The organism is Burkholderia sp. PvR073 (genome assembly GCF_054055695.1).
In genome coordinates, this window is the sequence record NZ_JBSRXO010000002.1 from 113,724 (window position 1) to 171,394 (window position 57,671).

The 57,671-nt window shown below is 65.9% G+C and carries 47 protein-coding genes and 1 pseudogene; 34 read left to right on the top strand and 14 right to left on the bottom strand.

Going from position 1 to position 57,671, the window contains the following annotated elements; translation table 11 throughout:
• Positions 1 to 56 precede the first annotated feature (56 nt).
• Positions 57 to 1,469 (top strand): discoidin domain-containing protein, encoded by a 1,413-nt coding sequence (locus tag ACVK00_RS07655; RefSeq protein WP_284895628.1) that lies wholly within the window; start codon positions 57 to 59, stop codon positions 1,467 to 1,469.
• Between the two features lie 40 nt (positions 1,470 to 1,509).
• On the opposite strand, the gene ACVK00_RS07660 is transcribed toward ACVK00_RS07655, so the two are convergent.
• Positions 1,510 to 2,732, bottom strand: a protein-coding gene (locus tag ACVK00_RS07660) for an IS3 family transposase (protein WP_284895626.1) whose coding sequence is annotated in 2 segments (ribosomal slippage) — positions 1,510 to 2,364 and positions 2,367 to 2,732 — 1,221 coding nt in all. Because the reading frame shifts where the segments join, the coding sequence is not laid out codon by codon here.
• 108 nt (positions 2,733 to 2,840) lie between these two features.
• On the bottom strand, positions 2,841 to 3,866 hold the full coding sequence (locus tag ACVK00_RS07665; RefSeq protein ID WP_228908303.1) for a GlxA family transcriptional regulator: 1,026 nt from the start codon (positions 3,864 to 3,866) through the stop codon (positions 2,841 to 2,843).
• A gap of 448 nt (positions 3,867 to 4,314) precedes the next feature.
• Between ACVK00_RS07665 and ACVK00_RS07670 the strand changes: the two genes are divergently transcribed.
• From ACVK00_RS07670 to ACVK00_RS07720, 11 genes are all read left to right on the top strand, one after another.
• On the top strand, positions 4,315 to 5,589 hold the full coding sequence (locus tag ACVK00_RS07670; protein ID WP_284895625.1) for a serine hydroxymethyltransferase: 1,275 nt from the start codon (positions 4,315 to 4,317) through the stop codon (positions 5,587 to 5,589).
• Positions 5,590 to 5,631: 42 nt separating this feature from the next.
• Positions 5,632 to 6,603, top strand: coding sequence for a dipeptidase (locus ACVK00_RS07675; RefSeq protein ID WP_006756079.1), 972 nt, complete (start codon positions 5,632 to 5,634; stop codon positions 6,601 to 6,603).
• 133 nt (positions 6,604 to 6,736) lie between these two features.
• Positions 6,737 to 7,270 (top strand): DUF5943 domain-containing protein, encoded by a 534-nt coding sequence (locus ACVK00_RS07680; RefSeq protein WP_175726595.1) that lies wholly within the window; start codon positions 6,737 to 6,739, stop codon positions 7,268 to 7,270.
• 74 nt (positions 7,271 to 7,344) lie between these two features.
• Positions 7,345 to 9,408 carry an NADH:flavin oxidoreductase gene (locus ACVK00_RS07685; protein ID WP_284895623.1) on the top strand — a complete coding sequence of 688 codons (2,064 nt, stop codon included), beginning with the start codon at positions 7,345 to 7,347 and terminating at the stop codon, positions 9,406 to 9,408.
• A 2-nt stretch (positions 9,409 to 9,410) separates the two neighbouring features.
• A complete protein-coding gene (locus tag ACVK00_RS07690; protein ID WP_284895622.1) occupies positions 9,411 to 11,336 on the top strand; it encodes a (Fe-S)-binding protein in 1,926 nt (641 codons plus the stop codon).
• A gap of 4 nt (positions 11,337 to 11,340) precedes the next feature.
• Entirely contained in the window at positions 11,341 to 12,510 is a 1,170-nt protein-coding gene (locus tag ACVK00_RS07695) for an electron transfer flavoprotein subunit alpha/FixB family protein (protein ID WP_284895620.1), read from the top strand.
• Complete coding sequence (locus ACVK00_RS07700) at positions 12,507 to 13,292, top strand: electron transfer flavoprotein subunit beta/FixA family protein (protein ID WP_284895619.1); 786 nt, start codon at positions 12,507 to 12,509, stop codon at positions 13,290 to 13,292. The genes ACVK00_RS07695 and ACVK00_RS07700 overlap by 4 nt, the downstream gene beginning before the upstream one ends.
• Positions 13,293 to 13,345: 53 nt before the next feature.
• The gene (locus ACVK00_RS07705) at positions 13,346 to 14,587 is read left to right on the top strand and encodes an aromatic ring-hydroxylating oxygenase subunit alpha (protein ID WP_228908297.1); all 1,242 of its coding nucleotides are present in this window, start codon (positions 13,346 to 13,348) and stop codon (positions 14,585 to 14,587) included.
• Positions 14,588 to 14,699: 112 nt separating this feature from the next.
• Entirely contained in the window at positions 14,700 to 15,848 is a 1,149-nt protein-coding gene (locus tag ACVK00_RS07710) for a hybrid-cluster NAD(P)-dependent oxidoreductase (RefSeq protein WP_228908296.1), read from the top strand.
• Positions 15,849 to 15,981: 133 nt separating this feature from the next.
• Positions 15,982 to 16,845 (top strand): glycine betaine ABC transporter substrate-binding protein, encoded by an 864-nt coding sequence (locus ACVK00_RS07715; RefSeq protein WP_006749541.1) that lies wholly within the window; start codon positions 15,982 to 15,984, stop codon positions 16,843 to 16,845.
• 178 nt (positions 16,846 to 17,023) lie between these two features.
• Positions 17,024 to 18,679, top strand: coding sequence for an APC family permease (locus ACVK00_RS07720; RefSeq protein WP_228908294.1), 1,656 nt, complete (start codon positions 17,024 to 17,026; stop codon positions 18,677 to 18,679).
• A 159-nt stretch (positions 18,680 to 18,838) separates the two neighbouring features.
• On the opposite strand, the gene purU is transcribed toward ACVK00_RS07720, so the two are convergent.
• Both purU and ACVK00_RS07730 read right to left on the bottom strand, forming a co-directional pair.
• Positions 18,839 to 19,723, bottom strand: coding sequence for a formyltetrahydrofolate deformylase (purU, locus tag ACVK00_RS07725; RefSeq protein WP_006749539.1), 885 nt, complete (start codon positions 19,721 to 19,723; stop codon positions 18,839 to 18,841).
• Between the two features lie 214 nt (positions 19,724 to 19,937).
• Entirely contained in the window at positions 19,938 to 20,864 is a 927-nt protein-coding gene (locus tag ACVK00_RS07730; RefSeq protein ID WP_166721842.1) for a choline sulfate utilization transcriptional regulator, read from the bottom strand.
• A gap of 202 nt (positions 20,865 to 21,066) precedes the next feature.
• On the opposite strand from ACVK00_RS07730, the gene betC reads away from it, so the two are divergent.
• The 7 genes from betC to ACVK00_RS07765 all read left to right on the top strand — a co-directional run bounded on the left by betC (position 21,067) and on the right by ACVK00_RS07765 (position 30,663).
• Positions 21,067 to 22,617: a choline-sulfatase gene (gene betC / locus ACVK00_RS07735; RefSeq protein WP_175667192.1), complete on the top strand. Its 1,551-nt coding sequence runs from the start codon at positions 21,067 to 21,069 to the stop codon at positions 22,615 to 22,617.
• A gap of 44 nt (positions 22,618 to 22,661) precedes the next feature.
• Complete coding sequence (gene choX / locus ACVK00_RS07740) at positions 22,662 to 23,630, top strand: choline ABC transporter substrate-binding protein (protein WP_011659458.1); 969 nt, start codon at positions 22,662 to 22,664, stop codon at positions 23,628 to 23,630.
• 256 nt (positions 23,631 to 23,886) lie between these two features.
• Entirely contained in the window at positions 23,887 to 25,026 is a 1,140-nt protein-coding gene (locus ACVK00_RS07745) for a porin (protein WP_228908292.1), read from the top strand.
• Between the two features lie 229 nt (positions 25,027 to 25,255).
• Entirely contained in the window at positions 25,256 to 26,506 is a 1,251-nt protein-coding gene (locus tag ACVK00_RS07750) for an MFS transporter (protein ID WP_284895613.1), read from the top strand.
• Positions 26,507 to 27,023: 517 nt separating this feature from the next.
• Positions 27,024 to 29,228: a TonB-dependent receptor gene (locus ACVK00_RS07755; RefSeq protein ID WP_284895611.1), complete on the top strand. Its 2,205-nt coding sequence runs from the start codon at positions 27,024 to 27,026 to the stop codon at positions 29,226 to 29,228.
• 44 nt (positions 29,229 to 29,272) lie between these two features.
• A complete protein-coding gene (locus ACVK00_RS07760) occupies positions 29,273 to 29,956 on the top strand; it encodes a Fe2+-dependent dioxygenase (protein ID WP_166721837.1) in 684 nt (227 codons plus the stop codon).
• Positions 29,953 to 30,663: a PepSY-associated TM helix domain-containing protein gene (locus tag ACVK00_RS07765; protein ID WP_284895609.1), complete on the top strand. Its 711-nt coding sequence runs from the start codon at positions 29,953 to 29,955 to the stop codon at positions 30,661 to 30,663. Before ACVK00_RS07760 ends, ACVK00_RS07765 begins: the two co-directional genes overlap by 4 nt.
• A 32-nt stretch (positions 30,664 to 30,695) precedes the next feature.
• Here the strand turns inward: ACVK00_RS07765 and ACVK00_RS07770 are convergent, their stop codons facing one another.
• The 5 genes from ACVK00_RS07770 to ACVK00_RS07790 form a co-directional block, all read right to left on the bottom strand.
• On the bottom strand, positions 30,696 to 31,064 hold the full coding sequence (locus tag ACVK00_RS07770; protein ID WP_228908288.1) for a YbjQ family protein: 369 nt from the start codon (positions 31,062 to 31,064) through the stop codon (positions 30,696 to 30,698).
• A 118-nt stretch (positions 31,065 to 31,182) separates the two neighbouring features.
• Positions 31,183 to 32,436 (bottom strand): M20/M25/M40 family metallo-hydrolase, encoded by a 1,254-nt coding sequence (locus ACVK00_RS07775; protein WP_284895607.1) that lies wholly within the window; start codon positions 32,434 to 32,436, stop codon positions 31,183 to 31,185.
• A 77-nt stretch (positions 32,437 to 32,513) separates the two neighbouring features.
• Positions 32,514 to 34,232: a M36 family metallopeptidase gene (locus tag ACVK00_RS07780; protein ID WP_284895605.1), complete on the bottom strand. Its 1,719-nt coding sequence runs from the start codon at positions 34,230 to 34,232 to the stop codon at positions 32,514 to 32,516.
• 478 nt (positions 34,233 to 34,710) lie between these two features.
• Entirely contained in the window at positions 34,711 to 35,655 is a 945-nt protein-coding gene (locus tag ACVK00_RS07785) for a GlxA family transcriptional regulator (RefSeq protein WP_011659450.1), read from the bottom strand.
• A gap of 136 nt (positions 35,656 to 35,791) precedes the next feature.
• Entirely contained in the window at positions 35,792 to 36,754 is a 963-nt protein-coding gene (locus ACVK00_RS07790) for a helix-turn-helix domain-containing protein (RefSeq protein WP_284895603.1), read from the bottom strand.
• Positions 36,755 to 36,995: 241 nt separating this feature from the next.
• On the opposite strand from ACVK00_RS07790, the gene ACVK00_RS07795 reads away from it, so the two are divergent.
• From ACVK00_RS07795 to ACVK00_RS07820, 6 genes are read left to right on the top strand one after another with little or no spacing between them, the layout of a single operon-like run.
• Positions 36,996 to 38,153 carry an amine dehydrogenase large subunit gene (locus tag ACVK00_RS07795; protein WP_284895601.1) on the top strand — a complete coding sequence of 386 codons (1,158 nt, stop codon included), beginning with the start codon at positions 36,996 to 36,998 and terminating at the stop codon, positions 38,151 to 38,153.
• 7 nt (positions 38,154 to 38,160) lie between these two features.
• Positions 38,161 to 38,715, top strand: a complete 555-nt coding sequence (locus ACVK00_RS07800) for a MauE/DoxX family redox-associated membrane protein (protein WP_354123258.1) — start codon at positions 38,161 to 38,163, stop codon at positions 38,713 to 38,715.
• A complete protein-coding gene (gene mauD, locus ACVK00_RS07805) occupies positions 38,712 to 39,347 on the top strand; it encodes a methylamine dehydrogenase accessory protein MauD (protein ID WP_284895599.1) in 636 nt (211 codons plus the stop codon). The genes ACVK00_RS07800 and mauD overlap by 4 nt, the downstream gene beginning before the upstream one ends.
• 39 nt (positions 39,348 to 39,386) lie before the next feature.
• On the top strand, positions 39,387 to 39,899 hold the full coding sequence (locus ACVK00_RS07810) for a methylamine dehydrogenase light chain (protein WP_212052143.1): 513 nt from the start codon (positions 39,387 to 39,389) through the stop codon (positions 39,897 to 39,899).
• Complete coding sequence (locus tag ACVK00_RS07815; RefSeq protein ID WP_284895595.1) at positions 39,896 to 40,396, top strand: c-type cytochrome; 501 nt, start codon at positions 39,896 to 39,898, stop codon at positions 40,394 to 40,396. Before ACVK00_RS07810 ends, ACVK00_RS07815 begins: the two co-directional genes overlap by 4 nt.
• 32 nt (positions 40,397 to 40,428) lie before the next feature.
• Positions 40,429 to 40,941 (top strand): c-type cytochrome, encoded by a 513-nt coding sequence (locus tag ACVK00_RS07820; RefSeq protein ID WP_284895593.1) that lies wholly within the window; start codon positions 40,429 to 40,431, stop codon positions 40,939 to 40,941.
• A gap of 28 nt (positions 40,942 to 40,969) precedes the next feature.
• Here ACVK00_RS07820 and ACVK00_RS07825 read toward each other — a convergent pair whose 3' ends face one another.
• Both ACVK00_RS07825 and ACVK00_RS07830 read right to left on the bottom strand, forming a co-directional pair.
• A complete protein-coding gene (locus tag ACVK00_RS07825; RefSeq protein ID WP_284895591.1) occupies positions 40,970 to 42,496 on the bottom strand; it encodes a CYTH and CHAD domain-containing protein in 1,527 nt (508 codons plus the stop codon).
• A 220-nt stretch (positions 42,497 to 42,716) separates the two neighbouring features.
• Positions 42,717 to 44,495 (bottom strand): SulP family inorganic anion transporter, encoded by a 1,779-nt coding sequence (locus tag ACVK00_RS07830; RefSeq protein WP_354123259.1) that lies wholly within the window; start codon positions 44,493 to 44,495, stop codon positions 42,717 to 42,719.
• On the opposite strand from ACVK00_RS07830, the gene ACVK00_RS07835 reads away from it, so the two are divergent.
• A complete protein-coding gene (locus tag ACVK00_RS07835; protein WP_284895589.1) occupies positions 44,488 to 44,676 on the top strand; it encodes a hypothetical protein in 189 nt (62 codons plus the stop codon). The genes ACVK00_RS07830 and ACVK00_RS07835 overlap by 8 nt on opposite strands.
• A gap of 155 nt (positions 44,677 to 44,831) precedes the next feature.
• Complete coding sequence (locus ACVK00_RS07840) at positions 44,832 to 45,959, top strand: aminotransferase class V-fold PLP-dependent enzyme (RefSeq protein WP_284895587.1); 1,128 nt, start codon at positions 44,832 to 44,834, stop codon at positions 45,957 to 45,959.
• 18 nt (positions 45,960 to 45,977) lie between these two features.
• Here ACVK00_RS07840 and ACVK00_RS07845 read toward each other — a convergent pair.
• The 3 genes and pseudogenes from ACVK00_RS07845 to ACVK00_RS07855 all read right to left on the bottom strand — a co-directional run.
• A pseudogene (locus ACVK00_RS07845) lies at positions 45,978 to 46,285 on the bottom strand (SAM-dependent methyltransferase); the annotation flags it as partial.
• Entirely contained in the window at positions 46,245 to 47,444 is a 1,200-nt protein-coding gene (locus ACVK00_RS07850) for an MFS transporter (protein WP_284895868.1), read from the bottom strand. The pseudogene ACVK00_RS07845 and the gene ACVK00_RS07850, both read right to left, overlap by 41 nt.
• Positions 47,445 to 48,167: 723 nt before the next feature.
• A complete protein-coding gene (locus ACVK00_RS07855) occupies positions 48,168 to 50,468 on the bottom strand; it encodes an NADP-dependent malic enzyme (RefSeq protein WP_228908276.1) in 2,301 nt (766 codons plus the stop codon).
• 135 nt (positions 50,469 to 50,603) lie between these two features.
• On the opposite strand from ACVK00_RS07855, the gene ACVK00_RS07860 reads away from it, so the two are divergent.
• The 7 genes from ACVK00_RS07860 to ACVK00_RS07890 all read left to right on the top strand — a co-directional run bounded on the left by ACVK00_RS07860 (position 50,604) and on the right by ACVK00_RS07890 (position 57,626).
• Positions 50,604 to 51,575 carry a LysR substrate-binding domain-containing protein gene (locus ACVK00_RS07860; protein ID WP_166721821.1) on the top strand — a complete coding sequence of 324 codons (972 nt, stop codon included), beginning with the start codon at positions 50,604 to 50,606 and terminating at the stop codon, positions 51,573 to 51,575.
• 317 nt (positions 51,576 to 51,892) lie between these two features.
• Positions 51,893 to 52,846 (top strand): choline ABC transporter substrate-binding protein, encoded by a 954-nt coding sequence (locus ACVK00_RS07865; protein WP_228908275.1) that lies wholly within the window; start codon positions 51,893 to 51,895, stop codon positions 52,844 to 52,846.
• Positions 52,847 to 52,944: 98 nt separating this feature from the next.
• The gene (locus ACVK00_RS07870; RefSeq protein WP_006749513.1) at positions 52,945 to 53,874 is read left to right on the top strand and encodes a BKACE family enzyme; all 930 of its coding nucleotides are present in this window, start codon (positions 52,945 to 52,947) and stop codon (positions 53,872 to 53,874) included.
• Between the two features lie 89 nt (positions 53,875 to 53,963).
• Complete coding sequence (locus ACVK00_RS07875) at positions 53,964 to 54,929, top strand: L-carnitine dehydrogenase (protein ID WP_284895583.1); 966 nt, start codon at positions 53,964 to 53,966, stop codon at positions 54,927 to 54,929.
• 6 nt (positions 54,930 to 54,935) lie between these two features.
• Positions 54,936 to 55,424, top strand: coding sequence for a thioesterase family protein (locus ACVK00_RS07880; RefSeq protein WP_126225925.1), 489 nt, complete (start codon positions 54,936 to 54,938; stop codon positions 55,422 to 55,424).
• 26 nt (positions 55,425 to 55,450) lie between these two features.
• Positions 55,451 to 56,407 (top strand): alpha/beta hydrolase, encoded by a 957-nt coding sequence (locus ACVK00_RS07885; protein WP_284895580.1) that lies wholly within the window; start codon positions 55,451 to 55,453, stop codon positions 56,405 to 56,407.
• 22 nt (positions 56,408 to 56,429) lie between these two features.
• Positions 56,430 to 57,626, top strand: a complete 1,197-nt coding sequence (locus ACVK00_RS07890) for a TauD/TfdA family dioxygenase (protein WP_284895578.1) — start codon at positions 56,430 to 56,432, stop codon at positions 57,624 to 57,626.
• Positions 57,627 to 57,671: the final 45 nt, after the last annotated feature.

The window sequence follows — 57,671 nt, forward strand, 5'->3', positions numbered from 1 at the left end:
CACCGCGTGCGGGACCTTGTCTACGGCGTCCTCACCCTTATCCGGAAGCATTCAGCGTGAAATCCAAGTTCCTCGTCGCGGGCCTCGTGGCCGGCATCGCCCTCGACCTGTTCAGCGGCGCCGCCGTGGCGGCCTGCGTCAACAATCCGCCGGCTCAGTCCACCGCGTCGTTTCCCGGCGCACTGACCGGCAAGCTCGTCTATCACAGCTACGTCAAGTACGGTGACGGCACGAGCCAACTGTTTTTGTACGACTTTTCCGCCCGCACGCTCACGCAACTGAGCAAGAGCAGCTGGGGCATCACCGATCCGATGAACGGCGTGTTCAGCCCCGACGGCAAGTGGCTCGCGTTCATGGGGATCAGCAACGGCGCGTGGAACGTGTTCATGCTGCAGCTCGGCGCCGGCACGCCGCCCGTCAACCTGACGAACAGCACCGGCGCGACGCGCAACGAGGATCCGAAGTTCGCCACCGACGGCAAGACGCTCGTGTTCAAGCAGAACGGCGACGTGAAGCAGGGCACGCTGTCGTACACGAGCGCGGGCCCGGTGTTCACGTCGGTCGTGAGCCTGACGAACGCGCCGGCCGGCGCCGAATACTCGATGCCGTTCCTCGCGCCGGACGCGAGCGCCGTGTACTACGCGACGGGCACCGGCTCGAACATGGGGCTGATGAAGCGCACGCTCGCGACCGGCGCCACGGCGGTATTCGATCATCCGGCCGGGCTGCAGACCTACTACCCGATCGTGCGCGGCGACGGCATGGTGTTCTATGCCCGCTGGAAGGACACCGGCGGCGCCGACCAGATCTACGCGAAGACCGCGGACCCGGCGTCGACGCCGAGCGCGCTGCCGATCAACGACTGCATGAGCAACAACTCGGACCCGGCACCGGTGAGCGGCACGAACTACGTGTTCTTCTCGTCGACGACGGCGGGCGGCTACCAGATCTACGTGGGTGACGTGACGACCGGCCAGCGCTGGAGCCTGTCGCAATTCGGCGTGAACGCGGATACGACCAAGGCGAAGCTCGGCGCGAGCTACTACGGCGGCCCGGGGGCCGCGCAGCCGACGCTGCTGTCGCAAGGACGTCCGGCCGCCGCGTCGGCGAGCTACAACGCGTCGCTGACGCCGGACAAGGCATTCGACGGCAACACGACGAGCACGCGCTGGGATTCGCCGGAAGGCGCAGGCGTCGGTACGGAATGGATCTCCGTCGATCTCGGTGCTGTGAAGAAGGTCAGCAGCGTCGATCTCTACTGGGACGCGGGTGCGCTCGTCTACCAGATCCAGACGTCGAACGACAACGCGAACTGGACGACGGTCTACTCGACGAACAACGGCGTGTCGTACGGTCACGTTACGCTGCCGAACCTCAACGCGCAGGGGCGCTACGTGCGGATGCTCGGTACGAAGCGCGCGACGCAGTGGGGTTACTCGCTCGATGAAATGCAGGTGTGGGGATCGTAAGCGCTGTCAAGTCCTAGAATAGGTTGACAGTATCCAGACGCTAGAGCGCCCGATGCACTGCATCGGGCGTTTTGTATTTCAGGGCGGCATGTGGCCGCTCATGGTTGTAGATGTGTACCGACTGTTCGACCATTTTGGCAGCTTGCTCAATGTCCGCGGGACGCTGCAGCAGGAACTCCCCCTTGAGGATGCCGTTGACCCGTTCGGCCAGCGCGTTCTGATAGCAATCGTAGCCATCGGTCATCGAACAGCGCAGGCCGTGACGCCGGTGGATGTCCTGATAGTAGGTCGAGCAGTACTGGATCCCGCGATCGGAGTGATGGATCAGTGGTTGACAGGTCTGGCGCCTGCGCAACGCCTTCTTCAGTGCCTGACTGACCTGCTCGGTCTGCAGGCTGTCGTGGACGTGATGACCGACGATCTTGCGCGAGAACGCATCCGTGACGAGGCTCAAATATACAAACCGGCCGGCCGTCGGCAGGTACGTGATATCGGCCACCCACACCTGTTCGGGACCAGTGGGCACGATTTGATCCGGCCCGGCTTTCAGCAGATTTGGATGGCGCCGGAAGCGGTGATGGCTATGGGTGGTCTTGTGATACGCCCGGTGCGGCACCACTAGTAGGCGCGCGGCGCGCAACACGTCGAACAGCCCGTCCCGCCCCAGCTTGATGCCGCGCTCGACCAACGTCGGTCCCAGCAGATGATGTAGCTTACGTGTGCCCAGCCTCGGCTGGCGAAGCCGGACATCGCGCACCAGCGCCGTCACGGTCTCGGCTTGCGAACAGCGGCGTTTCTCGCTGCGACATCGCTTGTAATACGCTTGGCGGCTGATGCCCATGTATCGGCAGGCTCGCTCGACGCTCAGCTTTTCGATCCGCCTTTGCGCGACGACCTGCCCGAAGGCTTTTTTACGGTGATTCCGTAGTCCTTGCGCATCACGTCGAGCACTGCCTCGAACAGCGCGGCTTTCTCCTTCGCCTCGCGCAACTGTGTCTCCAACTCCTTGATGCGCTGCTCCGGTGTGAGCGGCTTTGCGTCTTGCTTTGGCATGAGGGAACCCGATCGCGCACGGCCGGATGGATCGGCCCAATCCTGCAAGCCGGGCTTACGTAACCATACCAGCACGGTCGAGCGCCCCTGGATCCCGTAGCGCTGCTGCGCCTCTCTGTACGTCAGTTCGCCTTTTTCGACCTGCGCGACCACCGACAATTTAAAAGCCAGGCTGTAGTCCCGCTGTGTTCGCTTGATCCCTTGCTCCACTTGGCACCTCTTCGCTTCGGCGAAAAAGTGTCAACCTATTTCAGGACGGGTCACGCAAATGAAAAGCGGCCTTGAAGGCCGCTTTTTTTTATTCGCGCCATGCCCACTTCACATATGAACCAAATGAGCCGGAAAAGCCGCCCCGCCGCCCGTCACACCCTGCGCGAGCGGCGCGACCTGCTTGCGACGCTCGCGCGTCGGCGCGACGCCGAACGCGTCGCGATAGCTCTTGCTGAAGTGGCAGGCCGACTGGAAGCCGCACGCCATCGTGATGTGCATGATCGACATGTCGGTCTGCAGCAGCAGCTCGCGCGCGCGGCGTAGCCGCAGCGTCAGGTAATAGTGCGTGGGCGTCATCCCGAGGTGCTCGCGGAACAGGCGCTGCAGCTGACGCTGCGACATGTTCGCCAGCCGCGCGAGCTCCTCGCGCGACAGCGGCTCCTCGATGTTGTTCTCCATCAGCGAGATCACTTCGAACAGCGACTTGTTCGCCGAGCCGAGCCGCGCGACGAGGGGCATCCGCTGTTGCGCGCTCGTGTCGCGCACGTGTTCGACGATGAACTGTTCGGCGATCTGCGTGACGCGCGCGGTGCCCACGCGCGCGGCGATCAGGTTCAGCATCATGTCGAGCGGCGCGACGCCGCCCGTGCACGTGATGCGGTCGCGGTCGACCACGAACAGTTCCTTCAGGAAGCGCGTGTCCGGAAACTCTTCCTTCAGCGCCGACATGTTTTCCCAATGGATCGCGCACGCGTAGCCCGCGAGCAGCCCCGACTTCGCGAGTGCATAGGTGCCCGTGCACAGGCTGCCGAGCGGCAGCCCCATGCGCGCGAAGCGACGCAGCGTCGACAGATGGGCGGGCGTCGTCGCGCGCTGCACGTCCACGCCGCCGCACACGAAGACGATGTCCGGCTGCCCCACGCATTCGGCCGGCCCCGTGTCGACCGTGAGTCCGTTGCTCGCCGTGACCGGGCCGCCTTCCGGGCTGATCACCGACCAGCGGTAGAGCGGTTGTCCGCTCAGGTAGTTCGCCATCCGAAGCACCTCGATCGCATTGGTGAACGCGATCATCGTGAAATTCGGCAAAGGCATGAACGCGAAGTGGGACAGCGACGCTGTGCGGTCGGGCGACATGGGGAGCGTTCCTTGAATCTCTAATAGCTTTTTGCCCGAAGGGCACGGATCGGGCTGCCGTATTGTGTGAGCGAGCGCAACAAGCGTGCCATACGGCTAAACCCTAGCTCCATACGTTGTATGGGCGTGAGGTCGATGCTGCACTGCACCGTAACCGGGCCGCGCTGCACCCGGATGCACGGTGCAGGCACCGGCGAAGTGCCTGTTCATAGGCGAACGGCCAACGGCGGTGCGATGGCTTATCCCGAAAAGCACGACCGGTCACTTGTACAAAACGGACGCGCATGGCGGAAAAGGCAAAGAACGCGTCTAAATTCATCAATCCGCCGAAAATCCGAACGACAAGAATAGAGCCGTCGGCAGCCTTGCACTGGATGCGCTGGAAACCCAGGTTTGGCGGGCCTCGAGCTTCGGTTTCACGCCCTTTATTCTTCGTCACGGACGCACTATGTCGAACACCCAGCCTTTCTTCTCGCAGCCCCTTGCCGAGCGCGACGCGCCGGTGCGCAGCGCCATCCTGAAGGAGCTCGAGCGCCAGCAGTCGCAGGTCGAGCTCATCGCGTCGGAAAACATCGTGTCGCGTGCGGTGCTGGAGGCGCAGGGTTCGGTGTTGACCAACAAGTATGCGGAAGGCTATCCGGGCAAGCGTTACTACGGCGGCTGCGAATTCGCGGACGAAGTCGAGGCGCTGGCGATCGAGCGCGTGAAGCAGATCTTCAACGCCGGCTACGCGAACGTGCAGCCGCACTCGGGCGCGCAGGCGAACGGCTCGGTGATGCTCGCGCTGGCGAAGCCGGGCGACACGGTGCTCGGCATGTCGCTGGACGCCGGCGGCCACCTGACGCACGGCGCGAAGCCGGCGCTGTCGGGCAAGTGGTTCAACGCGGTGCAGTACGGCGTGAACCGCGACACGATGCGGATCGACTACGACCAGGTTGAAGAACTCGCGCACCAGCACAAGCCGAACCTGATCATCGCCGGCTTCTCGGCGTATCCGCGCGCACTGGACTTCGCACGCTTTCGCGCGATCGCCGACAGCGTCGGCGCGAAGCTGATGGTCGACATGGCGCACATCGCGGGCGTGATCGCCGCCGGCCGCCATGCGAACCCGGTCGAGCACGCGCACGTCGTCACGTCGACCACGCACAAGACGCTGCGCGGCCCGCGCGGCGGCTTCGTGCTGACCAACGACGAAGACATCGCCAAGAAGATCAACTCGGCCGTGTTCCCCGGCCTGCAGGGCGGCCCGCTGATGCACGTGATCGCCGGCAAGGCCGTCGCGTTCGGTGAAGTGCTGCATACGGACTTCAAGACCTACATCGACAACGTGCTCGCGAACGCGCAGGCGCTCGGCGAAGTGCTGAAGGCGGGCGGCGTGGATCTCGTCACCGGCGGCACCGACAACCACCTGCTGCTGGTCGACCTGCGCCCGAAGGGCCTGAAGGGCGCGCCGGTCGAGCAGGCGCTGGAGCGCGCGGGCATCACCTGCAACAAGAACGGCATTCCGTTCGACACCGAGAAGCCGACCGTCACGTCGGGCATCCGCCTGGGCACGCCGGCCGGCACGACGCGCGGCTTCGGCGTCGCGGAGTTCCGCGAGGTCGGCCGCCTGATTCTGGAAGTGTTCGACGCGCTGCGCGCGAACCCGGAAGGCGACCATGCGACCGAACAGCGCGTGCGCCGCGAGATTTTCGCGCTCTGCGAGCGCTTCCCGATTTACTGATCGACGACCCCCACAAAAGCAAGACTGGAGCGAGAGGCAGATATGAGCACGCTGCATCAGGACAGCATCATCATCGACGGACTGAACATCTCGAAGTTCGAGAAGCCGGTGTTCGAAGACATGCGCCGTGGCGGCATCACGGCCGCGAACTGCACGGTATCGGTGTGGGAGAACTTCACCAAGACCGTCGACAACATCGGCGTGATGAAGCAGAAGATCCGCGAGAACGGCGAGCTGCTGACGCTCGTGCGCACCACGGACGACATCTTCCGCGCGAAGAAGGAAGGCAAGACCGGGATCATTCTCGGCTTCCAGAACGCGCACGCGTTCGAGGACAACCTCGGCTACATCGAGGCGTTCGCCGACATGGGCGTGCGCGTCGTGCAGCTTTGCTACAACACGCAGAACCTGGTCGGCACCGGCTGCTACGAGCGCGACGGCGGCCTGTCGGACTTCGGCCGCGAAGTGATCACCGAGATGAACCGCGTCGGCATCATGGTCGACCTGTCGCATGTGGGCGGCAACACGTCGTCGGAAGCGATCGCGTTCTCGAAGAAGCCGGTGTGCTACTCGCACTGCCTGCCGTCGGGCCTGAAGGAACATCCGCGCAACAAGAGCGATGCGCAGCTGAAGGAAATCGCCGACGCCGGCGGCTTCGTCGGCGTGACGATGTTCGCGCCGTTCCTGAAGCGCGGGATCGAGGCGAACATCGACGACTACATCGAGGCGATCGACTATGTCGTGAACCTGATCGGCGAAGACGCGGTCGGCATCGGCACGGACTTCACGCAGGATTTCGCGAAGGAATTCTTCGACATGCTGACGCATGACAAGGGCCGCTATCGCCAGCTGACGAACTTCGGCAAGGTGATCAACCCGGACGGCATCCGCACGATCGGCGAATTCCCGAACCTGACCGCGGCGATGGAACGCCACGGCTGGAAGGAGTCGCGCATCCGCAAGATCATGGGCGAGAACTGGGTACGCGTGTTCAAGGACGTGTGGGGCGCGTAAGCGTCCGCCCGCCCGAACCGCCACCCGCGATTCAACACTAGAAAAATCGGGACGTGCCCGTGCAAGCCGCGCGGGCACGCGGACGATGTCGCGCCCGAGCCGCGCGGCCAATTTTCCTCACGGAGTCACCACGATGCAACCGCAACTGCCGATCAACGTCGATCCCGATACCGGCGTCTGGACCACCGACGCGCTGCCGATGCTGTACGTGCCGCGCCACTTCTTCACGAACAATCACGTCGCCGTCGAGGAAGCGCTCGGCGTCGAAGCGTATGCCGAGATCCTCTACAAGGCCGGCTACAAGTCCGCATACCACTGGTGCGACAAGGAAGCGAAGCTGCACGGGCTGACCGGCATGGCCGTGTTCGAGCACTACCTGAAGCGCCTGTCGCAACGCGGCTGGGGCCTGTTCTCGATCATCGAGGCGGATCCGGCCAGCGCGCGCGCGAAGATCGAGCTGCGCCACTCGTCGTTCGTGCTCCAGCAGCCGGGCAAGGAAGGCAAGCTCTGCTACATGTTCGCGGGCTGGTTCGCCGGCGCGATGGACTGGGTCAACGACACGACGCCGGAAGGCAAGGGCGCGCCGCGTGCGCAGTCGAAGGAAGTGCAGTGTGCGGCCGAGCATCACGACCACTGCGTCTTCGAAGTGTCGCCGCTCGCGCACTGATGCGCTGACGATCCGACACAGCAACACAACAACACCCGCAACACGAGACATTCGAACGCCAGAGGTCGCCTGCGATGCGTTATCCCCACCTGTTCAAACCCATGCAGCTGAACCAGTTGACGCTGCGCAACCGGATCGTCAGCACCGCCCACGCGGAGGTGTATGCCGAGCCGGGCGGCCTGCCGGGCGACCGCTACATCCGTTACTACGAAGAGAAGGCGAAGGGTGGCGTCGGCCTCGCGATCTGCGGCGGCTCGAGCCCCGTATCGATCGATAGTCCGCAGGGCTGGTGGAAGTCGGTGAACCTGTCGAACGACAAGATCATCGACCCGCTTACGCGCCTGGCCGACACCATGCACAAGCATGGCGCGAAGATCATGATCCAGGCGACGCACATGGGCCGCCGCTCGTCGTTCCACGGCGAGCACTGGCCGCACCTGATGTCGCCGTCGGGCGTGCGCGAGCCGGTGCATCGCGGCAACGCGAAGATCATCGAGATCGAGGAAATCCGCCGCATCATCGGCGACTTCGCGGCGGCGGCAAAGCGCGTGAAGGCGGCCGGCATGGACGGCATCGAAATCTCCGCCGCGCACCAGCACCTGATCGACCAGTTCTGGAGCAAGCGTTCGAACCACCGCACCGATGAATGGGGCGGCAGCTTGGAGAACCGCCTGCGCTTCGGCATCGAAGTGCTGACGGCCGTGCGCGAGGCGGTGGGCAAGGACTTCTGCGTCGGCCTGCGGATGTGCGGCGACGAATTCCATGAGGACGGCCTCGATCACGAAGCGCTGAAGGAAATCGCGCAGGCGATGTCGGAGACGGGCCTGATCGACTACCTGAGCGTGGTCGGCTCGGGCGGCGATACGCACAACACGATCGCCAACTGCATGCCGCCGATGGCGCTGCCGCCGGAGCCGTTCGTGCACCTCGCCGCCGGCATCAAGTCGGTGGTGAAGATCCCCGTGATGCACGCGCAGAGCATCCGCGACGCGGGCCAGGCCGAACGCCTGCTCGCGAACGGCATGATCGACCTGGTCGGCATGACGCGCGCGCAGATCGCGGATCCGCACATGGTGATCAAGATCCGCGATGGCCGCGAAGACGAAATCAAGCAGTGCGTCGGCGCGAACTACTGCATCGACCGCCAGTACAACGGCCTCGACGTGCTCTGCATCCAGAACGCCGCGACGTCGCGCGAAGAGACGATGCCGCACATCATCGAGAAGTCGCGCGGCCCGAAGCGCAAGGTGGTGGTGGTCGGCGCGGGCCCCGCGGGGCTCGAGGCCGCACGTGTCGCGAAGCTGCGCGGCCACGACGTGGTGCTGTTCGAGAAGAACGCCGAAGTGGGCGGCCAGGTGATGATCGCCGCGAAGGCGCCGCAGCGCGAACAGATGTCGGGGATCATCCGCTGGTTCGACATGGAAACCAAGCGCCTGGGCGTCGATCGCCGCCTCGGCGTCGCCGCCGACGAGAAGATGATCATGGCCGAGAAGCCGGACATCGTCGTGCTCGCCACGGGCGGTTCGAGCTTCACGTGGCAGGTGCCGGGCTGGGGCGTGGCCGAGGGCCTGGCCGTCAGCTCGTGGGACATCCTGACCGGCAAGGTCGAGCCGAAGCAGAACGTGCTGCTGTTCGACGGCGTGAGCACCCATGCGGGCGCGGGCGTCGCCGACTTCATGGCGAGCCGCGGCTCGAAGGTCGAGGTCGTCACGCCCGACGTGAAGGTGGCCGACGATTGCGGCGGCACGACGTTCCCGATCTTCTATCGCCGCCTGTATGCGCTCGGCGTGATCCCGACGCCCAACACCATGCTCGATCGCGTGTACGAAGAGGACGGCAAGACGATCGCCGTGCTGCGCAACGAGTACACCGAGGAACTGGAAGAGCGCGCGGTCGACCAGGTGGTGATCGAGAACGGTTCGTCGCCGAACGACGAGCTGTACTGGAAGCTCAAGCCGGAGTCGGTGAACCGCGGCCAGATCGATCCGCACACGCTGTTCGCGGCCGAGCCGCAGCCGTGCCTGTCGGAAGAGCTCGGCAACGGCCGCTTCCTGCTGTTCCGTGTCGGCGACTGCATCTCGATGCACAACGTCCACGGCGCGATCTATGACTCGCTGCGTCTCGTGAAGGATTTCTGAAAATGAATCCGTCCTTCCTCATTACCGCCCTGTTGTGGCTGTCGGTGGCGGGGCTCGCGTTCGCGGTCGCGAAGCGCTCGTCCTACTGGCGTCTCGGCCGGGCCACGGCGCCCGGCTCGTTCGGCGTCGCGAACCTGTTCGCGATCCCGAAGCGCTACTTCGTCGACCTGCACCACGTGGTCGCCCGCGACCCGTACATCGCGAAGACCCACGTCGCGACCGCCGGCGGCGCGATCGGTGCGCTCGCGCTCGTGTTCGTCAACTACGGCCTCGCGATCTACTCGCCGTGGCTCGACAAGCTGATCTTCCTTGCGGCGCTCGCGATGCTCGTCGGCGTGGTGTTCGTCTGGCGCCGCCGCGCGGCCAAGGACGTGCCGGCCCGCCTGTCGCGCGGCCCGTGGAACGCGCTGCCCTGGCTGCTCGGCTCGTTCGCGCTCGGCCTCGTGCTGTTCATGGTCGTGCCGACCGGTGCGATGTCCGGTGCGTTCGCGGTGCTCTGCGCGCTGCTGATCGGCGCCGGCGCATTCACGATGACCGTCGGCGCCGCGAAGGGCGGCCCGATGAAGCATGCGATCGCCGGCCTGCTGCACCTCGCGTTCCACCCGCGCCAGGAGCGTTTCGCGGCCACTCGCGACTCGTTCACGGGCAACGGCACGGCAACGCCGCCGACCGCACTGAAGCTGCCGGATATCGAGCACGAGGAATACGGCGTCGCGAAGCCGGTCGAATTCCGCTGGAACCAGCTGCTGAGCTTCGACGCGTGCGTGCAGTGCGGCAAGTGCGAAGCCGCGTGCCCCGCGTTCGCCGCGGGCCAGCCGCTGAACCCGAAGAAGCTGATCCAGGATCTCGTCGTCGGGATGGCGGGCGGCACCGATGCGGCCTACGCGGGCAGCCCGACCCCGGGCCTCGCGGTCGGCCAGCATCGCGGCGAGCCGAACGGCCCGATCGTGTCCGGCCTGATCGAGGAACAGACGCTGTGGTCGTGCACCACCTGTCGCGCATGCGTGCAGGAATGCCCGATGCTGATCGAGCACGTCGACGCGATCGTCGACATGCGCCGCAACCGCACGCTGGTGCACGGCACGGTGCCGGGCAAGGGCCAGGAAGTGCTCGCGAACCTGCGCGAGACCGGCACGATGGGTGGTTACGACGCGGCCGCGCGCTACGACTGGTCGGTCGACCTGAACGCACCCGTCGCGCAACCGGGCAAGCCGGTCGACGTGCTGTTCGTCGCGGGTGAAGGCGCGTTCGACATGCGTTACCAGCGCACGCTGCGCGCGTTCGTGAAGGTGCTGAACAAGGCAGGCGTCGACTACGCGGTGCTCGGCGGGACCGAGACCGATACCGGCGACGTCGCACGGCGCCTCGGCGACGAAGCGACGTTCCAGCGGATGGCCAAGCGCCTGATCGGCACGCTCGGCACGCTGTCGTACAAGCAGATCGTGACGGCCGACCCGCACGTGATGCACAGCCTGCGCAACGAATACCGCGCGCTCGGGCTGCGCGTGACGGTCAAGCATCACACGACCTACCTCGCGGAGCTGGCCGACAGCGGCAAGATCGTGCCGAAGGCCGTCGAGGCGCTGCGCGAGAAACGCACCACGTATCACGACCCGTGCTACCTCGGCCGCTACAACGGCGAGACGGAATCGCCGCGCAAGCTGCTCAAGACGATCGGCATCCAGGTCGTCGAAATGGAGCGCAACGGCATGCGCGGCCGCTGCTGCGGCGGTGGCGGCGGTGCGCCGCTGACCGACATCCCCGGCAAGCAGCGTATTCCCGACATCCGCATCGCCGACGCGCGCGCCATCGGCGCGGACGTGGTCGCGGTCGGTTGCCCGAACTGCACGGCGATGCTCGAAGGCGTCGTGGGCCCGCGCCCCGACGTGCTCGACGTGGCCGAACTCGTTGCCGCCTCGCTGGAGTGAATCGATGAACACGATCAAACGAATCGATCCGCGCCGGCCGTTCATCATCACGGCCGCGGGCCTGAAGCGCATCACGCTCGGCCAGGAAGGCAGCGCCGATGCGAGCGCCGCGCAGTGGTCCGCTCACGGTCATGGCGCCGCGGCCGCGAAGCCGCGCCGCGCGGTGCAGGACCCGAAGCACGTGATGCTGGTGGTGGCGCACACCGAGCGCGGCGCGCTCGACGAACATTCGCGCCAGGCGATCGCCGCCGCCGCGGTGCTGGCCGACGCCCAGACGGAAGTCGCGCTGCTGGCGTTCGGCGAACTGAAGGATGACGCCGCGAAACTCGGTGTCGACAAGCTGATCGAGCTGGCCGACTTCGACCGCCGCGCATTCGCGCCCGAAAGCGAATTGCAAGCGTTGCAGGCCTGTGCCGCGGCGCTCGCGCCGAAGCACGTGTTCGTGCCCGACAACGCGACCGGCGACGGCGATCTCGGCCGGCGTTACGCGGCGGCCGCCGGCGCGAGCGTCGCGACCCACGTGGTCGAGATCGACGCGAAGCATGTCGGCGCGTATGCGCAGGCCGGGCGTGCGTTCGCGACGCGCGGCTTGCCCGACGTGATCCTGCTCGCGCAGAACGCGGTCGACGCGAAGCTGCCGTTCGTCGGCGCCGGCGATCGCCTGGCCGCCGACTTCATCCGCCCGGCCGGCGACACGGCGCAGCCGTACCGCGATCTCGGCCTCGAGGAAATCGACGCCGCGCAGGTCGCGCTGGAGGAAGCCGACTTCATCGTGTCGGCCGGTAACGGCGTGTCCGACATCGGCGCGTTCGAGCGGCTCGCCGGCGCGTTCGGCGCGGCGATCGGCGCGAGCCGCGTCGCGGTCGACAACGGCCACTTCACGCGCGACAAGCAGGTTGGCGCGACCGGCAAGACGGTCGAGGCCAGCGTGTACATCGCGTTCGGCATCTCGGGCGCGGTGCAGCACCTGCAGGGGATCAAGGACTGCCGTCATGTGATCGCGGTCAACCTCGACGGCAGTGCGCCGATCGCCAAGCGCGCGAACCTGACGGTGGTGGGCGACGCGCAGGCGACGATCACCGCGCTGATCGACGAGGTGCAGGCCGCGCGTGCGTCGCGCGGACAATCGCCGACCGCGGTCGGCGCCCGTGAATCCGAAGGAGTCGCAGCATGAACGCCCCTCGCCAGTTGCAACGCATCGCGGTGCTCGTGTCCGTGGGCCGGCACCCGGTCAGCGGCACCGCGCGCTACAGCCGCAACGACGCGGCCGCGCTCGAGGTCGGCCGCCAGCTCGCGGAGAAACATCGGGCCCAGCTCGACGTGATCCATGCGGGCGATCCCGCCAATGAAGCACTTGCTGAATACCTTGCGCTCGGCGCGCGGCAGGTCGAGGTGCTGGCCTGCCGTGACGGCGACGATGCCGCTCAGGCGCTGGCCGCCCGCGTCGAAGGTTACGACCTCGTGCTGGCCGGCACCCGTGCCGAGGGCGCGTACGACACCGGCATGCTGCCGTATCGCGTCGCCGCGACGCTCGGCTATCCGCTCGTCGGCTCGGCCGTCGATGTGACGGTCGACGGCGGCCGCGCGGCGGTCCGGCAATTCTTGCCGAAAGGGCTGCGGCGGCGCGTCGACGCGGCGCTGCCGGCCGTCGTCGCGGTGCATCCGCTCGCCAACGTGGAGCCGCGCTACGCGTATGCGCGGCTGCGGGCCGGCGCGATCCGCCCGGCACTCACGGCGACCGGCGCGGACGCCGAAGCGGCCGCGTGGAAGGTCGGCGCGATCGAGCGTAAACCCGTAAAACTGGTCGCCGCCGAGAAGCGCTCCGGGCATGCGCGGATGCTGTCCGCGACGACGACCGAAAGCCGCGGCGGCAACGTCGTAAATGAAGGGAGTTCAGTCGAAAAAGCACAAGTGATACTCGCGTATTTGCGCGAGCATCAGCTCATCGACTACTGATTTTGATGCCTGTCGGCAAGAACCCCAGGGATGCAAGGAATCCGGAGCAAACGATGAAAGTATCGGCAGACATTCGTGCACTGATCGAGCGACGCAAGGAAGGCCACAGCCTCGACGCGCCGTTCTATACGAGCGAGGAAATCTTCGCCCTCGACATGGAGGCGATTTTCCGCCAGCACTGGATCCAGGTAGCGGTCGAACCGGATATTCCCGAGCCGGGCGACTACGTGACCGTGGAACTGGGCAGCGACTCGATCCTGATCGTGCGCGACGACGACATGGAAATTCGCGCGTTCCACAACGTGTGCCGTCACCGCGGCGCGCGTCTGTGCAACGAGGACAAAGGCTCGGTCGGCAACATCGTGTGCCCGTACCACAGCTGGACCTACAACCTGACCGGCCAGCTGATGTTCGCCGAGCACATGGGCGAGAAGTTCGACCGCTGCAAGCACAGCCTGAAGTCGGTGCACGTGCAGAACCTCGCGGGGCTGATCTTCGTCTGCCTCGCCGAGGAGCCGCCGGTCGATTTCGCGCAGCTGCGCGCCGAGATGGAGCCGTACCTGCTGCCGCACGATCTGCCGAACACGAAGATCGCCGCTCAGGTCGACATCATCGAGGAAGGCAACTGGAAGCTCACGATGGAGAACAACCGCGAGTGCTATCACTGCGTCGCGAACCATCCGGAGCTGACGATTTCGCTGTACGAATACGGCTTCGGCTACCAGCGCTCCGACGCGAACGCCGAAGGCATGGACGCATTCGCTGAAACCTGCGTGCGCCGCGGCAAGGAGTGGGCAGAGATGGGCCTGCCGTCCGCCGAAATCGAAAAGCTGGACGACGTGACGGGCTTCCGCACGCAGCGCCTGCCGCTCGACCGCCACGGCGAATCGCAGACGCTCGACGCGAAGGTCGCGTCGAAGAAGCTGCTCGGCAAGTTCGAGCAGGCCGACCTCGGCGGCCTGTCGTTCTGGACGCAGCCGAACTCGTGGCACCACTTCATGAGCGATCACATCGTGACGTTCTCGGTGATTCCGCTGTCGGCCGGCAAGACGCTCGTGCGCACCAAGTGGCTTGTGCACAAGGATGCGAAGGAAGGCATCGACTACGACGTGAAGAACCTGACGGCCGTGTGGAACGCGACCAACGACCAGGATCGCGCGCTCGTCGAATTCTCGCAGCGTGGCGCGACCAGCAGTGCGTACGAACCGGGCCCGTATTCGCCGTTCACGGAAGGTCTCGTCGAAAAATTCTCGGCCTGGTACATCGGCCGGCTCGCCGAAAAAACCGGCGCGTAGTAGTCAGCGGACAGCAAGCGGAGTCAATGATGAAACAACCCCAACGCTCACTTTGCTCGCTGCCCCCCGAGGGGGCGGTCAACCTCCTTGGGGCGGTCCGGCGGAGGTTGGCATGATGCGAGATGCGGCCAATTTCGAGCCGGCGGAAAGCCGGGTGACGCACCCGGCGTTCTGGACCGCGCTTCCGGAGCGCTGGACGAGCGACGTCGAGGAAACGCTGGTGTGCTGCCAGGTTCGGCAGGAAACCCATGACGTGAAGAGCTTCTTCTTCCGTTCGCCGCAAGGCCGTGCGTTTTCGTTCGAGCCGGGGCAGTTCATCACGCTCGAGCTCGACATCGAGGGCGAGACGATCAACCGGTGCTACACGATCTCGTCGTCGCCGGCGCGTCCGCACACGATCTCGATCACGGTCAAGCGCGTGCCGGGCGGCAAGGTGTCGAACTGGCTGCACGACAACCTGCGCCCAGGCGCGTCGGTTCGCGTGCTCGGCCCGGCCGGCGAATTCACGTGCGCACGGCATCCCGCGCGCAAGTACCTGTTCCTGTCGGCCGGCTCGGGCGTCACGCCGCTGATGTCGATGAGCCGCGCGCACCATGATCTCGCCGAGGATCGCGACATCCTGTTCGTGCACAGCGCACGCACGCCGGACGACATCATCTTCGCGCGCGAGCTCGACCTGATCGCGTCGAACCATACGAACTTCCGCACGTCGTTCGTCGTCGAGCGCGTCGGCGCACGTACCAACTGGCCGGGCGTCACGGGCTTCCTGACGTTGCCGCTGCTGAAGCTGATCGCACCGGACTTCATGGAGCGCGAGATCTTCACGTGCGGCCCCGCGCCGTACATGAAGGCCGTGCGCGACCTGCTCGACGAAGCCGGCTTCGACCACAAGCAGTATCACGAGGAAAGCTTCTCGTTCGAAACGCTCGCGCAGACCGCGAGCGACGAGGTGCTCGCCGAACTCGTGCCGTTGGCCGACGGCGCCGACGTCGCGACGAAGCAGTACACGGTCAGCTTCGCGAAGAGCAACCGCGAAATCTCGTGCGGCTCCGAGCAGCACGTGCTCGATGCGGCACGCCAGTCGGGCGTGCGGCTTCCGGCGTCGTGCACGCAGGGCATGTGCGGCACCTGCAAGGTGAAGCTCGTGTCGGGGCAGGTCGAGATGAAGCATAACGGCGGCATCCGCCAGCGCGAGATCGACCAGGGGATGGTGCTGCTGTGCTGCAGCAAGCCGCTGTCGGATCTCGTGATCGACAAATAAGCAAACAAGCCATCGGCTGTCCGGGCGCGTCGCGTCCGGACAAGCATCCGTCGGAAAAGAACGATACCGCGGATTTGTGGTTGAAGAACCTAGAGAGGCAACGCGCGGTGAGCGCATATCAAGGAGATCGACCATGAAGCTGTTCGGAAAACTGTTGTGGACGGGCGCGGTGTCGGCCATGGTGGCGCTGAGCGCGTCAGCACTTGCGGATACGAAGCCGACGCTGAAAATCGGCTATGTCGAAGGCTGGGACGACAGTGTGGCGACGTCGAACGTCGCGGCACGCGTGATCGAGAAGAAGCTCGGCTACGAGGTGAAGCTCGTGCCGGTCGCGGCCGGGATCATGTGGCAGGGCGTCGCGCGCGGCGATCTCGATGCGACGCTGTCCGCGTGGCTGCCGGTCACGCACGGCTCGTACTGGAGCGAATACAAGAGCAAGGTCGTCGACGTCGGCGCGAACTTTCCCGACGCGAAGATCGGCCTGATTGTCCCGGATTACGTGAAGGCGAAGAGCATCGAGGATCTGAACGCCGAGAAGAGCAGCTTCGGCGGCCGCATCGTCGGCATCGATGCCGGTGCGGGCGTGATGCGCAAGACCGACGAAGCGATCAAGAACTACGGGCTGAGCTACACGCTGATGCCGAGCTCGGGCAGTGCGATGACGGCCGAGCTGTCGCGCTCCGTCAGTGCAAACAAGCCGGTGATCGTGACTGGCTGGGCGCCGCACTGGATGTTCGCGAAGTGGAAGCTGCGCTTCCTCGAGGATCCGAAGAAGGTGTTCGGCGGCGCGGAGCACGTCGACAGCGTCGTGAATCCGCAGCTCGAAACGAAGGCCAAGCCGGTCGTCGCGTTCCTGAAGAAATTCCAGTGGAAACCGGGCGAGATCGACAGCGTGATGCTCGCGATCCAGAACGGCTCGAAGCCGGAAGCGGCCGCCGATGCGTGGATCGCAGCCCATGCGGACCGCGTGAATTCGTGGACTGAAGGCACCCAGTAACACGCGACGCTTCATTGCGCGCATCACTATAAAAAATACGCCGGGAATGGCATGCAGGAATCCGAAACAATCGTGATTCAATGCGGCCATATCCCGGAATTCTTTTACTGATTCTGCAAGAAACGGCGTAAGTTGTTACACTACGGCCCTTGTGCGGAGTCATCTCAGGAGGCAATGGATGAGTCAGGCAGGACTGCGTGCTAATCGCACCAGTGACGTTGAGGCAACCATCTCACATGATTCGACGGGCCACACGCTGCATCGTGGCCTGACTTGGAAAGACGCATTTTGGGTAACGAGCGGCGTGCCGGCAGGCGTGCTGTTCACGATCGGCGGCGTATGCGCGACGATCGGCCAGCCCGCGTGGGCGATCTGGATCGCCGCGATCACGATGGGGCTGATTCAAAGCGCGACTTATGCGGAAATATCCGGGCTATTTCCCCATAAATCGGGCGGCGCGTCCGTGTATGGCGCGATCGGCTGGGTCCGTTACAGCAAGCTGATTGCCCCGGTGTCCGTGTGGTGCAACTGGCTCGCGTGGTCGCCGATGCTCGCGCTCGGCTGCGGCCTCGCGGCGAGCTATGCGCTCACGAGTCTCTTTCCCGCCGATGCGGCGGTGCTGCACTGGCAGCTCAAGATCGCGGATCTCGGTTTCATCAAGCCGGGTCTTTCCCTGCGAATCAACGCGACGTTCATCATCGCGACGATTCTGCTTCTGATCACGTTCAAGCTTCAGCACAGCGGCGCGTCGAAGGCTGCGCGCACGCAGCGCATTCTCGGCATTGCATCGCTCACGCCGCTGCTGATCGTCGGCATCGTACCGTTCGTTACCGGCGACGTGCCGATGTCGAACCTGCTCCCGCTGCTGCCGCTCGGTCACGACGCACACGGCAATCTCACGACCGCGACGTTCGGCTCGTGGAACGGGCAGGGCGTCACGATGGCGCTCGGCGCGATGTTCATGGCCGGATGGGCGTCGTACGGCTTCGAGACGGCCGTCTGCTACACGCGCGAATTCCGCGATCCGCGTCGCGACACCGCGAAGGCGATCTTCTGGTCGGGCGCGCTGTGTCTCGTCGTGATGACGCTCGTGCCGATGGCGTTCCAGGGCGCGCTCGGCACGCAGGCGATGCTCGATCCGTCGATCGGCGACGGCACCGGCGTCGCGGCCGCGATGGCGCGGATCGTCGGCGGCGGCGCGTGGGTCGCGAATGCAGTTGTCGTGATGCTGATGCTGTCGATCCTGCTGATCGTGATGACGTCGATGATGGGCTCGTCGCGCACGCTGTACCAGGCATCGGTCGACGGCTGGCTGCCGAAGTACCTGTCGCACGTGAACGAGCACGGCTCGCCCACGCGCGCGATGTGGACCGATCTCGGCTTCAACCTCGTGTTGCTGATGATGTCGGACTACATGACGGTGCTGTCGATCTCGAACGTCTGCTACATGCTGTTCGTATTCCTGAATCTTCAGTCGGGCTGGATCCACCGGATGGATCGCGGCAACTGGGATCGGCCGTTCCGCTGCCCGACCTGGCTGCTCGTCGCCGGTTCGATTTGCGGCTACGCGAACCTCGTCTATGTCGGCGCGGGCGCGAACCTGCAGGGCGATGGCACGCTGCGCAACGGGCTGATCGCGATGCTGCTGATCGTGCCGGTGTTCCTGTTCCGCCACTACTGGCAGGATCGCGGCCGCTTCCCCGCGCAGATGCAGCAGGACATGGAACTCGAAGTGCCGAAGCGCGCGATGTGGCTGAACCTGATGCCGTATGCGGCGCTGCTCGGCGCGGCGCTCACGATCTGGCTGTCGTACTACTTCGCGTGGGTGAAGTAAGCGCCTGACGGGCACGCGCCCGCGCGACGAATCCGGCTACCGTGCCGGTGCCGTCGCGCGAAGCGTCGAACGCGATGCGATAAAAAAACGACCGGCAGGTGCCGGTCGTTTTTTATTTGCTTGCCGCCCGACGAACACGGCGCCAGGCCCGCGACGCGCTTACGGAAACACCACCGTGCGATCGCCGTTCAGGAACACGCGGCGCTCGATGAACGCCTTCACCGCGCGTGCGAGCGTGATGGATTCGACGTCGCGACCGACCGCCAGCAGTTGCTCGGGGCGCAGCGCGTGATCGACTCGTTCGACCACCTGCTCGATGATCGGGCCTTCGTCGAGATCGTCGGTCACGAAGTGCGCGGTCGCGCCGATCAGCTTCACGCCGCGCGCGTGCGCCTGGTGATACGGCTTCGCGCCCTTGAAGCCGGGCAGGAACGAGTGGTGGATGTTGATCGCGCGGTTCGCGAGCTTCGCGCTCGTTTCCTGCGACAGCACCTGCATGTAGCGCGCGAGGATCACGAGCTCGGCGCCGCTCGACTCGAGGAAGTCGAGCCACTGCGCTTCCTGCTGCGCCTTGGTGTCGGGCGTAATCGGAAAATGGCGAAACGGCAGGCCGTGCTGCGCGGCGAGCGGCTCGAAGTCGGGATGGTTCGACACGATGCCGACGATGTCCATCTTCAGCTCGCCCATCCGCCAGCGGAACAGCAGGTCCGCGAGGCAGTGCTCGAGCTTCGACACCATGATCAGCACCTTCGGGCGCGCGTTCACGTCGTGGATCGCCCACTGCGTGTCGCCGTCGCGGCCGCCGAGCTCGGCCGCGATCGGCCCGAACTCCTGGCGCAGCGCGTCGATCTGCAGCGTCTCATCCGTCGGATGAAACACGCAGCGCACGAAGAAGTGGTTGCTGAGATCGTCGTCGAACACGTTCAACGCATCGACATAGCAGCGATGGCGCTCGAGAAAGCCGACGACGGCGGCGACCTGGCCGGCCGCGCTCGGGCACGACAGCGTCAGGACGAATTGATCGGGGCGTGAGTCGGCGGTCATGAGGTTCCTCGGATGTCAGGGGGCGCGAACCCGCGCGGCGGCGCACCGGGCGCCAGGCTACGCGGGTAGCGGGAGGCTCAAGTAAATCAGGACGATTTAGGCGCGGATAGAACCAACCCGCCGTGTGGCTGGTATCGGCACGCCAGCGCGGCCGGCCGGGGCGGACGGTCAGGCGGGGCGGTCGACGGGTGGTGGATGGGCGCTTGGCAGCCCGTCACGCGCACGCGCACGCGTCGAGCAGCCAGCGCCGGAACACGTGGGTCGCGTCCGGCTCGGGCCGCTGCGGCGGCCGCACGAGGAAATAGCCGCGCGACGTCACGACGGGGGCGTCGACGAGCTTCACGAGCTGCCCGGACGCGACGAGCTCGTCGACGAGCGGCGACCAGCCGAGCGCGACGCCTTCGCCGAGGAGCGCCGCATGGATCACCAGCGCATAGCTGTTGAAGGTCACGCCGCGCGCGGCGGCCGGCGCGTCGAGGCCGTGCGCGTCGAACCAGCCGGCCCACGACAGCCAGCGCTCGGGGCGCGTCGGCTGCACGTGCAGCAGCGGCAGCGCGTGCAGGTGGTCGGGCCGCGCGACGTCCGGGTGCGCGGCGCGGAACGCGGGCGAGCAGACGGGCGTGACGGATTCGGGAAAGAGCCGGGCGGCCGTGCACGACGGCCAGTGGCCGTCGCCGAACAGGATCGCGATGTCGGCGTGGTCGCGCTGCGCGTCGTAATCCTGTGACGTGACGACCCGCACGTCGACGTCCGGCATCACGCGCTTCAGCCCCGCGAGGCGCGGCATCAGCCAGTAGGTCGCGAAGCCGAAATCCGTGACGATCGTGAGCGCGCCGTGCTCGCGGCGCGCGCGCAGCGTCGCGGTGGCGCCGCGCAGCGTGTCGAGGCTCACCCGCACGGCTTCGTACAGGCACTGGCCGTCGCTCGTCAGCGTGACGCCGCGCGGGCTGCGCTCGAACAGCGGCACGCCGAGCTCGGCCTCGAGCTGGAACACCTGCTGGCTCACGGCCGGCTGCGTCGAGCCGAGCTCGCGCGCGGCGGCCGTGAAGCTCTGGAGACGGGCGGCCGATTCGAACGCGCGCAGCGCCTGCATCGACGGTAACGCTTCGGATTTCGACATAAGTCTCTCTAATGGCCCCATAAGGGCCGGCCACCTTCCCGTCCGAATTCGGGCGGGGGATAGTGCTTTGGACGGCACGGCGCCGCGCCGGTCCTTCCGCGATTCTAGCCAGTCGCGGCCGGTGCGCGCGGGACTTTCTGCAAGGCCGCGTCCGTCATGCCGGCTGCGTCGCCGCACGAGCGTCGCGCCGTTCCGTTCGAACACCGATTTCCCCACGACCGCGATGACGAACCCGACTCCCAACATCCTGATTCTGATGGCCGACCAGCTGACGCCGTTCGCGCTGCCGGCCTACGGCAACCGCGTCGCGCGCACGCCGACGCTCGACCGTCTCGCCGCGCAAGGCGTGGTGTTCGACGCCGCGTATTGCGCGAGCCCGCTGTGCGCGCCGTCGCGCTTCTCGCTGCTGACCGGCAAGCTGCCGTCGGGTATCGGCGCCTACGATAACGCCGCCGAATTGCCGGCGCAAACGCTGACGTTCGCGCACTACCTGCGCGCGGGCGGCTACCGCACGATGCTGTCCGGCAAGATGCATTTCTGCGGACCCGACCAGTTGCACGGTTTCGAGGAGCGGCTCACGACCGACATCTATCCGGCCGACTTCGGCTGGGTGCCCGACTGGGACCACCCGACCGAGCGGCCGAGCTGGTATCACAACATGAGCTCGGTGCTGGAGGCCGGCCCGTGCGTGCGCACGAACCAGCTCGACTTCGACGACGAGGTCACGTTCGCGGCCAAGCAGAAGCTGTACGACGTCGCGCGCGAGCGGGCGGCCGGGCACGACGCGCGGCCGTTCTGCATGGTCGTGTCGCTGACCCATCCGCACGATCCGTACGCGATCACGCGCGAATACTGGGATCTGTACAGCGACGACGAGATCGACATGCCGGCCGTGCGGCTCGATGCGGAGCAGAGCGATCCGCATTCGCAGCGGCTGCGCTTCGTCTGCGAAAACGATCGCACGCCGCCGACCGACGCGCAGATCCGCGCCGCGCGCCGCGCGTACTACGGCGCGACGTCGTACGTCGACACGCAGTTCGGCAGCGTGCTGGCCGCGCTCGAGCAATGCGGGTTCGCCGACGACACGATCGTGATCGTCACGTCCGACCACGGCGACATGCTCGGCGAGCGCGGGCTCTGGTACAAGATGACGTTCTTCGAAGGCGGCTGCCGCGTGCCGCTGATCGTCCACGCGCCGGGCCGCTTCGACGCCGCGCGCGTGCGCGGGCCCGTGTCGCACCTCGACCTGCTGCCGACGCTCGTCGACCTGACCGGTGCGGCGCCCGCCGGCGGCTGGCCCGACCCCGGATGGCCGGACCCGGTCGACGGCGCGAGCCTCGTGCCGCATCTGCAAGGCGCACCCGCGCACGACGTCGCGCTGGGCGAATACCTCGCGGAAGGGGCGGTCGCGCCGGTCGTGATGATCCGCCGCGGCGACTGGAAGTACGTGCATTGCCCGGCCGACCCCGACCAGCTCTACCACCTCGCCGACGATCCGCGCGAGCGCACGAACCTGGCCGGCCTGCCCGAAGCCGCCGACGTGCTCGCCGCGTTCCGCGCGGAGGCTGCGCAGCGCTGGAACCTGCCGGAACTCGACGCGCAGGTGCGCGCGAGCCAGCGGCGGCGCCGCTTCCACTACGCGGCGACGACGCAGGGCCGCATCCAGGCGTGGGACTGGCAGCCGTTCACCGATGCGAGCCAGCGCTACATGCGCAATCACATCGAACTCGATACGCTCGAAGCGATGGCGCGCTTTCCGCGCGTCGGGCGCTGAACGATCCGCACACGATCATTGACGAACGACGAAGGAGACGCACCATGAAACGGCAATCCCATGCAGCAATCCGCAGGCTCGGCACGGCACTCGCCGCGGCCGCATGCGTGCTGGCGACGCAGCCCGCGCACGCCGCCGATCCGCAGACGTGTCGCGACGTGAAGATGGCGGCGCCCGGCTGGACGGACATCGACGCGACGAACGCGATGGCCGGCGTCGTGCTGAAGGCGCTCGGCTACCGGCAGGACGTCGCGAACCTGTCGGTGCCGATCACGTACCAGGGCTTGAAGAAAGGGCAGGTCGACGTGTTCCTCGGCAACTGGATGCCCGCGCAGGCGCCGCTCGTGAAGCCGTTCGTCGACGAGAAGTCGATCGACGTGCTGCACGCGAACCTGAGCGGCGCGAAGTTCACGCTGGCCGTGCCCGACTACGTCGCGGCCGCGGGCGTGCACACGTTCGCCGATCTCGCGCGCTATGCCGACCGCTTCGGCGACAAGATCTACGGGATCGAGCCCGGCGCGCCCGCGAACCAGAACATCAAGCGGATGCTGTCCGACCATGCGCTCGGCCCGGCGAACTGGTCGCTCGTCGAATCGAGCGAGACGGGGATGCTCACGCAGGTCGAGCGGGCGGTGCGCGACAAGCGCTGGATCGTGTTTCTCGCGTGGGAGCCGCACCTGATGAACACCAAGTTCCACCTGACCTACCTGTCGGGCGGCGACGCGTATTTCGGTCCGAACTACGGCGGCGCGACGGTCAACACGGTGACGCGTCCGGGCTTTGCCGGCCAGTGCGCGAACCTCGCGCGCCTGTTCCGGCAGATGACGTTCTCCGTCGACGTCGAGAACCGGATCATCGCCGACATGCTCGACCACAAGACCTCGCCCGCGCTCGCGGCGCAGCACGTGCTGAAGGCCGACCCGGCGCTCGTCGAGGGCTGGCTGGACGGCGTGACGACCGCGTCCGGCACACCGGCGCTGCCGGCCGTGCGCGCGGCGCTCGACGCCCGCTGACCTGCCTCCGGGCGGCCGGTTTTTGCCGCGCCGCCCGTCTCCGTGTTTTCCCGAACAGTCGCATCGAGACCATTTGGTGTCGCCTTCAGACGGGTGACCCGAAATATGGGTTTGTATTTTTCGCCAATGGCTACGTTATTGCGGAAAACGAAATACCGAAGCTAGCAGACGTACCGAATTCGAATCAGCCGGCGTATTGCGGCGCGCGCCAGGCCACGGTTCTTTCCATCGAACGGTTCAGGGAGGGTGGTCGACAATGAAGCAAAAGAAAGTTGCCGTAGCCGCTGCGCTTGCATGCGCGGCCTGTATTCCCGCCATCGGCCACGCGCAGAGCAGCGTGACGCTGTACGGGATTCTCGACGCGGGCATCACCTACGTGAACAACACGGGCGGGTCGCATGTGGTCAAGTTCGACGACGGCGTCGCATACGGGAACCGTTTCGGCCTGAAAGGCACGGAAGATCTCGGCGGCGGCCTGAAGGCCGTGTTCGCGCTCGAGAGCGGTTTCCACCTCGGCAACGGGCAGCTCGGCTTCGGCGGGTCGGAGTTCGGTCGGCAGGCTTATGTCGGTCTGCAGAACGACTGGGGCACGCTGTCGTTCGGCAACCAGCTCGACATCACCAACGAACTGGTGTCGATCTACAACATCTCCGCGTGGGGCAGCGGCTATGCGATCCACCAGGGCGACTTCGACCGCTTCAACGGCGACCGCCTGCCGAACTCGGTCAAATTCCTGTCGAACGACCTGAGCGGCTTCAAGTTCGGCGCGATGTACTCGTTCGGCAACGTCGCCGGCAACTTCCACCGCAACAGCGCATGGAGCGCGGGCGCGAGCTACACGAAGGGCGACTTCTCGATCGGCGCCGCGTACACGCGCCTGAACAACCCGAACGGCATCTACGCGTTCGACCCGTACGCGATGATCGGCACGCATACGTTCCTCGGCCAGCAGACCGTCACCGTCGATCCGGCGACCGGCGCGCGCACCGACCTGTTCGCGAATACCGCGATGGACGTCGACAGCCAGGGCACGTTCGGCGTCGGCACGAGCTACACGATCGGCAAGCTGACGCTCGACGCGAACTACTCGTACACGACGATCAAGGGCTTCGGCCAGTCGTCGCACATGCAGGTGTACGAAGGTGGCGGCCTGTATCAGTTCACGCCGGCGCTGAGCTTCATCGCGGGCTACCAGCACACGCGCTTCGAAGGCCACCACTGGAACCAGGGCACGGCCGGCCTGCACTACCTGCTGTCGAAGCGCACCGACGTGTACATCTCCGGCGATTACCTGCGCGCGTCGCACGGTGTCGATGCGGTGGTCGGCTACAGCTTCACGCCGTCGACCACGCAGACGCAGGCCGACGTGCGGATCGGGATGCGGCATTCTTTCTGAGTGGGATGAGGTAGATCTTTCGACGTCTTCAGCGAGGTCTCTCTTTGGCGCGAACCGCGGTTCGCGCTTTTTTTTTTTGTGGGGCGGCGTGGTCGTGCAGCGTGCGCCGGTGTCGCCGGCGCGGGGCGGGCGTGCGGCTGGGATGGAGTGGGGCAGTTGGCGATATCATCGCGGTTTGGCCGTATCGCGCATCGCCGATCGCCCGCTCCCCTCCGATGACGCCTCCTCGATGACCACCCCGTTACCCGAATCCAGCACCGCATCCGCGTTACCCGCCAACCTGTTCCGCCACGCACCGTTCCAGCGCTTCTGGGGCACGCGCGTGATGTCGTCGCTGGCGTTCCAGATCCTGTCGGTCGCGATCGGCTGGTATGTCTATTCGCTCACGCACAGCGCGTTCGCGCTCGGTCTCGTCGGCCTCGCGCAGTTCGTGCCGATGTTCGCGCTGACGCTCGTCGTCGGGCAGGTGGCCGACCGCTACGACCGCCGGCGCATCGCGACGATCTGCCAGAGCGTCGAGGCGCTGGCCGCCGGCGTGTTCCTGCTCGGCGCGGCGAAAGGCGGGCTCACCGAACCGGCCGTGTATGCGCTCGCGGCGATCGTCGGCACCGCGCGCGCGTTCGAATCGCCGTCGGTGTCGTCGTTGCTGCCGGCCGTCGTGCCGCGCAGCGACCTGCCGCGCGCGACCGCGCTGTCGACATCCGCGAACCAGGCAGCGCAGATTCTCGGGCCCGCGTTCGGCGGGCTGCTGTATGGCATCGGTGCGCCCGCCGCGTTCGGCACGAGCGTGGTCGCGTTCGCGATCGCGGCGGTGCTGAGCGGCACGATTCCGCTGCGCAGCGCGCCGCCGGCCCGCGAGCCGGTCACGCTGCGTTCGGTGTTCTCGGGCATCGCGTTCATCCGGCGCGAACCGGCGATCCTCGGCGCGCTGTCGCTCGACCTGTTCGCGGTGCTGTTCGGCGGTGCCACCGCGCTGCTGCCGATCTATGCACGCGACATCCTGCAGGTCGGACCGTGGGGGCTCGGCGCGTTGCGCGCTGCGCCGGCGGTCGGGGCGCTCGCGGGTACGCTGTGGCTCACGCGTTTTCCGCTGAAGGGGCGGCCGGGCCGCGCGATGTTCGGCGGCGTGATCGCGTTCGGCATCGCGACGATCGTGTTCGGGCTGTCGAGGCATTTCGCGGTGTCGCTCATCGCGCTGGCGGCGTTGGGCGCATCGGACGTGGTGAGCGTCGTCGTGCGCCTGTCGCTCGTGCAACTGCGTACGCCCGACGACATGCTCGGGCGCGTGAGCGCGGTCAACTCGTTGTTCATCGGCACGTCGAACCAGCTCGGCGAATTCGAATCGGGCGTGACGGCTGCATGGTGGGGCGCGCCCGCGGCGATCGTGATCGGCGGCGCGGCGACGATCGCCGTTGCGCTCACGTGGATGCGCCTGTTTCCGACCTTGCGGAACATGACGTCGCTGGAGCGCGATCATTGAGCCGTCGCGTTCACCGCAATTCATTTCAAAATGCTTGCTTGTTTCAATCAAATGCCAAACGGCATTCGGTTCGGATAATCGTCTGATTAAACAATTGGTCCACCGTCTTTCCGATTGGGTCGAAGCGTCAGCCAGTTCGACGAGGCCCGAAAACGAAAAGGGGCCATTCCATCAATGCCTTGCTGCACAAGGCATCGGGCGGCATTCATCCGATGAAAGAGCTGATTTTAATTACGAAAACCATTCAGAAAATTACATATAAATTTCCGTAATTTTCTGAAACATAGTGCTTTCGTATGACGAAGCGGTTATCAATTGAAACCATAGAAAATACATGGAATGATACCGATTCTCATTTCCGTGACCGGTGCGGCGACTGCCGCCGGTGACTCGTCAACCCTAGCCAGCTAGTGCCGTCGGCCTGATCGCCGGTGGCCCGCAAGCCATCGCATCCGTGCCTCGTGCGCGCGCATCGGCGCGTGTCCACGCGGGGCGGTTTCATTCCGACTGGATTTCCATGCCGAACAGGACCCCGTTCGCGAGCGCGCTCGCGCTGGCCTTTGCTTTGCCTATCGCTTCGCCCGCACTCGCTCAGAGCACGAGCGCCGAATCGTCGCCGGCCGTCACCGCGAAACCGGGCGATGCGCCGCCGGCCGCCGCCGCCGCGCGCGAGACGCTGCCGACGATCAGCGTCTCGGGTCAGGCCGTGCAACAGGACTTCCAGGCCGAGCGCTCGAGCGTCGGCGCGAAAACCCCGACCGCGTTGCGCGACATTCCGCAGTCGGTCACGGTGATCAACAAGGCGCTGATGGAGTCGCAAGGGCTCACGTCGTTCCAGGACGCGCTGCGCAATGCGCCGGGCATCACGATCGGCGGCGCGGAAGGCGGGCAGATCGGCAACAACATCAACCTGCGCGGTTTCACCGCGCAGAACGACATCTATCTCGACGGCTTTCGCGATCGAAACCAGTACTACCGCGACACGTTCGACCTCGATTCGGTCGAGGTGCTGTACGGCCCGTCGTCGATGCTGTTCGGGCGCGGTTCGACGGGCGGCGTGATCAACCAGGTGTCGAAGAAGGCGAACCTGAAGCCGTCCGCCGAGGTGTCGACGACGATCGGCACCAACGACCACTACCGCACGAGCGTCGACCTGAACCGGTCGCTGGGCGCGACGTCGGCGTTCCGCATCAATGCGTTCGGCCAGTCGCTCGGCTCGACGCGCGACGTGATGAAGAACAAGGACTACGGGATCGCACCGGAGCTGCGCTTCGGTATCGGCACGCCGACCGAGGTGACGCTGTCCGCGCTGATCCAGCACAACTACGACATGCCGGACTACGGCGTGCTCGCGGTCAACGGCCATCCGGCGCCGGTGCCGAAGAACACCTTCTACGGCCTCACCGACGACCGCACGATCCAGGACGTGCAGACCGTGTCCGCACGCATCGATCATCGCGTCAACGATGCGCTGACGATCAGCAATCGCACGTCGTTCTCGCACTCGATGACCGATGCGCGCGAGACGGCCGCGAACGCGGTGCTGACGGGCCCGCTGTCGTCGAGCGCCGCGCTGACGAACGGCAACTACACGTCGTTGCCGATGTCGGCGCTGTACGTGAAGCTCGCGAGCCACGACCGCGTGATCGAAAACCATTCGGTCGACAACGACACGATGGCCCATTTCAAGTTCGACACGGGCTTCGTGAAGCACGACCTGATCGCCGGTGTCGAGGTCGGCCACGACAGCTATACGAACCAGGCGTACACGCGCAGCGGTCTGCCGATCCTGTCGCTGATCAACCCGGCCTACCTGTCGTCGACGGCGACCAACGCGACGCAGACGCCGGCCAACCACGCCGAATCGGGCGCGACCACGCTCGCGGCGTACATGAACGACACGGTGTCGATCGGCCGCGACTGGAAATTCGTCGGCGGGCTGCGCTGGGATCGCTTCCAGGCGCATCTCGCGAACACGGTGAGCGCGCCCGGCTACACGTCGCAGACGAACTATTTCACGAGCGTGCGGGCCGGCGTGATCTATCAGCCGACCGAATCGCAGTCGTACTACTTGTCGTACGGCACGTCGTTCAACCCGTCGCTCGAGACGCTGACGGTCACGAACAACACGCAGAACCTGTCGCCCGAACACACGAAGTCGTACGAGGTCGGCGGCAAGTGGGACCTGCTGAACGACAACCTGTCGGTCACGTCGGCGCTGTTCCAGCAGGAGAAGAGCAACGCGCGCACGCAGACGTCGACGGGTGAATACCTGCTCGAAGGCGACATTCGCGTGCGCGGCTTCCAGGCGAGCGTGACGGGCCACATCACGCCGAAGTGGCAGGTGTTCGGCAGCTACACGTACATGAACGGCGTGATCCTGAGCGCGCGCGACGGCACGCAGGGCAAGACGCTCGCGAATACGCCGCGCAACACGTTCACGCTGTGGACCACGTATGCGTTCACGCCGCACTGGGAGATCGGCGGCGGCCCGACGTACATGTCGGGACGCTACGCAGCGAACACGGACTACGTGCAGGTGGGCGGCTACACGCGCTGGGATGCGACGGCCGCGTATCACGCGAAGCAGTGGGACCTGCGCCTGAATCTGCTGAACCTGACCAACAAGTTCTATTACGATGCGCTGATCCAGTCGGACGGCGGCCGTGCGGTGCCGGGCGTCGGGCGCACGTTCCTCGCGACGCTCGACTACCGTTTCTGAGCGACACGCGCGCCGCCGCGCCATTCGATGAAAGAGGGGAATCGATGCTTGTACACATCCCGAACGTGCTGACGCCCGAGCAGGTGAGCATGGTGCGCGACCGGCTCGACCGCGCGGGCGACGCGTGGGTCGACGGCCGTGCGACGGCCGGCTATACGGGCGCGCCGGTCAAGCGCAACCAGCAGATCGCCGAGCATTCGCCGGTCGCGCGCGAACTCGGCGACGTGATCCTCGCTGCGCTCGAGCGCAATCCGCTGTTCATCAGCGCGGCGCTGCCGAACCAGGTCTATCCGCCGCTGTTCAACCGCTACGAAGGCGGGATGACGTTCGGCAGTCACGTCGACGGCGCGGTGCGCGTGCTGCCGAACGGCGTGAAGCTGCGCACCGACGTGTCCGTCACGCTGTTCCTGTCCGCGCCCGACGAATACGACGGCGGCGAGCTCGTGATCGAGGACGCGTACGGCGTGCAGCAGGTCAAGCTGCCGGCCGGCGACATGATCGTCTATCCGGCGACGAGCCTGCATCAGGTCACGCCGGTCACGCGCGGCGTGCGCGTCGCGAGCTTCTTCTGGGTGCAGAGCCTCGTGCGCAGCGATGCGCAGCGCGCGCTGCTGTTCGACATGGACACTGCGATCCAGCGGCTCAACGCGAGCGGTGCCGATGCACAGGCGTGCCGCAGCCTGGTCGGCTGTTATCACAATCTTTTGAGAATCTGGAGCGAAACGTGAGCGTTGCCGATCCCATCGAAATCGACGCGGCGCCCGTGTCACGCGTTGCGCCGGGCGCACGTCCGGCCAGCGCCGGCCGCACGCGATCGCGCCGCGGGACGTTCATCAAGTGGCTGCGCAAGGTGCACGGCTGGATCGGCCTGTGGGGCGCCGCGCTCGGCCTGCTGTTCGGCGCGACGGGGTTCCTGCTGAATCACCGCGCGCCACCGCTGCGGATCCAGACCGGTGCGCCGCATGTGGAGACGTTGAGGCTCGACGTGCCCGACCCGGAACCCGCTTCACCGCTCGCGCTCGCGCAATGGTTGCGCGGGCAACCGGATCTGCATTTGCCGGAACGGATGGGGCGCGTGCAGAAGGAACCCGAGCATCCGGTCGCATGGGGCGATCGCAAGACCGTGCAGCCCGAGCACTGGCAGCTCGTGTTCGCGTCGCCGCGTGAAAACGTCGCCGTCGACTACTGGGTCGGCAGCGACACGATGACACTCAAGCGCACCGACAACGCCACGCTCGCGTGGCTGACGAACCTGCACAAGGGCGTCGGGATGAGCATCGGCTGGGTGCTGCTCGTCGACACGCTCGCGGGCGCGTTGATCCTGCTGTCGCTGACGGGCGTGCTGTTGTGGACCGAACTGAACAAGCGCAAGACGATCGGCCCGGTGCTCGTGATCGGCTCGATCGTCGCGATCGTGTGGGCGGCCGGCGCGTGATGGGTGACGCGCGGGTGACGCCCGGTTGACGCTCAGGCGCCGGCGTCGCGCGTGACCTGCACGGCCGTGCCGTAGCAGATGACTTCCGTGATGCCCGATCCGATCTCGGTCGAATCGTAGCGCATCGCGACGATCGCATTCGCGCCGAGCTTGCGCGCATCGGCGAGCATCTTGTCGAATGCCTGCTGGCGCGCCTTCTCGCACAGCGACGTATAGAGCGTGATGTTGCCGCCGAAGAGGGTCTGCAGCGCCGCGCCGAACGAGCCGACGATCGAGCGCGAACGCACGACGATGCCCTGTGCGACGCCGAGCGAGCGCGCCGTCGTATGGCCGGCCAGGTCGAACGCGGTCGTGACGCGCTCGGGCGCGAGATCGCTGATTGAGCGGGAGAAATCGGTCATGGCGAGGCACGGTGGTGCGGAAGTGATCGAACGACGATTCTATCCGGAACCGGAAACGCGTTCGAACGGGCGCGCATGCCGCGCGCGCCCGGGGTGGCCCGAGCCGGCCGGGGCGCGGTCAGGGTTTGATGGTCGCGCTGCCGTCGCCGCCGAGATCGACCGCATACGCGAGTGCCAGCTTGCCGAACTTCAGCGCGTGGTTCGCCTGCCGATCCGAATTCTCCAGCGTGTCGTTCACGGTATGGATGTAGGGACTGTCGTTCTGGTCGGCCTCGAACGGGAACGACGCCGGATAGCCCTGCGCATTCCACGACGCGTGATCCGAACATGCATACCCGCACTGCGACGTGCCGATCGCGAGTTCCGGCAGGTAGGTCTTCGCCAGGTTCGTCAGGTAGGTGTTCTGCGCGGCGTTCGTGTAGTCGGCGATCAGGTAGATGTCTTTCGGATCGCCCTTGTAGTTCGTCATGTCGAGCTGCAGCACGCCGACCACGTTCGCATTCTGCGCGCGGAACTGCTTCGCGATCGCCTTCGAACCGAGCAGGCCGGCTTCCTCGGCCGCGTATCCGACGAACTTGATCGTCCGCTTCGGCCGGTAGTCGTTTGCGAGCAGCACGCGCAGCGCTTCGGTCAGGCTGGCGATGCCGGACGCATCGTCGTCCGCGCCGGGTGAGCGCGTGTTTTCCGTCGTGCGGCCGACCGTCGAATCGAGGTGGCCGCCCAGCACGACCGTGCCCGCGGTTGGATCGCTGCCGCGGATCGTCAGGATCACGGACTTTTGCGGAAAACTGCTATGCGCGAACTGTTCGACGGTAATGTCGGCGCGTGAGCCCGCCAGTTGCTTCCACTGCAGCGCGAGCCAGTCGGCCGCGGCGACGCCGTGCGACGTCGTGTAATAGCGGTTCGTGAAGCCGGACAGCGACGTGATCGTGCCGACGATGTTGCTGGCCTGCAGTTGCTGGATCCAGGTCCCGATCCGCGGTGCGTTCGACACCGTGTAGGCGGGCAGGGCGGCCTGCTTCGCGACCGCCGCCGATACCGGCTGCAAGGCCTGGCGCGCGTCGTCGAACGAGTCGTGCACAATGTAGCCGGGCCCGTGACCGCGCGCACGGTGTACCGCGTGGGCCAGCTCGCCGAGCCGGGAATCGTCGATCTCGACGATATGCACGGTTTCGCGGCGCACGGTGCCGTCGGCCGCACGGCCGGCGTCGAGCGCCGTGCTGTATTGCGCGGTTGCGCTTGCATCGATGCGTTGAAGCTGCCGGAACGCGGTGTCGCCGAGCGTGATCCACGCGGGCGCGGCTTGTGCGGCGGCGGTCAGCAGCATGCCGCCCAGCGCGGCGCTCAGGCGGGTCAATGTCAGAGTAGGCATGTTCGATCTCGTGAGGGTAGCGATGTCGAGGAAAAGGGTGCGCCGCAGGTCGTGCGACGCCCCCGCCTGCTGCGGAATTACGACTTCTGCGGCACGGTCACGCCGTATGTGCAGCTCTTGTTGTACGCATTGCCGATCGCCGTGAGCTGCGCGCTGCTGTAGCCGAGCGCGGCCGCGGCCGTCAGCACGGCCTGCGCGGCGGCCTTCTGGTTCGTCGAGCTGTTGGTCATCGACAGCCCCTTCAGGAACGCCTTGTCCATCGCCTGCGCGCCGATCGCGTCGCGCGCGACGAGGTTGCACGAAGCCCAGTACTGGCCGGCCGTGTGGATCTCCGCGCCGCGCGCCTGCGCGTAGGTGCGCCCGACGTTCCAGTTCGTCACGCGGCCGCCCCAATATTCGTTGTGGCCGTCCCAGTTGTAGACCCAGTGATACTGCGTGTCCGACGGGCTCCACTGATTGAAGTCGCGGCTGTACGCGGCGGCGAGATAATCTCCGGTGCCTTCCGACAGGCCTTCCTGTTGCGACAGGCCGCCGTTGGTCACCCAGTCATGGATGCCGTGGCCGAGCTCATGGATCACGACGTCCGCATCTTCCGCGTCGTCGACGCCGCCCTGACCGAAGGTCAGCCGGCCGCTGCTCGACGAGTACGACGAGTTGTCGTCGCCCGATTCGCCGTGCGGGTCGTACTGCACGCCGCCCGTGTACTGGTACGGCAGCGCCTTGATGCCGAGCGTCTGGTTCACGTAGCGCAGGAACGTGTCGATGTGGTAGTACACGTTCACCGCTTCGAAATACAGGTTGCCGCGCGTGAATTCGAACGCCGGCGTCGCCTGCGAAGGGCACGCGTTGTCGCGCGGCGCATCGAAATCGACGCATGACGCATACGGTCCCGACAGCGTGTAACGCGAGCCCGACTGCGCGAGCTCCTTCAGCGTCACGCGCACGCGCGCGGCCGTGAGCTGCGTGGAATCGACGTCGTTGTTGTCCTTGTAGCCCGTGCTGCCGTAGCTGCTTTTCGTCGAAGACAGCGGATCCGGCCGGAACACGAAACCGGTGCCGTCGGTCGCATAGAACGCCTTGTCCTCGGCGCGCAGCACTTCGCCGCTGCCCGCGTCGATCAGCAGTTCCCAGTCGCCCTTCGGGCCGTCCTGCGGGCGGCCGCGCACCTTCCACGCGGTATGCGTGCCGGCCTTGTCGACGAACGCGACGAGTTGCGCATCGAGGTTCGTGAAGCCGCTTACGCCGAGATACGAGCGGGCACGGTCGAGCGCCTGCTGCTGGTCGACCGCCTGCGCCTTGCGCGCGGTGGCGACCACGCCGCTGACCGTGTTGCTCGCGACGTACAGGATGCGGCCGTCCTTCGCGACGGTCACCGCGATCTCGCTGCCGTACACGGGCAGCCCGGCCGCCTGCTGCTGGAAGCGCACGACGGTGAAGTCGGCGTCGTTGCGTTCCGACGTCACCGCGAGGCTCGCCAGCGCGGCCGCGTCCAGCCCGAGCTGCGTCGCCTGCGACGCGACGAAATCGCGCGCGGCGGCGGCGGGCGTGGCGGCCGCCTTCTTCGCGTGATACGCGGGGTTGTACAGCGTGACGGCGACGCCGTCGGCGCGGAACTGCCCGGCGGCCGTATCGGTCCTGGCCGCGGCCGGCGCCGATGCGACGCCGCGTGTCAGGCTTTCGCGCAGGCTCGACGCCTGCGGGTTCGCGACCTTGGAATCGGCCGCGCTGCCGCCGACGATGCCGAAACCGAGCGCGAGCCCCAGGGCGATGGGCAATGCTTTGCGTGATGTCTGCATACGTGATCCTCATCTCAACGGTTGGACACGCCCGCGCGCTCGTGGCGAGCAGGCACGACACGGCCCGCGCGCCGGCTCGATGGAACCGGTGCGGCGAAGCGGTGCTGGGAGCGTCGACTGACTAAGGATGACTAAGCGTCAGGTCGAAACGAATCGGGAAGGAGCGGCGGGGGGGAAGCGAACGGCAGGCAGGTGCGGCGACGGCGAAGCGAGCATCGTCATGTCATACCCCTCGGATCGGCATTGAGATCGGTTTGGCAGCCTGCGTGGCGCGACGTGCGCGGCCCCGGGCTCTCATCTCCTTAGGGCTGCCTATCTAATTGCGAGGTATGTTACAGAACATTTTCAGCGACATTGCAAATTATTTTCGAAGGTCGCTTCGGTCCGTCGATCATTCTCCGGCATTGTTCAGCGAATGGCGGCAAACGCAGCCGGCGCGCGCAATAGCGCGCCGGATTGTACGCAAAAGCGGCGCCGTTCAGCGCGTCGCGCGGCGGTCGCTGCGCGGGCTCACGCCGAAACGCGAGCGGTACGTGCGCGAGAAATGCGACGGCGATTCGAAGCCGCACGCGACGCACACCGACGTGATGCTCATGTCGGTCTGCTGCAGCAGTTCGCGCGCACGGTCGAGGCGCAGGTTCAAGTAGAAGTGCGTCGGCGTGTCGTTAAGCGTCGCGCTGAACAGCCGTTCGAGCTGGCGCCGCGTGACCGATATCTCCTGCGCGAGGGCGTCGGAGCCGAGCGGGTTCTCCATGTGCCGCTGCATCGTGCCGATCACCTGGATCAGCTTGCGGTTGTGCACGCCGTAGCGCGCGGCGATCTCGAGCCGCTGGCTGTCCGAACGCTGCCGGATGCGGCTGACGACGAACTGCTCGGAGATCGCCGCCGCGAGCTCGGCGCCGTGCCGCCGGCCGATCAGGTCGAGCATCATGTCGATCGACGCGGTGCCGCCCGCGCAGGTGATGCGCCGCTCGCCGATCTCGAACAGCTCCTGCGTCACGTTCAGGCCCGGGTAGCGTTCGCGGAACGCGGCAAGCGCTTCCCAGTGCAGCGTGAGCGTTTGCGATGCGTCGAACAGCCCGGCTTCCGCGAGCACGAAGCTACCGGTGTCGATGCCGCCGAGCGTCGCGCCATGGCGATTCTGGCGGCGCAGCCAGTCGGCGAGCGCGCGGTCGTAGCACACGAGCGGATCGAAGCCCGCGACCACGAACACCGTGTCGACCTGCGCGACGTCCGCGCACGCGGCTTCGGCCGCGACCGGAATGCCGTTGCTCGCGGCGACGGGCGCGCCGTCCGCGCTGATCACGTGCCAGCGGTACAACTCGGTGCGAAACCGGTTCGCGACGCGCAACGGTTCGACCGCGGACATGAAGCCGAGCGCGGAGAAGCCGGGCAGCAACAGGAAATGGAAATCCTCTGGCATCGGGGCGTGGGGTGGAATCGGGTGGGCGTCGCGTACCGCGCGGCACGGTGCGGCGAGCGGCCAGACAGGTGCACACCGCGCCCGGCTCGCGGGAGCCGAACGTTCAACACGGGATTATCGCGGGTTTTGCGGGCGGTCAGCGCGTTTTTGCGCCGCGCACCGTCCGGCGCGCCGTCGTCGAAGGCAGTTCGCCGAACTGGGCCTTGTAGGCATTCGCAAAGTGCCCGAGGTGGATGAACCCCCAGCGCGCGGCCGCTTCGCTGATCGGCAGGTCGGACTGCCGCGTGTCGAGCAGCAGGCGCCGCACCTGCGCGAGGCGCAGCGAGCGCGTGTAGTTCAGCGGGCCAGTTTGCACCACCGACTGGAAGCTGTTCTGCATCGTGCGCCGGCTCACGCGCAGTTGCGTGCACAGGCTCAGGATGTCGACGGGCGCCTCCGGATGCTCGATCACGTAGTCGTGCACGCGGCGCACGATGTCGGCGTGGCACGCATGCGTGAGACGGTTCGGCGGCTCGGGCATCCGGTACGTGAGGAGATCGACGAGCACGTTGCCGACTTCGCCGCGCAGTTCGGACTGCGCACGCGCCGCGTCGAACGTATCGGGTGCCGACAGCACGCGCTCGAGCAGCGTCGCGAGCTGGACGCTCGCGCGTTCGCGCGCGGTGACCGGCACATCGACGACGCCGCGCCGTAGCGCGCGCTCGTCGAGCCGGACATCGGCGGCATCCTCGATCTGCTGCATCAGCGTGGCATCGACGACCACGCCGATCAGCGACATGTCGTCCGGCGAATGGAGTTCGAAAGGCGCGCCGCCGCGCGCCATCACGATCGTGCCGCGCTCCATGCGCGCATCGCCGAATGCGAAGGTGCCCGAGCCGGTGAGCGGCATCCCGAACACCGTATGGCCGGGCGGCAGGCGCCCGCGCTGGATGATGCGCACGTTCGCCGTTTCCTGGAACAGCTGCACGCCGTCGAGCACCGCGTGCTTGACTGCACTGCGATACGAGCCGGAGCCGATCTGGTCGTAACGCTGATCCCAGCCGCGCAGCGCCTCGGCATGCCGGTCTGCGTCGTCGAACCTCTGGTGAAACACGAGCACGGCGCCTCCGGTGGTCGTTCGGACCGCGCAAGATTAAACCGACCAAACGGTCGGCGCAATACGGACGAGCGCTATTCGGGCGGGGGTTTTTGAGGGGTCGGAAGGTGTCGACCCGCGGTGCCTTTCAGGTGGTTTTCCAATGTCCCGAATCGGCACGCACGCGTTGCCGGTCCGGGTGCTGAACCGATTTATTGTCGAACTACAGTCGCCCCACATAACGTGAATCCCAACTGGAGGCGACATGAGAGCAAGGCGACGCACCGCGGTTTGCGCGGCGACGCTGGCGTTCGCGGCGGCGTGGGCCGGCAGCGCGAACGCGACGGAAAAGCCCGAGGAACTCGTCGTGCAAAAGATGCCGTCGTGGCATCCGCACGAGGTGTACGTCGTCGACATCGCGATGCCGACGATGACCGACGGGCGCATCTACGTGTACGACGCCGACGCCAAGAAGCTGCTCGGCCAGATCGACGGCGGCTTCGCGCCCGGCCTCGCGATCTCGCCCGATCACAAGACGAGCTTCATCGCGACGACTTATTTCTCGCGCGGCTCGCACGGCACGCGCACCGACGTCGTCGAGATGACCGACAACACGACGCTCGATCACAGCGGCGAGATCGTGATTCCGGCGAAGCACGGGCAGCACGTGCCGTCGCCGTACAACACCGCGTTCAGCGCGGACGGCAAGCGGCTGTACGTCGCGAACATCACGCCGGCCGCGTCGGTGACGGTGATCGACGCCGTGTCGAAGAAGGTCCTGTCGGAGATCGACACCGCGGCGTGCGTGCTCGCGTATCCGTCGGGGAACGATCGCTTCACCGCGCTGTGCGAAAGCGGCAAGGCGCTGACCGTCACGCTCGACGCGAACGGCAAGGAGGTGAAGCGCACGATGTCCGACGCGTTCATCGACGTCGACAACGATCCGGCCTTCATCAACGCGTCGCGCTACAACGGCGGCTATCTGTTCACGACGTATCACGGCAACGTGCGCAGCGCCGATTTCAGCGGCGACAAGCCGGCATTCGGCAAGTCGTGGTCGTTGCTGACCGACGCCGAGCGCGTCGAAGGCTGGCGCCCGGGCGGCATGCAGCAGACGGCCGTGCAGGTGAAGCAGCACCGCTACTACGTGCTGATGCACAAGGGCGGCGACGGCACGCACAAGGATCCCGGCACGCAGGTGTGGGTCTACGACCTGAAGACGAAACAGCGCGTCGCGCGCTGGGATCTCGCGCAGGAGAAGGTCGATCCGCTCGTGTCGATCCAGGTCAGCGAGGACGACAAGCCGCTGTTCTACGGGCTGACGGGCACCTCCGACCTCGTCGTGATGGACGCGCGCACCGGCAAGCGGCAGCACGTCGAGAAGCAGATCGGCAGTACGTCGACGCTGCTCGTGAACCCGTGAGGCCGCGATGACGCTCGATCCCGTACTCGCCACCAGCGCGCAAGCCGGCGCGGCCGTCGTCGTGCTGCTCGGCGCCTTCGCGAAGATGCGCCGGCCGGCGGCGTTCCGGCAAGCGCTCGCCGGCTATCGCCTGCTGCCCGATGCGCTCATCGCGCCCGCCGCGTTCGCGATTCCGCTCGCGGAAGCCGCCTGTGCCGCGGCGCTGCTGTTTCCCGATACGCGCATGACCGGCGCGCTCGGCCTGATCGCGTTGCTGCTCGTCTTCGCGGCCGGCATGACGATCAACATCCTGCGCGGCCACACCGACATCGACTGCGGGTGTTCCGGCTTTGCCGCCGCGCGCGCGGATGCGCCGCGCGGCATCGGCTGGCTGCATGTCGCGCGCGTGCTGCTGCTCGTCGCGCTGGCCGCGACCGCGCTCGTCGAGCCGGGCGGCCGCGCGATCGTATGGTTCGACTACCTGACGCTGTTCTCTTCCGTGCTGCTGATCGTCTGCGCGCTGCTCACCGTCGACGTGCTGCTCGCCAACATCCCGCGCCTTTCACATCTGAGGAATTCATGATGCAAACCGCTCTCACCGTTTCCACCGCGTTGCTGTGGATCGCCGTCCTCGCGCTCGGCGCGATCTGCCTCGCGCTCGTGCGCCAGATCGGCATCCTGTACGAACGCATCATGCCGGCCGGCGCGTTGATGATCGACAAGGGCCCGGCGGTCGGCGCGATCGCGCCGACGTTCGAGCTGACCGACATTCGCGGGTCGCGGATCAAGGTCGGCGGCATCGACGCGGCGGGCAAGGCGACGCTGCTGTTCTTCCTGTCGCCGACGTGCCCGGTCTGCAAGAAGCTGCTGCCGCTGTTGCCGTCGCTGCAGGCGAGCGAATCGACGCCGGTGAACATCGTGCTCGCGAGCGACGGCGAACTCGACGAACACACGCGCTTCGCGCAGAAGCACGACCTCGCGCGCTTCCCGTACGTGCTGTCGCAGGAGCTCGGCCTCGCGTATCAGATCGGCAAGCTGCCGTACGCGGTGCTGCTCGACGACACCGGCACCGTGCGTGCGAAGGGGCTCGTCAACACGCGCGAGCATCTCGAGAGCCTGTTCGAAGCGAAGGAGCGGGGCGTCGCATCGCTGCAGCAGTTCGTTCATGGCGATCACGACAACGGCGGTCACGAAGAGCACGCGCAGCACGCGTGATCGGCCGACCCTCTTTCAACGTCAACGGAGAACAACTATATGGGCCTGTTTGATTCATGGTTCGAACGGTCGGCGCGCGGCGTCGCGCAGCATAGTTCGCGGCGCAGCGCGATGGCGAGGCTCGGCAAGGTGCTGGTGGGCTCGGCGATGCTGCCGCTGCTGCCCGTCGATCGCACCGCGTATGCGGCCGACGCGGCGTCGGGCGCGAGCGACGATCCGATGAGCTGCGATTACTGGAAGTACTGCGCGATCGACGGCTGGCTGTGCAGCTGCTGCGGCGGCACGTCGAGCAGCTGTCCGCCGGGCACGACGCCGTCGCCGATCACGTGGATCGGCACGTGCCGCAATCCGCACGACGGTTCGGACTACATCGTGTCGTACAACGACTGTTGCGGCAAGACGTCGTGCGGCAAGTGCTTCTGCAACCGCAACGAGCGCGAGAAGCCGCTGTACAAGCTGTCGCTGAACAACGACATCAACTGGTGCATGGCGAACGGTAATTCGAATTACCACTGTTCGGTTTCGGTCCTGCTGGGGGCGGCAAAGCAATGAAAGTGATGCAAGCTGGAAAGATCGTTGTCGCATGCGTGGCGGCTGTTGCGGGGTTTGCGTTGCCCGCTTTTGCCGGTGCGCAGCAGGCCGTCCATTACCCGGCGGGCAAGAGCCTGTTCGACGCGCAGTGCTCGGTGTGCCACCAGGCCGGCGGCAAGGGGCAGGACGGCCTTGCGCCGCCGCTGACCGAGTATCCGGGCAAGTACGCGACGGCCGACGCGGGCCGCGCACAACTCGTCGCGACGCTGTTGCACGGGATGTTCGGCGAGATCAACGTGCACGACAAGCGTTACAACTTCAAGATGCCGTCGTTCGCGAGCGCGAGCGATGACGATATCGCGAACGTGCTCAACTACGTCGTGTTCGATCTCAACGACAAGCACGGCGACGCGAAGCCGTTCACGGCGGCCGACATTCGCTCGGCGCGCGCGAAGGAGATGGACGGCACGGCCGTTCACGCGCAACGTGCCGTCGTGACGAAGGGGCTGGGGCTGTGAATGCCGGGTGCATTCGGCGGCGTGGCGGGCTCGTGCGTGGCGGCCGGCGTGCGGCGGCGTGGCGGATCGGGGCGTTCATCGCACGCCGTCTGTCTTCGTTGCTGACGGTGGTCGCGGCCACTGCGTGTGCGATTGCCGTACCCGCCCATGCCGACGGCGCGGCCGATGCGACGCTCGCGCGACAGCACTGGGTGCTCAACTGCATGGGCTGCCACACGGCGACGGGCGGCGGCATTCCGGGCAAGGTGCCGCCGCTTGCGAACTCGCTCGGTTATTTCACGCATCTGCCGGCGGGGCGCGAGTACGTGATGCGCGTGCCGGGTGCGTCGAATTCGGCGCTGTCGGACCAGGATCTCGCCGACGTGCTCAACTGGGTGCTCACGACGATGAACCGCGAGGCGCTGCCGCGCGATTTCAAGCCTTATACGGCAGCCGAAGTCGCCGCGCATCGACGGCCGGCGTTTTCCGACGTCGCGACGGTGCGTGCCGGGTTGGTTCGCGCGCTGCAGGAGCGCGGGATCGAGGGGGTGTCCGACCGGTACTGATTGTGCGTGGCGATAGCGTTGTGCCGATTCAGTGCGGTGGCGGCAGACGTTTGAAGCGGCTCCACAGCTTCTTCAATGTCCGATGATCGGCTGCGGCGCGCGCGGCCAGAAAGCCTCGCGCGAAGCCCGCGCCCGGCGCGGCGTCAGGCGACGTATCGGGCAGCGCCTTCAGAAGCTTGTCCGCGACAACGGCATCGTTACGCCAGCCCAGATCGTCCTGAAGCGCGGTCAGCGCGTCGACATACGATCGGACGGCCCGCTTGCGGCACAGCGACGCGAAGAATTCGGTCGCGTATCGCACCTTCTTCGCCGCGATGCGGGCACGGTGGCGACGGTGATCGTCCAGATCGGCCAGCCGCTTGCCGCGCTTGATCAGTTTCCGGTGCCGACGACGCAGAACATCACCGGCGAATGGCTTCGCCGGCTGCATGAGCGCATCGCGCCGTTCGTCGGACATTCCCTGTCGCCAGCCCTTTCGGCTCAACCATGACGCGAGCTGCAACGCGAGCCGCGTGTAGCGGACCGACCCGACTGCCGCGGCCGCGCGCTGCCGGTTCTCGACGGCAATGTGCTCGCACGCTTCGCGCACCGGATGGATCTCATCCGGAATGCCGTTCGTACCGGCATGGTCGAGCGTCGTTCCCGCAAGTACCTCCCAGTCACGCGCGGCGCCGAGCTCGGCGGCGATCCAGCGCAGCTCGTCGTCGAGGCCGGAGTACGCGGGAATCGCTTTCGCAAACAGGTCGAGCGCCGAACGCAGACGACGCAGCCCCACACGCATCTGATGGACGCTCGACGGATCGTGGCCGGACTCGACGCCATGCTCATTGGCGTGGACCTGATCCAGACAGTTGCGCGCGATTCGGCAGAAGGCGTCTTCGATCGAATCGCGTTTCTTCAGTTGTACCGGTTGCGCCTTGACGGCAGGGCGGTGCTCGGCAACCAGCAGTCCGTAGCCGAGATCGGACTTGCTCTCGTGATCGATGCGCAACGGCACGATTTCCAGCAATTCCAGTGCGACGCCGTACAGGCTTTCAGGCCGGCCCCGTTTCAGCTCCAGTTCGACAGCGGCGATCGGGACCGAATCCGACTCCGCCTCCACAGTCCCCTTGTCGAGCGCAACCTCGACTTCGTCGCCGGACGGCAAGCGCAGCGGTATAACCGAACGCTTGATTCGCGTGACGAATACGGGCCGGAGCTGGGCCGCCGTAGCCTCGTCGCGAGCCAGCGTGCCGCAGTCGCCGTCAGCGGGCACTTGATCTCGCAGCCGCGTCAGATCGGGGAGGTCGCCGTCGACGGGCGTCTCGAACTCATCCCGTTCGAACAGACCAGCCTGTACCGATCCTTCCAGCTTCAACGTCTGGATTCGCTCGTTGCCGACCGCGCGTACCCGAAGAGAAGCCCCGCACCCGTGAAATGCAAGCGCGGATGTATCGAAGTACGTGCTCTTCAGCAGCTGAGGCGCCTGGGCGCCGTTGGACCGCGCGAGCAATGGCGCGCGGCGCAGCTTGTCGAGATCCTTGACGGAAACCCGTAGCTTCAACTCCCGTTCCATATCGCCTCCGATGTGGCACCTGACTATCAGACTACACCGCAGCGGCGGGACTTCCGACGCTTCCCGTCGTGCGCATTCGCGTCGAGACGCTCGCGCGCAGCGGACGGGACTTCACACGCTGAATCGTCCCTTTTGCGTTTTAAGCGCTTGCTGTCACTGGCGGAGGCCCAGATACGGCTCTCCGGCCATCACGCAATGCATTGATCTGAGCGATCCGTTTTCAGCCCGATGCTTCGTCTTCCCAGTCGTGCCACACGACCTGATGTGTTTTCAAATAGCCGCTTACCGCCTCACCAATCGTCGGAAAGAAGTTGCTTTCGCCGAACATGCCAAACAAGCCGTAATGCTTGAGGCTGTCTTTGACGGGGCCTTTCAGCTCCGCGAAGACCAGCTTCACCTGCCGCGCCGCCAGCTCGCCATGCAGCCGTTCGAGTACATCGGCGGCGGTCAGGTCGATATCGGTCACGGGCTCCGCCGCGATGACGATCCAGCGCGCCGGCCGGGGCGATTCGTCGACGGCGCGCAGCACGCGCTCACGAAAGATCTCTCCGTTGGCGAAAAAGAGCGGCGCATCCCAGCGCAGCAGCACGAGCCCGGGCACGCGCCGCGCTTCCGGATGGCGCGACACGTCGTGATAGCCCTTCATCCCGTCGACCCGCCCGAGCACGGCGTCGTAAGGCCGCCACGCACGCCATAGAAACGACAGCACGGTGAGCAGCAGCGCCAGTGCAATGCCGTTCACGACACCCAGGGCCGTAACGCCGACGAAGCACACCACCGCCAGCACGAACTCGCTCTTGCGCAGGCGATAAAGCCGCATGACGCCCCGCACCTCGATCATGTTCACGCATGCGGCAATCACGACGGCAGCCAGCGCGGATTGCGGCGTGTGCGACAGCGCGCGTGGCGCGAACAGGAGCAGCGCGGCGACGACGGCGGCCGCCACCACGCCCGTCGCCTGCGTCTTCGCGCCCGCCGCCTCCGCGACCGGGGTGCGCGAGCCGCTCGCGCTCACCGCGAACCCTTGCACCAAGCCGGCGGCGATGTTCGACAGCCCGAGCGCGACGCATTCGTGATTCCGGTCCACGCTGGTGTTGTTGCGCAATTCGTAGGTACGTGACAGCACGCTGATATCCGTGAACGAAACGAGCGCGATCGCCGCTGCGCCACCCGCGAGATGCAGCCAGTCGTCGAGCGTCACGTGCGGGATGCGCGGTACGGGCAGGCCTTGCGAGACTGCGCCGACGGTCGCGACGCCCGCACGCCGGGACAGATCGAACCACATCACCACCACCGTCGCGCCTGCCACGGCGAGCAGCACGCCGGGCACTTTGGGCCAGAGCCGTTTGAAGACGAGGATCAGCACGAGCGCGGCGACGCCGAGCGCGAACGATGTCGCGTTCACCCTCGATGCCGCGATGCCTTCGATCACGTCGCGCACCTTCTCGACGAACGATTCGCCATGGCCTTGGTATCCCAGCAGCTTCGGCAGCTGTCCGATGCTGATCGTCAGCATGATGCCGTTCAGGAAACCGTGCCGGATGGGCAGCGACAGAAGCTCGGTGACGAATCCGAGCCTGAGCGCCCCGACCGCGATGCAGATCGCGCCCGTGAGTATCGCAAGCGCCCCGGCAAGGGCCAGCGCGCGCGTGGAATCGCCGTGAGCAAGCGGCACGATGCTTGCGGCGATCAATGCGACCAGCGCGGAGTCGGGGCCGAGAACGAGGATGCGGCTCGGGCCGAAGAGCGCATACGCAAGCATCGCGGCAAACGATGCATAGAGGCCGCTGACGGCGGGCAGGCCCGCTGCATTCGCGTACGCCATGCCGGCAGGCACGAGAACGGCGCTGAGCGTGATGCCGGCAAGCAGATCGTGCGGCAGCCACGGCCATTGATAGCCGCGCACCGCGGCGAGGCCGGTGATCCACCGAAGCGGGCCGGCAGCGGGCTTGCTCGGCGATTGGACCGTAGGTGGGCGGGCACGGCTTTTCATGTTCATCGCGGCGTGTCAGGAAACCCGGGCGGAATCGTTCGCCACCTCCGCCTGTGCCATTGAAGATTACGTTCTCGTGTCATCGGAGAGCAAGCCCGGTTTCACGATGTTGCGTTTCGATGCGCGGGCTTTACGTGAGCGCCAATCGCCGGACGAGCCGGCGGTCAATCCCGTGCCGTTCTCATGACGCACCACAACACACCAAAATCCCAAGCATCAGACGGCTTTCGTTAGAATCGGTCGTCGTCGAATCAAAAACGCGGATTTGCACAGGCGTGGAGGCATCGCGTCACCAATACCGCTCGCTCTTACCCCATGGCTCATCCTTTACCGGAGGCGAACGTGCCAGGATTACTTCCCGATGTCGACCGCGACGGACTCCTCGAATATTCGGTGGTGTACACCGACCGGTCGATCAATCACATGTCGCAGCGCTTCCAGGGCGTCATGCGCGATATTTCCGCCGCACTGAAGAAAGTCTACAACGCGAAGGCGGCCGTCATCGTCCCCGGCAGCGGCACATTCGGCATGGAATCCGTGGCACGGCAGTTCGCGACGAACAAGAAGTGCGTGGTCATCCGCAACGGCTGGTTCAGTTACCGCTGGTCGCAGATTTTCGACATGGGCAGCATTCCGTCCGAAGAGATCGTGTTGAAAGCGCGCCCGGTCGAAGCGGGAAGGCAAGCCGCCTTTGCACCGGCTCCGATCGACGAAGTCGTCGCCACGATTCGCGAGCACAAGCCGGATCTGGTCTTCGCGGCGCACGTCGAAACCGCATCCGGGATGATGTTGCCCGATGCCTATCTGCGCGCGGTGGCCGACGCCGTGCATGCGGTCGGCGGCATGTTCGTGCTGGATTGCATCGCGTCCGGCACGATCTGGGTCGACATGGAGAAGAGCGGCGTCGATGTGCTGATCAGCGCGCCGCAAAAGGGCTGGAGCGCGTCGCCGGGTTGCGCGCTGGTCATGCTCGGCCCGCTCGCCCGCGAGCGCATCGATGCGACGACCAGCACCAGTTTTGCGTGCGATTTGCGCAAGTGGCTGCAGATCATGGAAGCCTACGAGAACGGCGGCTTCGCGTACCACGCGACGATGCCCACGGACAGCCTCGCGACGCTGCGCGACGTCATCAAGGAAACCGAAGCGTACGGCTTCGACAAGGTGAGGGCGGAGCAGCTCGAACTCGGCACGCGGATTCGTGCGTTGCTGGCCGAGAAGGGGTTCAGGAGCGTTGCCGCCGAAGGCTTCGAGGCGCCGGGCGTCGTGGTCAGTTACACGGACGATGACGACATCCGCTCCGGCAAGAAATTCGCCGATGTCGGCATGCAGATCGCGGCCGGCGTGCCGCTTCAATGCGACGAGCCGGCGGATTTCAAGACCTTCCGTATCGGCTTGTTCGGTCTCGACAAACTGCATGATGTCGATGCCGCGGTTGCGAGGTTTGCCGGTGCGCTGGAGCGGGTTGTGTAGGGCGCTGGTTCGGTGTGATCGGAGCGCGTGAATGTGGCGGTGACCGATGGACGCATTGAAGCGATCGATGGCGACGGGAGAGATGTCGATACCGAAGCTTTCCTTCAATGCGAATTTCCCAGCGAGATGCAGGAGCAGTCGGCCATCGCCACAGCCGAGATCGAGAACACAGTGTCCATCGCGGACAATGGACTCCGCGGCGGCGAAATCACACGTCGCAGAGCCGTCGTCAACTCGGACTCGTCGAATAGCGGCTCGTCGAAGTAGTAGTGACTGATTCTGAGATCAGCCTCCTTTTGTAACCATGCTTGGTCGGTTCTTGACATTCAACGCGATGCCGCATGCGCCGATAATCGCCGTTGCGACTCCCACAATCATGAGAGCCATGCTCACGTGTGCCGTACTGATCATGCCGGCGCTCAGAAAGCCGAGAAACACCGAAGTCTGGATGCAAAATATGTAGGCCGGCATCAGGTTGACACGCCGCTGCGGATCGATCGCCTTCATCATGAAACTCGCCGTGAGTGCGTTCTGGATGCCGTTTGCCGACCCGATCAGAAACGTGGCGCACATGATGGTCCACGCTGCGTCACTCAATGCGAGCCATAAAATGCCGGCGCCGATGATGCCGGCGGCGATGGAGGCACCGGTGGCATCACCGCGCCTCGCAAACAGGCCCGCAAATAGCACGGGACCAACGATCAGACCCACACTCAATGCGCTGATGACGAGTCCATAGATCTCTGCACTGAATTGCAGCTCAGTACGCACTCGAAATATCAGGAGCACATTGAGCGTCGATGTGAGCACGACCGTCATCAATAGCGGAGCGACCGCACGGATCACGCCGGCCGTGCGGAAGAGACCGAGCAGGTCGAGTCTTCCCTTCTGCTTGGCTTGCGAAGAGGCTTGACCGGATTTCGGAATGAAGGAATCCAGCGCCTTGAAACATAACGAAGTGACCGGAGCGGCGACCAACACCAGCAAAGCAAGCAGCAATAGCCCCCGTGAGCGCTCGACCATCCCGTACAGCAAGCCGCCGAGAGCGGGGCCGCCCACATAACCCATGTTCCGCACCGATTGCGTAATCCGATTGATGCGATCGATGTACCGCTCGTCGGTTGTATAGCTCGGAATAGCCACCATGATTGCTGCCCAGAGAAGAGATCCCGTAGATCCGAGCGCCATTGAAACGACGATATAGCTCCAGAACTGGTTGGCCAGGGACGCTGCTGCGATCAGAAGCGCCTGAAGGAGAAATACGGCGGGAATCGTTTGGCAAGGTCCGATCCGCTGGAGGATCATGGGGGCGATCGGGCCGGATAGAATGCCTCCGATGAGACCGGCGGCAAGCAATATCGATACCGATGCAGTATCGTCAGCCAGCCTCAGTGCAAAGCTCACTTGAGCCGCTTCATCCGCGAAGCTGCCAAACGACAGGGAGATGCAGATGAAGACAAGCGCCCATCGACCTGTGATGCCTATCAAAGTGCTCCCCAACGTGCCAGTGAACGTACGTCATGGCGGGTACGCTCGGGTGCCTGCAGCAGGCGTTTGACATAGTTCGCATTTTGCTGAGAATCGTTGCCGGTGGTTTTCACTAAGAGCCTGCCTGCCGAGAAAGTTGCGCCAAATTCACTATCTGTATCGGGAATTTGAAAGAAGGATAAATATAGTCGATCCCCATATATGCGGGGATGCGAGATAAATTTATATAGATAGGCGGAACTTGTCGAGGCGGAGAAGTTAATTTCGTACTTTTACGAAATTGCTATTTTTGGATTTTTTTTTGTCCGATTGCCTGGCAGAAGAGGCGGAGTTTATTTTTTTAATATCGCGGTTGATTGGTAACGGCGGGGTATATGTCTCAATTATTTTGTTCGGGGCGGAGGGCGCACTGGCGGAGTGATGTGGGGAGACTGCGTTGACGATTGAGGGGTGCATGCGCGCGCCCGGCATATCCCCCGGCTGCGCTGCGAAATGTTGCGTTCGCGGTCGCATCGCCCGGATCGCGACTCGCGTGCGCACGCTGTCAGTGAAACGCGTCTGACCGGCGAGCGACGATGAGCCGCGGAGACGGCACGGTGAAGTTTCGCAGCGGTGAACGGTCGATTGTTGGCTCGCCGATCGAACAGACCCGCCCGCCACCGCGCCGCCCGACGGGGTCGGCCGCAGCCGACCCGCGTCAAGCGATTGCATCAACAGCAATCACGCAGCCACGTTCCGATTCGCCTCGATCACCGTCAACGCCGTCATGTTCACGATCCGCCGCACCGTCGCACTCGACGTGAGAATGTTCACCGGTGCATTGACCCCGAGCAGGAACGGTCCCACGGCAACGTTGCTGCCGGCTTCGGTCTTGAGCAGGTTATAGGCGATATTCCCCGCATCGACGTTCGGACACACGAGCAGGTTCGCCGCACCCTTCAGCGGCGACATCGGCAGCAGCCGCGCCCGCAGCCCTTCATCGAGCGCGCAGTCGCCATGCATCTCGCCATCGGCCTCGATATCCGGCGCCTGCGCGCGAATGATCTCCAGCGCCTGCCGCATCTTCACGCCCGAAGCCGCGCTCCCCGAGCCGAAGTTCGACCGCGACAGCAGCGCGGCCTTCGGCGTCAGATTCAGCCACTCCATCTGCCGCGCCGCGGCGATCGTGAATTCCGCGATCTGCTCCGCATCGGGGTTGTCGTTGACGTGCGTATCCACCAGCGCGACCGTCCGCTGATTGAGCAGCAGGATATTCATCGCCGCGTAGGTCGACGCATCGGGCTTCCTGCCGATCACTTCGTCCACGAACCGCAGGTGGTTGTGATATTCACCGACCGTCCCGCAGATCATCCCGTCCGCATCGCCGAGCCGCACCATCATCGCGCCGATCAGCGTCAGGCGACGCCGCATTTCGACCCGCGCCATTTCCTTCGAAATGCCGTCGCGGCAGCGCAGTTCCCAGTACGTCGTCCAGTATTGCGGGAAGCGCTCGTCATATTCCGGATTGGTCACCTCGACATCCTGACCGAGTCGCAGGCGCAGGCCGAACCGCTCGATACGCGCCAGCAGCACCTCCGGACGGCCGACCAGGATCGGACGCGCGAGCTTCTCGTCGACGATGACCTGCACCGCGCGCAGCACGCGCTCGTCCTCGCCTTCGGTGAACACGATGCGTGCCTTGCCGCCGTCACGCACGAGCTGGCGCGCGGTCGCGAACAGCGGCTTCATGAACGCGCCCGAGTGGTAGACGAACTGCTGCAGCTGCTCGACATACGCGTCGAGATCCTCGAGCGGACGCGTCGCCACGCCGCCTTCGATCGCCGCCTTGGCCACGGCCGGTGCGATACGGACGATCAGGCGCGGATCGAATGGCTTCGGAATCAGGTATTGCGGACCGAACGACACTTCGTCGCCACCATAGGCCGCCGCGACGACGTCGTTCTGCTCTTCCTCCGCGAGGCCGGCAATTGCGTGAACCGCGGCAATTTCCATTTCGCGGGTGATCGTCGTTGCGCCCACATCCAGTGCGCCGCGGAAAATGTACGGGAAGCACAGGACGTTGTTGACCTGGTTCGGGAAATCCGAGCGGCCCGTCGCGATCACGACATCGTCGCGCGTGGCGTGCGCCAGTTCCGGGAAGATTTCCGGCGTCGGATTGGCCAGCGCGAGAATCAGCGGCCGCGCGGCCATCGCCTTCAGCATGTCCGCGCTCAGGATGCCGCCGACCGACAGCCCGAGGAACACGTCGGCGCCGCCGATCACGTCGGCCAGCGTGCGCGCGTCGGTTGGCTGCGCGAAGCGTTCCTTGGCCGGATCCATCAGCGTGGTGCGGCCGCGATAGACGACGCCTTCGATATCCGTCGCCCAGATGTTCGCGACCGGCAGCCCGAGGTCGACCAGCAGGTCCAGACAGGCCAGCGCCGCGGCGCCGGCGCCCGACGTCACGACCTTCACCTCCGAAATCGACTTCCCGACCACCTTCAGCCCGTTGATGAACGCGGCGGCGACGGTGATGGCGGTGCCATGCTGGTCGTCGTGGAAGACGGGAATCTTCATGCGCTCGCGCAGCTTGCGCTCGACCGTGAAGCATTCCGGCGCCTTGATGTCCTCGAGGTTGATCCCGCCGAACGTGGGCTCCAGGCCCGCGATGATGTCGACGAGCTTGTCCGGATCGGTCTCGTTGATCTCGATGTCGAACACGTCGATGCCCGCGAACTTCTTGAACAGCACGGCCTTGCCTTCCATGACCGGCTTCGACGCGAGCGCGCCGATGTTGCCCAGACCCAGCACGGCGGTGCCGTTGGTGATCACGCCCACCAGATTCCCGCGGCTCGTGAAGCGGCGCGCCTGCAGCGGATCGGCGGCGATCGCCTCGCACACGCTGGCGACGCCGGGCGTGTAGGCGAGCGCGAGATCGCGCTGCGTCACGAGCGGCTTGCTGGCGACGACCGAGATCTTCCCCGGGGTCGGAAACTCGTGATAGTCGTACGCGGCCTGCTGCTGGGTCTCTGTCTGTTTCATGTTTTTTGGGTCCGGGCGTGCGCGCCAGGCCAGTCCCGACGCGATCCATGGAGGATTCTAGGGATCAGCCATAAGGAGATGATTCTGTTTTAATATCGGTCCATCACTTTTTCATGATGGGTGCGTGGCCGGGCGATGACATTCGACGCGAACGACGTGGTCAGGCGGCTCGGCGCGCGCCTGAAGATGCGGCATCTGATGCTGTTGCTGCAGATCCAGCAGCACGGGTCGCTGACGCGCGTCGCCGAGCACATGGCCAGCAGCCAGCCTGCCGTGACGAACGCGCTGTCCGAGCTGGAAAGCATGTTCGGCACGCCGCTGTTCGAGCGCACGTCACGCGGGATGCGCCCGACCGCGCTCGGTTCGGTCGTGCTCGAACGGGCCACGGCGATGCTGAAGGATCTCGACCATCTCGCCCGCGAGATGGAGGCGGTCGCGGCCGGCCATGCGGCGCATCTGCATATCGGCGTGATTCCGTTTATTTCGGGACAGATGCTGTCGGCCGCGCTCAAGCGTCTGCAATCCCGGATGGAACGGCGCCTGACCGTGACGATCCACGAAGGCACCAGCGACCAGTTGCTGCTGCAGCTCAAGGACCACAGTGTCGACCTGGTGATCGGGCGGGCGTCGTCGGCGATCGACCTGGGGCAGGTGTCCTTTGAAGTGCTGTACCAGCAACAGCCGCGGATGATCGCGAGCCGGCGTCTTGCGGCGAAACTGGCCCGCACAAAGCTCGACTGGCAGAAGCTGCACGCGCTGGACTGGATCCTCGGCGCGCCGCATACGCCAATGCGGGAGCAGGTGACCGACTTGTTCCTGTCGGCGGGCATCGCGCCGCCCGTGCCGATCGTCGAAAGCTACTCGTCGAAGCTGATCGGCGAGATGATCGCGTCGAGCGACGACGCGGTATCGATCGTGCCGGCCGATATCGCGGAAGAAATGGTGCGCATCGCCGGCGTCGCGATCGTGCCTTACTCGCTGGTCTGGACGCTGCCGCCCATCGCGCTGTTCACCCGCGCCGGCGAATCGCATGCGCCGACGCGGGATTTGCTGGTTCAGGCATTGCGCGAGATTTGCCGGGAAACCTACGTCGAAGTGCCGCGATAGCGCTTCGGGAGGCGGTTCCCGCCCGCAGGGGCGGAAAACCGCATCGCGCCGCGCGAGCGCCGTCGGCAACGCACGTCCGGCCTACTTTCCACGCCGCATCCGGACAAACCTCTTTTCTCCTGGATTCGCCCGAAACCCTCGCGGCACAAGCCCCTGCACGCGCGTAGTGGTTTCCACCCATAGTCGCAAACAGTCAAGAACAGGTCGCCGGCGGTCTTCCCGCGGCCAATATGGCTCGTTACTTTTACTCCCACGATGCAGGCCGGGACGCACACCGCGAACCCGTCGGACATCGGTCCAATCGGGAGGGAGAAACCATGAAGTCGACAAAGATCGCCGCGTTCGTCGCGGCCGTGCTGGCGACCGGCGCGTTCGCGACCGCGGCGCAGGCCGAAACGGATGCCGCGACTTGCCGCAACGTACGCTTCGCGGATATCGGCTGGACCGACATCACGTCCACGACGGCGCTCGCCTCGACGGTGTTCGAGGGGCTCGGCTACAAGCCGACGACGACGATTGCATCGGTGCCGATCTCGTTCGCCGGCCTGAAGAGCAAGCAGCTCGACGTGTCGCTCGGCTACTGGTGGCCGGTGCAGCAAAAGCAGCTCCAGCCGTTCCTCGACAACAAGTCGATCAACGTGGTCGAGCCGCCGAACCTGTCGGGCGCGAAGGCGACGCTCGCGGTGCCGAGCTATGAATACCAGGCCGGCCTGAAGACCTTCGAGGACATCGCGAAACACCGCGCCGAGCTCGACGGCAAGATCTACGGGATCGAGCCGGGCAGCAGCGCGAACGCGACGATCCAGAAGATGATCGACACGAACCAGTACGGCCTCGGCGGCTTCAAGCTGGTCGAGTCGAGCGAGGCGGGGATGCTCGTGACGGTCGAGCGCGCGATCCGCGAGAAGAAGTGGGTGGTCTTCCTCGGCTGGGAACCGCATCCGATGAACATCCAGATCAGCATGAACTACCTGTCCGGCGGCGATGCGTCCTTCGGCCCGAACTATGGCGAAGCACGCGTGTACACGCTGACGGCGCCCGACTTCATCTCGCGCTGCCCGAACGCGGGCAAGCTCGTCGAGAACCTGCGCTTCTCGACGCAGCTCGAGAACCAGCTGATGCAGTCGGTGATGAACAAGACGAAGCCGGCCGAGGCCGCGAAGGCGTACCTGAAGAAGAATCCGCAGGTGCTCGATGCGTGGCTCGCCGGCGTCAAGACGTTCGACGGCAAGGACGGCTTGCCTGCCGTGAAGGCCTATCTCGGCCTGTAACGGCTCGCGCGCCCGATGCATGCGGCGCGCGGCGACGAATCATCTGTAGTACGACACAAATCGAGCGACACAATCCGAATCAAGCGAGGGCAGTCAGCATGAACCACGAAGTCATCATCACCTGCGCGGTCACCGGCGCAGGCGATACGGTCGGCAAGCATCCGGCGATTCCGGTCACGCCGAAGGAAATCGCGTCCGCCGCGATCGAAGCCGCGAAGGCCGGCGCGACGGTGGCGCACTGCCATGTCCGCGATCCGCAGACGGGCCGCGGCAGCCGCGATCCGAACCTGTACCGCGAAGTGGTCGACCGGATCCGCTCGGCCGACGTCGACGTGATCATCAACCTGACGGCTGGCATGGGCGGCGATCTGGAAATCGGCCCGGGCGAGGACCCGATGCGCTTCGGCAAGGGCACCGACCTCGTCGGCGGCCTCACGCGCCTCGCGCACGTCGAGGAACTGCTGCCGGAGATCTGCACGCTGGATTGCGGCACGCTGAATTTCGGCGACGGCGACTACATCTACGTGTCGACGCCCGCGCAACTGCGCGCGGGTGCCAAGCGCATCCAGGAACTCGGCGTGAAGCCGGAGCTGGAAATCTTCGATACGGGCCATCTGTGGTTCGCGAAGCAATTGCTGAAGGAAGGGCTGCTCGACGATCCGCCGCTGTTCCAGCTGTGCCTCGGCATTCCGTGGGGCGCACCGGCCGACACCGGCACGATGAAGGCGATGGTCGACAACCTGCCGCCGGGCGCGCACTGGGCCGGCTTCGGGATCGGCCGCATGCAGATGCCGATGGTCGCGCAGGCGATGCTGCTCGGCGGTCACGTGCGCGTCGGCCTCGAAGACAACATCTGGCTCGACCGCGGCGTGCATGCGACCAACGGCACGCTCGTCGAGCGCGCGCGGGAAATCATCGAGCGGCTCGGCGCCCGCGTGCTGACGCCGGCCGAAGGGCGTCGCAAGCTCGGCCTGCCGGCGCGCGGCGAGCGTCTGCTCGAACGCCGCGCGGCGACCGAATTCGCGTGAGCCTCGACGGCTGATTCAGTGATGCATTGCGGCGGCACGCACGAGGGCGGCCGCCGTCCGATTCCCCTCGATTTGAAGGATGCGTGGACATGGCTGTGAAGACCGACATCAAGACGTTCGCCGCGATCGGCACCGGCGTGATCGGCGGCGGATGGATTTGCCGTGCGCTCGCGCACGGTCTCGACGTGGTCGTGTGGGACCCGGCGCCGGGCGCGCAGGAGCGGCTGCGCGCGACCGTCGCGAATGCGTGGCCCGCGCTCGAACGCGTCGGCCTCGCGCCGGGCGCGGATCCCGCGCGGCTGCGCTTTGCGGCGACGATCGAGGCCTGCGTCGCCGACGCGGACTTCATCCAGGAAAGCGCGCCCGAGCGCGAGGCGCTGAAACTCGAACTGCACGAACAGATCAGCCGCGCGGCGAAGCCCGACGCGATCATCGCATCGTCGACGTCGGGGCTGCTGCCGACCGACTTCTACGCACGTGCGACGCATCCGGAGCGCTGCGTGGTCGGCCACCCGTTCAATCCGGTCTACCTGCTGCCGCTCGTCGAGGTGCTCGGCGGCGCGCGCACGTCGCCGGAAGCGGTCGAAGTGGCGATGGAGATCTATCGCAAGCTCGGCATGCGGCCGCTGCACGTGCGCAAGGAGGTGCCGGGCTTCATCGCGGACCGGCTGCTCGAGGCGTTGTGGCGCGAAGCGTTGCATCTCGTCAACGAAGGCGTTGCGACGACCGGCGAGATCGACGATGCGATCCGCTTCGGCGCGGGCATCCGCTGGTCGTTCATGGGCACGTTCCTGACCTATACGCTGGCCGGCGGCGACGCGGGCATGCGACACTTCATGCAGCAGTTCGGCCCCGCGCTCGAACTGCCGTGGACGAAGCTGGTCGCGCCGACGCTGACCGACGAACTGATCGACAGCGTCGTCGCAGGCACGAGCGAACAGCAGGGCACGCGCAGCATCAAGGCGCTCGAACGCTATCGCGACGAGTGCATTACCGAGGTGCTGAAGGCGATCGCCGCGGTAAAGGCGCGGCACGGAATGCGATTCGAGGACTGATTGAACATGACCGGCGATACCCCGCTGACGATATACCGCGACGTCGTGCGGCCCGAGTGGGTCGACTACAACGGCCATCTGCGCGACGCGTTCTATCTGCTGATCTTCAGTTTCGCGACCGATGCGCTGCTGGAGCGCATCGGTCTCGACGACGCCGCGCGTCGCGAGCGGGGCCGTTCGGTCTATACGCTCGAAGCGCACGTGAACTATCTGCAGGAGATCAAGGAAGGCACGCGCGTGCGCGTCGATGCGCGGGTGTTCGCGCACGACGCGAAGCGGCTGCACCTCTATCTCGAACTGTTCGCTGACGGGCATGACGGCGCGGTGTCGGCGAGCGAGCAGATGCTGCTGCACGTCGACACGCGCGGCGGCGCGAAATCGGCGCCGTTCGACGACGACGTCGCCGCGCGCGTGGCCGAACTGCATGCGTTGCAGCGCGATTGCGCGGCACCTGCATATGCGGGCCGCGTGATCGGCCTGCCGCCGCGCCGCTAGCGCCGGCGACGACGGGGGCGCGCACGATGCTCGAACCGGAAATCGCGGCGTTCGTATCGGCTGTCGACGCGGCGTATCCGGCCGGCGCGGCGGGGCGCTCGCCCGACGAGCAACGCCGCCTCTACGATCGTTTCGCGGCCGCATGGACGCCCGCCGAATTGCCGCCCGACATCGCGCAACGCGATGCGGTGTGGCACGCACCGGACGGCCACGCGATCGCGCTGCGGCGCTACGCGCCGGCTCACGGCGAACCGCGCGGCACCGTGCTGTTCTTTCATGGCGGCGGGTTCGTCGTCGGCTCGCTCGACAGTCACGCGCTGATCACCGCGCAACTGGCGGCCGACACGGGGCTGGCCGTGATCGCGGTCGATTACCGGCTCGCGCCCGAGCATCGCGCGCCGGCCGCGCTCGCGGATTGCCTGGCCGTCACGCGAGCCGCGCGCGATGCGTGCTGGTCGTTCGGCTCGTGCGCGCGACCGCTGACGCTCGCGGGCGACAGCGCGGGCGGCAATCTCGCGGCCGCCGTCGCGACCGCGCTGCGCGATGCAGGCGAAGGCGGTATCGACGGGATCGCACTCGTGTATCCGATGCTCGGCATCGAACCGCAATCGCCGGCGCGCGAAACGCAAGCGCACGCGCCGATGCTGACGCTCGACGACGTCCATCGCTATCGCGCGTTGTACTGGGGCGCGGAACAACACATTGCGCCGGGCGATGGCGATCCGCTGCTGCGTGCATCGGTGCCGCTCGCGGCGTCGCGTTTCGACGGGCTGCCGCCCGTGCTCGCGATCGGCGCGGAACACGATCCGTTGCGCGACGATGCGCGTGTGTACGTCGAACGGATTTGCGCGGCCGGGGGCGCCGCGCGTTACTGGATGGGGAAGGGGCTGGTGCACGGCTGCTGGCGCGCGCTCGGAACGAGCCCGCAGGCGGCGCGGATGCACCGGATGGTCGGCGAGTTTCTGCTCGCACCACATGCGTAGCGGGCGTTTCCGGGAGGCAACGATGCAGGCAGCGCAACACCGTATCGAGGACTGGCGGACTTTCTCCGTCGATGCAGCCATTGCGGCGGCGACGATCGGCGATGGCGCGGTGGACGTCGAATGGAGCGACACGCGACGATCGCCGTTTCACTTCGACTGGTTGCGCGACAACTGCGCGTGTTCCGCGTGCGTGCATGCGGTCACGCGCGAACAGGTGTTCGAGATCGCCGACGCGCGCGAGGATCTGTCGGCGCGCGTCGTGCATGTCGAAACGGACGGCGCGCTGCACGTCGAGTGGAACGACGGGCATCGCAGTACCTGGTCGCCGAGATGGTTGCGCGCGCATGCGTACGACGATGCGTCGCGCGCGGAGCGTCAGGCCGCGCACGGGCGGCACGTGTGGACCGGCGACGACGCGACGGCGATCGGCGTGTTCGCATGGCGTGACGTGATGGAGGACGACGGCGCGTTGCTTGCGTGGCTCGCCGCGTTGCAGCGCACGGGGCTGACGCTCGTCGAGGGTGTGCCGGCCGAACGCGGCCGGGTCGACCAGATCGCGCGTCGTATCGGCCTGATTCGCGAAAGCAATTTCGGCGTGCTGTTCGACGTCGAATCGAAGCCGCGACCGGACAGCAACGCCTATACGTCGCTCAACCTGCCGCCGCACACCGACCTGCCGACGCGCGAATTGCAGCCGGGCGTGCAGTTCCTGCATTGCCTCGCGAACGACGCAACGGGCGGAGACAGCGTCTTCCTCGACGGCTTCGCGCTCGCGGATGCGCTGCGGCGCGAATATCCGACCGATTTCGGGCACCTTGCCTCGACACCGTTCGAGTTCTGGAACAAGAGTGCGGACAGTGACTACCGCTGTTCGGCGCCGGTGATCGGGCTCGATGCGCGCGGCAACGTGACCGAGGTGCGCGTCGCGAACTTCCTGCGCGGGCCGCTCGATGCGCCTGCCGATGCGGTGGTGGCTGTCTATCGTGCATACCGGCGTTTTCTCGCGCTCGCGCGCGAGCCGCGCTTTCGCGTGCAGCGCCGGCTGCGGGCCGGCGACATGTGGGCGTTCGACAACCGGCGCGTGCTGCACGCGCGCACCGAGTTCGATCCGTCGACGGGCCGCCGCCATCTGCAGGGATGTTACGTCGATCGCGACGAACTGCTGTCGCGGTGGCGGGTGCTGTCACGGACGGTGCCTGCGGCAGCCGCGGCGCGCTGATCGGCGCATACCGCTTCGTTACGCCTACCTCGCCGGGGAAAAAGC

Bases quoted from the DNA above. Each gene is read 5' to 3' on its own strand.
- ACVK00_RS07730 (WP_166721842.1), bottom strand. From the start codon at position 20,864: ATGGGGCCATTAGAGAGACTTATGTCGAAATCCGAAGCGTTACCGTCG.
- ACVK00_RS07825 (WP_284895591.1), bottom strand. From the start codon at position 42,496: ATGGAACGGGAGTTGAAGCTACGGGTTTCCGTCAAGGATCTCGACAAG.
- ACVK00_RS07885 (WP_284895580.1), top strand. From the start codon at position 55,451: ATGCTCGAACCGGAAATCGCGGCGTTCGTATCGGCTGTCGACGCGGCG.
- ACVK00_RS07760 (WP_166721837.1), top strand. From the start codon at position 29,273: ATGCTTGTACACATCCCGAACGTGCTGACGCCCGAGCAGGTGAGCATG.
- ACVK00_RS07830 (WP_354123259.1), bottom strand. From the start codon at position 44,495: ATGAACATGAAAAGCCGTGCCCGCCCACCTACGGTCCAATCGCCGAGC.
- betC (WP_175667192.1), top strand. From the start codon at position 21,067: ATGACGAACCCGACTCCCAACATCCTGATTCTGATGGCCGACCAGCTG.
- ACVK00_RS07780 (WP_284895605.1), bottom strand. From the start codon at position 34,232: ATGCAGACATCACGCAAAGCATTGCCCATCGCCCTGGGGCTCGCGCTC.
- ACVK00_RS07835 (WP_284895589.1), top strand. From the start codon at position 44,488: ATGTTCATCGCGGCGTGTCAGGAAACCCGGGCGGAATCGTTCGCCACC.
- ACVK00_RS07775 (WP_284895607.1), bottom strand. From the start codon at position 32,436: ATGCCTACTCTGACATTGACCCGCCTGAGCGCCGCGCTGGGCGGCATG.
- ACVK00_RS07855 (WP_228908276.1), bottom strand. From the start codon at position 50,468: ATGAAACAGACAGAGACCCAGCAGCAGGCCGCGTACGACTATCACGAG.
- ACVK00_RS07750 (WP_284895613.1), top strand. From the start codon at position 25,256: ATGACCACCCCGTTACCCGAATCCAGCACCGCATCCGCGTTACCCGCC.
- ACVK00_RS07880 (WP_126225925.1), top strand. From the start codon at position 54,936: ATGACCGGCGATACCCCGCTGACGATATACCGCGACGTCGTGCGGCCC.
- choX (WP_011659458.1), top strand. From the start codon at position 22,662: ATGAAACGGCAATCCCATGCAGCAATCCGCAGGCTCGGCACGGCACTC.
- ACVK00_RS07705 (WP_228908297.1), top strand. From the start codon at position 13,346: ATGAAAGTATCGGCAGACATTCGTGCACTGATCGAGCGACGCAAGGAA.
- ACVK00_RS07875 (WP_284895583.1), top strand. From the start codon at position 53,964: ATGGCTGTGAAGACCGACATCAAGACGTTCGCCGCGATCGGCACCGGC.
- purU (WP_006749539.1), bottom strand. From the start codon at position 19,723: ATGACCGCCGACTCACGCCCCGATCAATTCGTCCTGACGCTGTCGTGC.
- ACVK00_RS07710 (WP_228908296.1), top strand. From the start codon at position 14,700: ATGATGCGAGATGCGGCCAATTTCGAGCCGGCGGAAAGCCGGGTGACG.
- ACVK00_RS07890 (WP_284895578.1), top strand. From the start codon at position 56,430: ATGCAGGCAGCGCAACACCGTATCGAGGACTGGCGGACTTTCTCCGTC.
- ACVK00_RS07770 (WP_228908288.1), bottom strand. From the start codon at position 31,064: ATGACCGATTTCTCCCGCTCAATCAGCGATCTCGCGCCCGAGCGCGTC.
- ACVK00_RS07695 (WP_284895620.1), top strand. From the start codon at position 11,341: ATGAACACGATCAAACGAATCGATCCGCGCCGGCCGTTCATCATCACG.
- ACVK00_RS07800 (WP_354123258.1), top strand. From the start codon at position 38,161: ATGACGCTCGATCCCGTACTCGCCACCAGCGCGCAAGCCGGCGCGGCC.
- ACVK00_RS07715 (WP_006749541.1), top strand. From the start codon at position 15,982: ATGAAGCTGTTCGGAAAACTGTTGTGGACGGGCGCGGTGTCGGCCATG.
- ACVK00_RS07745 (WP_228908292.1), top strand. From the start codon at position 23,887: ATGAAGCAAAAGAAAGTTGCCGTAGCCGCTGCGCTTGCATGCGCGGCC.
- ACVK00_RS07865 (WP_228908275.1), top strand. From the start codon at position 51,893: ATGAAGTCGACAAAGATCGCCGCGTTCGTCGCGGCCGTGCTGGCGACC.
- ACVK00_RS07795 (WP_284895601.1), top strand. From the start codon at position 36,996: ATGAGAGCAAGGCGACGCACCGCGGTTTGCGCGGCGACGCTGGCGTTC.
- ACVK00_RS07815 (WP_284895595.1), top strand. From the start codon at position 39,896: ATGAAAGTGATGCAAGCTGGAAAGATCGTTGTCGCATGCGTGGCGGCT.
- mauD (WP_284895599.1), top strand. From the start codon at position 38,712: ATGATGCAAACCGCTCTCACCGTTTCCACCGCGTTGCTGTGGATCGCC.
- ACVK00_RS07670 (WP_284895625.1), top strand. From the start codon at position 4,315: ATGTCGAACACCCAGCCTTTCTTCTCGCAGCCCCTTGCCGAGCGCGAC.
- ACVK00_RS07720 (WP_228908294.1), top strand. From the start codon at position 17,024: ATGAGTCAGGCAGGACTGCGTGCTAATCGCACCAGTGACGTTGAGGCA.
- ACVK00_RS07690 (WP_284895622.1), top strand. From the start codon at position 9,411: ATGAATCCGTCCTTCCTCATTACCGCCCTGTTGTGGCTGTCGGTGGCG.
- ACVK00_RS07810 (WP_212052143.1), top strand. From the start codon at position 39,387: ATGGGCCTGTTTGATTCATGGTTCGAACGGTCGGCGCGCGGCGTCGCG.
- ACVK00_RS07870 (WP_006749513.1), top strand. From the start codon at position 52,945: ATGAACCACGAAGTCATCATCACCTGCGCGGTCACCGGCGCAGGCGAT.
- ACVK00_RS07675 (WP_006756079.1), top strand. From the start codon at position 5,632: ATGAGCACGCTGCATCAGGACAGCATCATCATCGACGGACTGAACATC.
- ACVK00_RS07685 (WP_284895623.1), top strand. From the start codon at position 7,345: ATGCGTTATCCCCACCTGTTCAAACCCATGCAGCTGAACCAGTTGACG.
- ACVK00_RS07755 (WP_284895611.1), top strand. From the start codon at position 27,024: ATGCCGAACAGGACCCCGTTCGCGAGCGCGCTCGCGCTGGCCTTTGCT.
- ACVK00_RS07860 (WP_166721821.1), top strand. From the start codon at position 50,604: ATGACATTCGACGCGAACGACGTGGTCAGGCGGCTCGGCGCGCGCCTG.
- ACVK00_RS07680 (WP_175726595.1), top strand. From the start codon at position 6,737: ATGCAACCGCAACTGCCGATCAACGTCGATCCCGATACCGGCGTCTGG.
- ACVK00_RS07785 (WP_011659450.1), bottom strand. From the start codon at position 35,655: ATGCCAGAGGATTTCCATTTCCTGTTGCTGCCCGGCTTCTCCGCGCTC.
- ACVK00_RS07700 (WP_284895619.1), top strand. From the start codon at position 12,507: ATGAACGCCCCTCGCCAGTTGCAACGCATCGCGGTGCTCGTGTCCGTG.
- ACVK00_RS07665 (WP_228908303.1), bottom strand. From the start codon at position 3,866: ATGTCGCCCGACCGCACAGCGTCGCTGTCCCACTTCGCGTTCATGCCT.